Origin of the sequence: Candidatus Marithrix sp. Canyon 246 (genome assembly GCF_001723685.1) — a bacterium.
Lineage (GTDB): Bacteria > Pseudomonadota > Gammaproteobacteria > Beggiatoales > Beggiatoaceae > Marithrix.
On the sequence record NZ_MCBX01000013.1, the window covers coordinates 1 to 57,671 of the forward strand.

The 57,671-nt window shown below is 33.3% G+C and carries 60 protein-coding genes and 1 pseudogene (1 of these 61 running past the window's edge); 32 read left to right on the forward strand and 29 right to left on the reverse strand.

Going from position 1 to position 57,671, the window contains the following annotated elements; all coding sequences use genetic code 11:
* From tssC to BHU68_RS17905, 7 genes and pseudogenes are all read left to right on the forward strand, one after another.
* Positions 1–1,337, forward strand: a 1,337-nt coding sequence (gene tssC / locus BHU68_RS08910) for a type VI secretion system contractile sheath large subunit (protein ID WP_069473097.1), incomplete at its 5' end; no start/stop codon positions are given.
* A gap of 8 nt (positions 1,338–1,345) precedes the next feature.
* Positions 1,346–1,756, forward strand: a complete 411-nt coding sequence (gene tssE / locus BHU68_RS08915; protein WP_069472948.1) for a type VI secretion system baseplate subunit TssE — start codon at positions 1,346–1,348, stop codon at positions 1,754–1,756.
* A 4-nt stretch (positions 1,757–1,760) separates the two neighbouring features.
* Positions 1,761–3,512: a type VI secretion system baseplate subunit TssF gene (gene tssF / locus BHU68_RS08920; RefSeq protein ID WP_069472949.1), complete on the forward strand. Its 1,752-nt coding sequence runs from the start codon at positions 1,761–1,763 to the stop codon at positions 3,510–3,512.
* On the forward strand, positions 3,476–4,471 hold the full coding sequence (tssG, locus tag BHU68_RS08925) for a type VI secretion system baseplate subunit TssG (protein ID WP_069472950.1): 996 nt from the start codon (positions 3,476–3,478) through the stop codon (positions 4,469–4,471). The genes tssF and tssG overlap by 37 nt, the downstream gene beginning before the upstream one ends.
* Before the next feature lie 107 nt (positions 4,472–4,578).
* Positions 4,579–4,908 (forward strand): hypothetical protein, encoded by a 330-nt coding sequence (locus BHU68_RS08930; protein ID WP_141699483.1) that lies wholly within the window; start codon positions 4,579–4,581, stop codon positions 4,906–4,908.
* On the forward strand, positions 4,898–4,963 hold the full coding sequence (locus BHU68_RS18350; protein ID WP_445082176.1) for a hypothetical protein: 66 nt from the start codon (positions 4,898–4,900) through the stop codon (positions 4,961–4,963). Before BHU68_RS08930 ends, BHU68_RS18350 begins: the two co-directional genes overlap by 11 nt.
* Positions 4,964–4,965: 2 nt before the next feature.
* Positions 4,966–5,121 (forward strand): annotated as a pseudogene (locus BHU68_RS17905) (UPF0175 family protein); the annotation flags it as partial.
* Positions 5,122–5,159: 38 nt separating this feature from the next.
* Here BHU68_RS17905 and BHU68_RS08935 read toward each other — a convergent pair.
* From BHU68_RS08935 to BHU68_RS08990, 13 genes are all read right to left on the reverse strand, one after another.
* Complete coding sequence (locus BHU68_RS08935; RefSeq protein ID WP_069470985.1) at positions 5,160–7,007, reverse strand: PKD domain-containing protein; 1,848 nt, start codon at positions 7,005–7,007, stop codon at positions 5,160–5,162.
* A gap of 269 nt (positions 7,008–7,276) precedes the next feature.
* On the reverse strand, positions 7,277–7,447 hold the full coding sequence (locus tag BHU68_RS08940; RefSeq protein WP_445082174.1) for a Txe/YoeB family addiction module toxin: 171 nt from the start codon (positions 7,445–7,447) through the stop codon (positions 7,277–7,279).
* 75 nt (positions 7,448–7,522) lie between these two features.
* The gene (locus BHU68_RS08945; protein ID WP_069470986.1) at positions 7,523–7,783 is read right to left on the reverse strand and encodes a type II toxin-antitoxin system Phd/YefM family antitoxin; all 261 of its coding nucleotides are present in this window, start codon (positions 7,781–7,783) and stop codon (positions 7,523–7,525) included.
* A gap of 97 nt (positions 7,784–7,880) precedes the next feature.
* Positions 7,881–8,786, reverse strand: a complete 906-nt coding sequence (locus tag BHU68_RS08950; protein ID WP_069470987.1) for a DUF368 domain-containing protein — start codon at positions 8,784–8,786, stop codon at positions 7,881–7,883.
* Positions 8,787–8,802: 16 nt separating this feature from the next.
* Positions 8,803–9,864 (reverse strand): uroporphyrinogen decarboxylase, encoded by a 1,062-nt coding sequence (hemE, locus tag BHU68_RS08955; RefSeq protein ID WP_069470988.1) that lies wholly within the window; start codon positions 9,862–9,864, stop codon positions 8,803–8,805.
* Complete coding sequence (locus BHU68_RS08960) at positions 9,861–10,421, reverse strand: FimV/HubP family polar landmark protein (protein ID WP_069470989.1); 561 nt, start codon at positions 10,419–10,421, stop codon at positions 9,861–9,863. The genes hemE and BHU68_RS08960 overlap by 4 nt, the downstream gene beginning before the upstream one ends.
* Before the next feature lie 23 nt (positions 10,422–10,444).
* Positions 10,445–10,720: a type II toxin-antitoxin system MqsA family antitoxin gene (locus BHU68_RS08965; RefSeq protein WP_069470990.1), complete on the reverse strand. Its 276-nt coding sequence runs from the start codon at positions 10,718–10,720 to the stop codon at positions 10,445–10,447.
* 18 nt (positions 10,721–10,738) lie between these two features.
* Positions 10,739–11,020, reverse strand: coding sequence for a DUF4258 domain-containing protein (locus BHU68_RS08970; protein WP_216092597.1), 282 nt, complete (start codon positions 11,018–11,020; stop codon positions 10,739–10,741).
* A 95-nt stretch (positions 11,021–11,115) separates the two neighbouring features.
* Entirely contained in the window at positions 11,116–11,256 is a 141-nt protein-coding gene (locus BHU68_RS17250; protein ID WP_171899634.1) for a hypothetical protein, read from the reverse strand.
* A 2-nt stretch (positions 11,257–11,258) separates the two neighbouring features.
* Positions 11,259–12,383: an MBOAT family O-acyltransferase gene (locus tag BHU68_RS08975; RefSeq protein WP_069472951.1), complete on the reverse strand. Its 1,125-nt coding sequence runs from the start codon at positions 12,381–12,383 to the stop codon at positions 11,259–11,261.
* The gene (locus tag BHU68_RS08980; RefSeq protein WP_069470992.1) at positions 12,370–13,224 is read right to left on the reverse strand and encodes a hypothetical protein; all 855 of its coding nucleotides are present in this window, start codon (positions 13,222–13,224) and stop codon (positions 12,370–12,372) included. Before BHU68_RS08980 ends, BHU68_RS08975 begins: the two co-directional genes overlap by 14 nt.
* Complete coding sequence (locus BHU68_RS08985; RefSeq protein WP_069470993.1) at positions 13,217–14,977, reverse strand: AMP-binding protein; 1,761 nt, start codon at positions 14,975–14,977, stop codon at positions 13,217–13,219. Before BHU68_RS08985 ends, BHU68_RS08980 begins: the two co-directional genes overlap by 8 nt.
* A 42-nt stretch (positions 14,978–15,019) precedes the next feature.
* A complete protein-coding gene (locus tag BHU68_RS08990; protein ID WP_069470994.1) occupies positions 15,020–17,650 on the reverse strand; it encodes a class I adenylate-forming enzyme family protein in 2,631 nt (876 codons plus the stop codon).
* 79 nt (positions 17,651–17,729) lie between these two features.
* Between BHU68_RS08990 and BHU68_RS08995 the strand changes: the two genes are divergently transcribed.
* The 7 genes from BHU68_RS08995 to BHU68_RS09025 are packed head-to-tail and all read left to right on the forward strand — an operon-like array spanning position 17,730 to position 22,989.
* Complete coding sequence (locus BHU68_RS08995; protein WP_069470995.1) at positions 17,730–18,671, forward strand: calcium/sodium antiporter; 942 nt, start codon at positions 17,730–17,732, stop codon at positions 18,669–18,671.
* On the forward strand, positions 18,668–19,189 hold the full coding sequence (locus BHU68_RS09000; protein WP_069470996.1) for a CvpA family protein: 522 nt from the start codon (positions 18,668–18,670) through the stop codon (positions 19,187–19,189). The genes BHU68_RS08995 and BHU68_RS09000 overlap by 4 nt, the downstream gene beginning before the upstream one ends.
* Before the next feature lie 8 nt (positions 19,190–19,197).
* A complete protein-coding gene (purF, locus tag BHU68_RS09005) occupies positions 19,198–20,721 on the forward strand; it encodes an amidophosphoribosyltransferase (protein ID WP_069470997.1) in 1,524 nt (507 codons plus the stop codon).
* Positions 20,722–20,741: 20 nt separating this feature from the next.
* Positions 20,742–21,032, forward strand: coding sequence for a hypothetical protein (locus BHU68_RS09010; protein ID WP_069470998.1), 291 nt, complete (start codon positions 20,742–20,744; stop codon positions 21,030–21,032).
* On the forward strand, positions 21,013–21,378 hold the full coding sequence (locus tag BHU68_RS17655) for a toxin-antitoxin system TumE family protein (RefSeq protein ID WP_069470999.1): 366 nt from the start codon (positions 21,013–21,015) through the stop codon (positions 21,376–21,378). The genes BHU68_RS09010 and BHU68_RS17655 overlap by 20 nt, the downstream gene beginning before the upstream one ends.
* A complete protein-coding gene (locus tag BHU68_RS09020; RefSeq protein ID WP_069471000.1) occupies positions 21,378–22,547 on the forward strand; it encodes an O-succinylhomoserine sulfhydrylase in 1,170 nt (389 codons plus the stop codon). The genes BHU68_RS17655 and BHU68_RS09020 overlap by 1 nt, the downstream gene beginning before the upstream one ends.
* Positions 22,525–22,989 (forward strand): DUF29 domain-containing protein, encoded by a 465-nt coding sequence (locus tag BHU68_RS09025; protein WP_253180913.1) that lies wholly within the window; start codon positions 22,525–22,527, stop codon positions 22,987–22,989. The genes BHU68_RS09020 and BHU68_RS09025 overlap by 23 nt, the downstream gene beginning before the upstream one ends.
* On the opposite strand, the gene rsxC is transcribed toward BHU68_RS09025, so the two are convergent.
* From rsxC to wrbA, 4 genes are read right to left on the reverse strand one after another with little or no spacing between them, the layout of a single operon-like run.
* Positions 22,986–24,425: an electron transport complex subunit RsxC gene (gene rsxC / locus BHU68_RS09030; RefSeq protein WP_069471001.1), complete on the reverse strand. Its 1,440-nt coding sequence runs from the start codon at positions 24,423–24,425 to the stop codon at positions 22,986–22,988. The two genes, BHU68_RS09025 and rsxC, sit on opposite strands and share 4 nt — an antisense overlap.
* The gene (rsxB, locus tag BHU68_RS09035; protein WP_069471002.1) at positions 24,422–24,955 is read right to left on the reverse strand and encodes an electron transport complex subunit RsxB; all 534 of its coding nucleotides are present in this window, start codon (positions 24,953–24,955) and stop codon (positions 24,422–24,424) included. The genes rsxC and rsxB overlap by 4 nt, the downstream gene beginning before the upstream one ends.
* On the reverse strand, positions 24,952–25,533 hold the full coding sequence (gene rsxA, locus BHU68_RS09040; protein WP_069471003.1) for an electron transport complex subunit RsxA: 582 nt from the start codon (positions 25,531–25,533) through the stop codon (positions 24,952–24,954). Before rsxA ends, rsxB begins: the two co-directional genes overlap by 4 nt.
* On the reverse strand, positions 25,530–26,090 hold the full coding sequence (wrbA, locus tag BHU68_RS09045) for an NAD(P)H:quinone oxidoreductase (protein ID WP_069471004.1): 561 nt from the start codon (positions 26,088–26,090) through the stop codon (positions 25,530–25,532). The genes rsxA and wrbA overlap by 4 nt, the downstream gene beginning before the upstream one ends.
* A gap of 31 nt (positions 26,091–26,121) precedes the next feature.
* On the opposite strand from wrbA, the gene BHU68_RS09050 reads away from it, so the two are divergent.
* Complete coding sequence (locus BHU68_RS09050) at positions 26,122–26,406, forward strand: DUF4398 domain-containing protein (RefSeq protein ID WP_083234190.1); 285 nt, start codon at positions 26,122–26,124, stop codon at positions 26,404–26,406.
* Here BHU68_RS09050 and BHU68_RS09055 read toward each other — a convergent pair.
* The gene (locus BHU68_RS09055; RefSeq protein ID WP_083234189.1) at positions 26,398–26,748 is read right to left on the reverse strand and encodes a DUF1294 domain-containing protein; all 351 of its coding nucleotides are present in this window, start codon (positions 26,746–26,748) and stop codon (positions 26,398–26,400) included. The two genes, BHU68_RS09050 and BHU68_RS09055, sit on opposite strands and share 9 nt — an antisense overlap.
* Positions 26,749–26,760: 12 nt before the next feature.
* Here BHU68_RS09055 and mobA point away from each other — a divergent pair, with 12 nt between their 5' ends.
* From mobA to BHU68_RS17665, 3 genes are all read left to right on the forward strand, one after another.
* On the forward strand, positions 26,761–27,336 hold the full coding sequence (mobA, locus tag BHU68_RS09060; protein WP_069471005.1) for a molybdenum cofactor guanylyltransferase MobA: 576 nt from the start codon (positions 26,761–26,763) through the stop codon (positions 27,334–27,336).
* A gap of 380 nt (positions 27,337–27,716) precedes the next feature.
* Positions 27,717–27,980 (forward strand): formylglycine-generating enzyme family protein, encoded by a 264-nt coding sequence (locus tag BHU68_RS17660; RefSeq protein ID WP_069472952.1) that lies wholly within the window; start codon positions 27,717–27,719, stop codon positions 27,978–27,980.
* A complete protein-coding gene (locus tag BHU68_RS17665; protein ID WP_216092680.1) occupies positions 27,964–28,326 on the forward strand; it encodes a formylglycine-generating enzyme family protein in 363 nt (120 codons plus the stop codon). Before BHU68_RS17660 ends, BHU68_RS17665 begins: the two co-directional genes overlap by 17 nt.
* Before the next feature lie 198 nt (positions 28,327–28,524).
* On the opposite strand, the gene BHU68_RS09075 is transcribed toward BHU68_RS17665, so the two are convergent.
* A complete protein-coding gene (locus BHU68_RS09075) occupies positions 28,525–28,908 on the reverse strand; it encodes a toxin-antitoxin system TumE family protein (RefSeq protein ID WP_069471008.1) in 384 nt (127 codons plus the stop codon).
* Complete coding sequence (locus BHU68_RS09080) at positions 28,908–29,228, reverse strand: hypothetical protein (RefSeq protein ID WP_069471009.1); 321 nt, start codon at positions 29,226–29,228, stop codon at positions 28,908–28,910. Before BHU68_RS09080 ends, BHU68_RS09075 begins: the two co-directional genes overlap by 1 nt.
* Before the next feature lie 512 nt (positions 29,229–29,740).
* Between BHU68_RS09080 and BHU68_RS09085 the strand changes: the two genes are divergently transcribed.
* The 3 genes from BHU68_RS09085 to mnmE all read left to right on the forward strand — a co-directional run bounded on the left by BHU68_RS09085 (position 29,741) and on the right by mnmE (position 32,492).
* The gene (locus BHU68_RS09085; protein WP_445082214.1) at positions 29,741–29,941 is read left to right on the forward strand and encodes a hypothetical protein; all 201 of its coding nucleotides are present in this window, start codon (positions 29,741–29,743) and stop codon (positions 29,939–29,941) included.
* A 375-nt stretch (positions 29,942–30,316) separates the two neighbouring features.
* The gene (gene argB, locus BHU68_RS09090; RefSeq protein WP_069471011.1) at positions 30,317–31,165 is read left to right on the forward strand and encodes an acetylglutamate kinase; all 849 of its coding nucleotides are present in this window, start codon (positions 30,317–30,319) and stop codon (positions 31,163–31,165) included.
* Between the two features lies 1 nt (position 31,166).
* Entirely contained in the window at positions 31,167–32,492 is a 1,326-nt protein-coding gene (gene mnmE / locus BHU68_RS09095) for a tRNA uridine-5-carboxymethylaminomethyl(34) synthesis GTPase MnmE (RefSeq protein ID WP_069471012.1), read from the forward strand.
* Here the strand turns inward: mnmE and BHU68_RS09100 are convergent.
* Positions 32,470–33,516, reverse strand: coding sequence for a sensor histidine kinase (locus BHU68_RS09100; protein ID WP_069471013.1), 1,047 nt, complete (start codon positions 33,514–33,516; stop codon positions 32,470–32,472). The genes mnmE and BHU68_RS09100 overlap by 23 nt on opposite strands.
* Positions 33,488–34,072: a response regulator gene (locus BHU68_RS09105; RefSeq protein ID WP_069471014.1), complete on the reverse strand. Its 585-nt coding sequence runs from the start codon at positions 34,070–34,072 to the stop codon at positions 33,488–33,490. Before BHU68_RS09105 ends, BHU68_RS09100 begins: the two co-directional genes overlap by 29 nt.
* Positions 34,073–34,131: 59 nt before the next feature.
* On the opposite strand from BHU68_RS09105, the gene BHU68_RS09110 reads away from it, so the two are divergent.
* Complete coding sequence (locus BHU68_RS09110; protein WP_069471015.1) at positions 34,132–36,186, forward strand: sensor histidine kinase; 2,055 nt, start codon at positions 34,132–34,134, stop codon at positions 36,184–36,186.
* A complete protein-coding gene (locus tag BHU68_RS09115; protein ID WP_069471016.1) occupies positions 36,170–37,471 on the forward strand; it encodes an ATP-binding response regulator in 1,302 nt (433 codons plus the stop codon). Before BHU68_RS09110 ends, BHU68_RS09115 begins: the two co-directional genes overlap by 17 nt.
* Here BHU68_RS09115 and trmL read toward each other — a convergent pair.
* Entirely contained in the window at positions 37,422–37,886 is a 465-nt protein-coding gene (gene trmL / locus BHU68_RS09120) for a tRNA (uridine(34)/cytosine(34)/5-carboxymethylaminomethyluridine(34)-2'-O)-methyltransferase TrmL (protein ID WP_069471017.1), read from the reverse strand. The two genes, BHU68_RS09115 and trmL, sit on opposite strands and share 50 nt — an antisense overlap.
* Positions 37,887–37,988: 102 nt before the next feature.
* On the opposite strand from trmL, the gene BHU68_RS09125 reads away from it, so the two are divergent.
* The 4 genes from BHU68_RS09125 (at position 37,989) to BHU68_RS09140 (ending at position 46,222) form a co-directional block, all read left to right on the forward strand.
* Positions 37,989–41,141, forward strand: coding sequence for a response regulator (locus tag BHU68_RS09125; protein ID WP_069471018.1), 3,153 nt, complete (start codon positions 37,989–37,991; stop codon positions 41,139–41,141).
* An 88-nt stretch (positions 41,142–41,229) separates the two neighbouring features.
* Complete coding sequence (gene gltX, locus BHU68_RS09130; RefSeq protein ID WP_069471019.1) at positions 41,230–42,588, forward strand: glutamate--tRNA ligase; 1,359 nt, start codon at positions 41,230–41,232, stop codon at positions 42,586–42,588.
* A 2-nt stretch (positions 42,589–42,590) separates the two neighbouring features.
* The gene (locus tag BHU68_RS09135) at positions 42,591–43,391 is read left to right on the forward strand and encodes an ion transporter (protein WP_069471020.1); all 801 of its coding nucleotides are present in this window, start codon (positions 42,591–42,593) and stop codon (positions 43,389–43,391) included.
* Positions 43,392–43,393: 2 nt separating this feature from the next.
* Positions 43,394–46,222, forward strand: coding sequence for a hypothetical protein (locus BHU68_RS09140; protein WP_069471021.1), 2,829 nt, complete (start codon positions 43,394–43,396; stop codon positions 46,220–46,222).
* Between the two features lie 199 nt (positions 46,223–46,421).
* Here the strand turns inward: BHU68_RS09140 and BHU68_RS09145 are convergent, their stop codons facing one another.
* Positions 46,422–47,066 carry a C-type lectin domain-containing protein gene (locus BHU68_RS09145; RefSeq protein WP_069471022.1) on the reverse strand — a complete coding sequence of 215 codons (645 nt, stop codon included), beginning with the start codon at positions 47,064–47,066 and terminating at the stop codon, positions 46,422–46,424.
* A 107-nt stretch (positions 47,067–47,173) separates the two neighbouring features.
* On the opposite strand from BHU68_RS09145, the gene BHU68_RS09150 reads away from it, so the two are divergent.
* The 4 genes from BHU68_RS09150 (at position 47,174) to BHU68_RS09165 (ending at position 53,024) form a co-directional block, all read left to right on the forward strand.
* Positions 47,174–47,881 (forward strand): hypothetical protein, encoded by a 708-nt coding sequence (locus tag BHU68_RS09150; protein ID WP_069471023.1) that lies wholly within the window; start codon positions 47,174–47,176, stop codon positions 47,879–47,881.
* 38 nt (positions 47,882–47,919) lie between these two features.
* The gene (locus BHU68_RS09155; protein ID WP_069471024.1) at positions 47,920–48,393 is read left to right on the forward strand and encodes an REP-associated tyrosine transposase; all 474 of its coding nucleotides are present in this window, start codon (positions 47,920–47,922) and stop codon (positions 48,391–48,393) included.
* Between the two features lie 162 nt (positions 48,394–48,555).
* A complete protein-coding gene (locus BHU68_RS09160; protein ID WP_083234248.1) occupies positions 48,556–49,923 on the forward strand; it encodes a cation:proton antiporter in 1,368 nt (455 codons plus the stop codon).
* A gap of 41 nt (positions 49,924–49,964) precedes the next feature.
* The gene (locus BHU68_RS09165; protein WP_069471025.1) at positions 49,965–53,024 is read left to right on the forward strand and encodes an AAA family ATPase; all 3,060 of its coding nucleotides are present in this window, start codon (positions 49,965–49,967) and stop codon (positions 53,022–53,024) included.
* Here BHU68_RS09165 and BHU68_RS09170 read toward each other — a convergent pair.
* The 4 genes from BHU68_RS09170 to ubiG form a co-directional block, all read right to left on the reverse strand.
* A complete protein-coding gene (locus BHU68_RS09170; protein WP_069471026.1) occupies positions 53,021–53,608 on the reverse strand; it encodes a hypothetical protein in 588 nt (195 codons plus the stop codon). The two genes, BHU68_RS09165 and BHU68_RS09170, sit on opposite strands and share 4 nt — an antisense overlap.
* Positions 53,572–54,999 carry a M48 family metalloprotease gene (locus BHU68_RS09175; RefSeq protein WP_069471027.1) on the reverse strand — a complete coding sequence of 476 codons (1,428 nt, stop codon included), beginning with the start codon at positions 54,997–54,999 and terminating at the stop codon, positions 53,572–53,574. Before BHU68_RS09175 ends, BHU68_RS09170 begins: the two co-directional genes overlap by 37 nt.
* Before the next feature lie 111 nt (positions 55,000–55,110).
* Positions 55,111–55,497 (reverse strand): GxxExxY protein, encoded by a 387-nt coding sequence (locus BHU68_RS09180; RefSeq protein WP_069471028.1) that lies wholly within the window; start codon positions 55,495–55,497, stop codon positions 55,111–55,113.
* 5 nt (positions 55,498–55,502) lie between these two features.
* The gene (gene ubiG / locus BHU68_RS09185; RefSeq protein ID WP_083234247.1) at positions 55,503–56,207 is read right to left on the reverse strand and encodes a bifunctional 2-polyprenyl-6-hydroxyphenol methylase/3-demethylubiquinol 3-O-methyltransferase UbiG; all 705 of its coding nucleotides are present in this window, start codon (positions 56,205–56,207) and stop codon (positions 55,503–55,505) included.
* A gap of 59 nt (positions 56,208–56,266) precedes the next feature.
* Here ubiG and BHU68_RS09190 point away from each other — a divergent pair, with 59 nt between their 5' ends.
* Complete coding sequence (locus BHU68_RS09190) at positions 56,267–56,695, forward strand: hypothetical protein (RefSeq protein ID WP_069471029.1); 429 nt, start codon at positions 56,267–56,269, stop codon at positions 56,693–56,695.
* A 2-nt stretch (positions 56,696–56,697) separates the two neighbouring features.
* Here BHU68_RS09190 and BHU68_RS09195 read toward each other — a convergent pair whose 3' ends face one another.
* Positions 56,698–57,671 carry the 3' portion of a hypothetical protein gene (locus BHU68_RS09195; protein ID WP_069471030.1) on the reverse strand. Its footprint extends 304 nt past the window's final position, so the window shows 974 of its 1,278 coding nt (coding positions 305–1,278); the start codon falls outside the window, past its right edge; it ends in the stop codon at positions 56,698–56,700.

Genomic DNA, 57,671 nt, shown 5'->3' on the forward strand with positions numbered 1-57,671 from the left:
TTGCTGAAATGCTGAAAAGACCTAAAGGAGAAAGGGTCAATAAAAATGTTGTGGATCAAATGATTGCTGGAATTGATCATAAATTAAGCGGTCAAGTGGATGAGATTTTACATAATGATGAATTTCAAAAGCTGGAATCAGCTTGGCGTGGTTTGAAATTTGTGATAGATAGAACTAATTTCCGTGAAAATATTAAAGTGGAAATGTTGAATGTCTCTAAAGATGACTTGTTAGATGATTTTGAAGAGGCACCTGAAATAGTGAAATCAGGTTTATATAAACATGTCTATACAGCGGAATATGGTCAATTTGGTGGTAAACCAGTAGGCGCGATGATTGCCAATTATGATTTTGGTCCTTCTGCACCTGATATTAAACTACTGCAAAATGTAGCAAGTATAGGCGCAATGGCACATGCACCATTTATTGCCGCAGCTGGTCCTCAATTTTTTGGTGATGATGACTTTTTAGCTTTGCCTAACAAAAAAGATTTAAAGTCTATTTTTGAAGGAGCTAAATATACTAAGTGGCAATCTTTCCGAGAATCTGAAGATTCCCGTTATGTTGGTTTAACTATGCCGCGTTTTCTGTTGCGATTACCTTATGATCCAGAAAATAATCCTGTTAAAGCCTTTAATTATGAAGAAAGTGTTCAGGGTTCTCATAAAGATTATCTTTGGGGTAATACATCTTACGCCTTTGCTACCCGTTTAACTGATAGTTTTGCTCAATATCGCTGGTGTCCAAATATTATTGGTCCTCAAAGCGGCGGTACAGTAGAAGATTTGCCTCTGCATCAATATGAAGCAATGGGACAAATTGAAACTAAAATTCCAACCGAAGTATTTGTATCAGATCGGCGTGAATATGAACTGGCTGAGGAAGGTTTTATTGGCCTTACTATGCGTAAGGATAGCGATAATGCTGCCTTTTTCTCGGCCAATTCAGTACAAAAACCCAAATTTTTTGGTATTAGCAAAGAGGGCAAAGAATCTGAAACCAATTATAAATTAGGCACACAATTGCCTTATATGTTCATCATAAATCGTTTAGCGCATTACATTAAAGTGTTGCAACGTGAACAAATAGGTAGTTGGAAAGAACGTTCTGATTTAGAAGCTGAGTTAAATAAATGGTTAAGCCAATATATAGCTGATCAAGAAAATCCATCGTCTGATGTTCGTAGTCGCCGCCCCCTTCGTAAAGCTCAAATTACTGTCGAAAATGTGGAAGGTGAACCGGGATGGTATAAAGTTAATATGAAAGTGCGTCCACATTTTAAATATATGGGAGCTGATTTTACCTTGTCATTAGTTGGTAAATTGGATAAAGAATAAGCTAGCTCATGGAACGCAGCTTACTAGAACGAATTGACCATCCTGAAGTTGAGTCAATTCGTCAATTAACCTTAGATACTGATGAATTATCGCGCTCAATTTTACGCAATTTGCAAAATATGTTTAATACACGTCAGGGCAGTGTTTTAACTGTAGCTGATTATGGTTCACCTGATTTTAATGATTTGGTTGATCAATTTCCAGATGCTATTATGGAAATTAGGAAGTCAATATTATACAATGTGAAGCAATATGAACCCAGACTTAAAAATATTCGAGTCAGACATATTGCAGATGAGGAAAATCCACTGGATTTAAAATTTGAAATTTCTGGGCAATTAAATTTGGGTAAAAGTCGAACTTCGGTGGCATTTACTACTATCATGGGCGATTCAGGGCGTATCAAAATACGAGGATAAATAATTGGCATCTCATTTCAATAAATACTATCAAGATGAATTGTCTTTTCTTAATGAGTTGGGCAAAGAATTTGCGCTGAAAAATCCTAAGTTAGCACCGTTTCTTGCTGAGCGGGGTAATGATCCTGACGTTGAAAGATTGTTGGAAGGCTTTGCGTTTCTGACTGGGCGTTTGCGCCAAAAATTGGATGATGAATTGCCAGAATTGACACATACGCTGATAAACCTATTATGGCCCCATTATTTGCGTCCAATTCCTTCGATGTCGATTCTGCAATTTGAACCAATCGAGAGTGCCTTAGCTGAAAAACAAAGGATTGCTAGAGGTTGCACTGTAGATTCTCTGCCAGTGGAAGCAACCGCTTGTCATTTTAAAACTTGTTATGATGTTGATATTTATCCTTTACGATTGGAACAAGTTAATTTGGAACGAGTGGCTTCTGGTTCAGTATTAAAATTGCGTTTCCTGCCAGAAGCTGGTGTTGGTTTAGATAAACTTGCGGTAGATAAATTACGTTTATTTTTGCATGGTGAATCTTATATTACTTATTCATTGTATCTTTGGTTATCTCGTTATTTAGATAATGTATTGGTGCAAGCAATTGGTAGTAATGATAAATTTACTTTAGCTAGTAAAGTGGTTACTCCAGTAGGTTTTGATGAACAACAAAGTTTGCTTCCTTATCCAGCCAATGCTTTTCCCGGTTATAGATTATTACAAGAATATTTTTCATTACCAGAAAAGTTTTTATTTTTAGATATAAATGAATTAAATGCAGTAAGTAATTTCAAGAGCGACGGATTTGAATTGATTTTTAATTTTTATCGTCCATTGGATGAGCAAATTCACTTGAATTTAAAAGACCATCATATTCGTCTGTATTGCACCCCTATAATTAATTTATTTCCATTGGATGCTTCTCCTATTCGTTTAGATCATAGACGTGTAGAATATCAAATTCGACCCGAAGCTAATCCTCCGCAACATTATGAAATATATTCGATTGATAAAGTAGAAGGTTTGTTAGCCGGTCAAAGTAATACGCAAACTTATTATGCTTTTGAATCTTTTGATCATGCAGCCAGTGATGTGGCAACTTTTTATCGAACACGAGTTCATCCTAGTGTGGTGCAACAAGGTGTAGATACTTATATTGCCTTTGTAACTGCCACCGAAGAGGTAACATTACCACCAGTTGAGACTATTTCTTTAGAATTAACTTGTAGTAATCGTAATTTAGCGGGAGAATTAAAACTTGGTGAAATTCGAGTTGCCACTGGTAATTCGCCGGAATTTGCAACTTTTGAAAATATTACAGTGGTGACATCCTCTTTTCCGCCACCATTAGAAGCAGGATTGCATTGGCAACTTATTTCTAATATGTCTTTAAATTATCTTTCTTTAGCCAATGTGGAAGCTTTAAGAATAATATTATCGGCTTATGACTTTGGAGCTTATTATAATACTCAAGCTGCGCTAGAAAGTAAGTTGCGCCGCGAAGGTCTAGCCGCAATACAAACGCGCCCGGTTGATGTGCTACATTATGGCACTCCGATTAGGGGCATACGTACTCACATTGATATGCTGGTAAGCAAATTTGCTGGTGAAGGAGATATGTATTTATTTGCATCAGTGTTGAATGAATTTTTGGCACTTTATGCCAGTATCAATTCTTTCCATCAATTAGAAGTAGAAACTGAAGAGGGTGAAATTTATTTATGGCCACCGAGACAAGGACAACAGAATCTGATGTAGTTGAACAACTCTGTGCTGATAGCCGTTATTATTCTTTTTTTAAATTGGTTGAATTGTTGCAATCTATTTCTAAAACGGCGGTGCCGGTTGGTCATCAAGGTCCAGTTGAGCGTGAAATTCTTCGATTTCGACCAGCCGCCCATTTAGCCTTTCCTGCCTCTGATATTGCTTCGCTTGAACATTCTGAAGATAAATTACAATTATCTATCAATTTTTTAGGTTTATATGGTACAACTTCGCCGCTTCCAGCATTTTATACTGAGGCGATCATCGCAGCGGATTTAGATGATAGCCTGCGCCGTGATTTTTTAGACTTATTTCATCACCGCATAATTTCATTGTTATATAGAATATGGCAAAAATATCGCTATTATATTGAATACCAAAAAGGAGCGGTGGATGTTTTTTCGCAACGGATGTATTCTCTAATAGGCTTAGGCAATGAAGAATTACGCCAGTCTAGCAACATAAAGTGGGAACGGCTATTATATTACGGTGGTTTATTAAGTATGCGGAGCCGCTCTGCGGTGGTGTTAGAAAAAATAATTTCCCATTATTTTGGTAACTTGCCAGTTAATATTGAACAAAGTGTTCTCCGTTGGGTGGAAATTGACACAACACAGCGTAACTGTATGGGTGCTGACAATTGTTCATTAGGACTTAATATGACCATAGGAGAACGAGTGTTAGATCGCGCTGGCAAATTTAATCTACGATTAGGACCACTTGATTTTGAACAATTTAAGGACTTTTTGCCGACGGGAAAATATTATGATAGTTTACGTGAATTAGTCAAAATTTTATTAATTGACCAGTTAGATTTTGATATTGTACTTATTTTAAAACGGGCAGAAGTTCCTTCTATGAGACTTTCAGAAGATACGCCTTGTCGGCTTGGTTGGTCTGGGTGGGTAGGTGATATTGCTGAAGATGGGGTGGTGGTGTTGTCGGGTAAATAACACTAATATTTATACTTATAAAATGAAATTCCTAGGCGGTGTTTGAGCATGTAACAATGTTTGCTTTACATCATGTTGAGGTCACACTCTTCTCGAAGAGGCAGGTTATGAGACATAAATGGGTTTTTGATGCGTCTCCACTCATTGTGTTAGGAAAGGCTGATCTTCTATCTACCATCAGCCCTTTAGCTGAAACTTGGATTATTCCAGAAAGCGTTGTCAAAGAAGTATCGCAGAAGACAGATGTTGATAGTTTGTTAAACAAATTGTCTGAAAATTCGAGAGTTGAACATCAAAGTGTTGCTATTGAACCATTAGTTGCTAATTGGAATCTTGGAGATGGCGAAAGTGAAGTTATCACATTAGCAGTAGAAAATTCTAAATATGGTGTGAATTTTAAATTTACCTTTAATAGGTTCTTTAGGTTTGGTAGTTAAAGCCAAAAAAGAAGGTTTGCTAGAATTTGCTAAACCAGCCTTTGAGCTGCATTAGCTTTATTTAGATCAGGTAAATTATCAGCTGGGGCAGCTACAGAATTAGCAGGAATAGATCGTTATGCTTTTATAGCAGAATGCAAAAAACACAATATACCAATTTTGAATTATTCACCTGAAAGTTTAGATGCTGGGTTACGTTTTTTTACTTTGTAAAAAAAGCTAACCCAACCTACAAAACTACAAAGCTACAGTTAGCGATTACTCAAAACAATTTCGGCAATAGCAATATTTGATTTTATAACTGTTGGTCCGCCTGTTATAAAGTTTTTGCCTTCTTTTATAAAAATAGCTGATAATGTGTAATTACCTCCGATATCTTCAGGTACTTGAAGTTGTAATATTCGGTAGGTTTCATCTATTCTTTCTATTGATGTTATAAAGGGTTGTGCTTTAGTACTAAATAGTTGTGTTATTTTGGGAGTCATATATAATATACCTCCTGCTGGCAATTGTATAGATATCCATAAGTCAACTCGTTGATTACGGTTTTTGATGATTTTTGCTTGTAAGTTTAACATTAGCATATCCCCAACTTGATAAAGTGGTTCATAGCCTATGAATTTTAGTTCAGCTACATTTTCATTATTAGTCGTTGGAGTAATATCAGCAGTAGTTACAGTAACAGTTTTAGTAATTTGAGCAGTTTCACCTTTATCATCTGTCACTGTCAAGCTAATAGTATATGTTCCCGGATTATTAAAAATAAATTGAGTATTTTGACTATTTGCAGCTTGACCATCAGAAGATGACCATTGATAACTTGTTATGCTTCCATCAGGATCAAAGGATGAACTTGCATTTAAGATCACTGTAAGCGGCGCATCACCTTGATTTGGTGACATAGTAAAATTAGCTTGAGGTGGTTGATTTTGTTGGTTTAATGTAATGATTTTATGGGTACTATTAGTAGCTCCTTTATCATCAGTAACAGTCAATATTATTTCATATGTTCCGGGATTAGGAAAAGTTAATTGACTATTTTTACCATTTGCAGCTTGACCATTAGAAGATGACCATTGATAAGCAGTAATACTACCATCAGGATCAAAGGATGAACTCGCATTTAAGCTAACTGTATTACCTTGTGATGACATGGTAAAAGATGCTTTAGGATCTTGATTTTTTGGTTCATTTACTGTAATTGTTTTCTCAACACTATTAGTAGCTCCTTTATCATCAGTAACAGTCAATATTATTGCATATGTTCCCGCATTATTAAAGGTTAATTGAGAATTTTTACCATTTGCAGTTTGACCATCAGAAGCTGACCATTGATAACTTGTTATGCTTCCATCAGGATCAAAAGATGAACTAGCATTTAAGCTAACTGTAAATGGCGCATTACCTTGACGTGGTGATAGGGTAAAAGATGCTTTAGGTGGTTGATTTGATGTTTCTTGACTTGACAAATCTTTAATTTCAAAATTATCAAAAGCAGCATCTAAAGAGTCGGATGCTTCTACACCAATAGCACCACCAGCACAACCATTTATCACTAATCGTTTAACTTCTGTATAGTTAATATAGAACCTAAATTCATTACCTGATTTGGCAATAGATAATTTATTGGATTTATTTTCCGTTATTAAAGACTTATTTTTTGTCCATTTCTGCAATTCCTTGTAATCTCCATCTATTTTAGCATCTATCACAAAATAACGATCTGCACCTGCTCCATTAATCAAAAATCGAACATAATCAGCGTTTCCAAAGCGGTTTTCTGTAACACATACATTTATACCATAACCAGAATTATTACCATCTAACCAAATTGTATCCACTGAGGCATTAAAGTCTGTAAAATAGTTAGAATTTTCAGGTTTAGCAGCCCAACCACCCTGATTAGAACCACCACCCCATACTGTAAAACTGGAGGTATTACCGCGATTTCCCTGAAACTCAAAACGCTTATTTGATACAGAAAACTGTGTACTTTCACTAAATCCACCACTTCCATTATTAAAATTTTCAAAAACATCAGCGGCTAATAACTGTGGCGTATAACATACTAATATAAATAATAAAACAATTGTCTTCATTGTTTTCATTCTCCTGTTTGTAAGATAGTCAATAATAATAAATACAATGTGTATTTATTATTATTTTATACCTTATTTTTTAAAAGTCAAATGTGTGATACTTAATTACGAAATTTTTTATCCCAAAGATACATCACAAACACCACCACAAAGCCAAATAGCATCATTAACAAGGCATAAGTGACATTCTAATTTCACATTTCTGGTAAATAAGGTGTCAGGTTTTTAAAACCTGACAGATCTGAGTATTTTATACGATATTATAGAGTTTAGTTATAATGGTAACGACATTGCACAATGATTAGTTCATCGTTGGAAAAAGTATATATCAAACGATGTTCATCAGTAATACGACGTGACCAAAAACCATTAAATTGATGTTTTAATTGTTCCGGTTTACCTAAACCAGTAAATGGTTCACGCTGAATATCCTTAATCAAAATATTAATCCTTTTCAAAATTTTCTTGTCGTTGCCAATATAAGTAATCTTGCCAAGCTCGATCACGAAAACAAATCATAGCGTTTCGACTAATTCATGTGATGTCAAATTTTTACGCATATTAATTTCTTCAACTGCTTCTAGCAAGTCTTTAGCATTAGCACTAGAGCGGGTTAAATAGCTTGTTTCTTGCCAAGCATTAAAGTCATCTAAACTCATAATTACTATCGGTTTATGATGCTCATCAGTTACGACCAATGGTTCATGATTATCATTAACAGCATCTATCACGCTCCATAAATCTTGTGCCGCTTCATTTAATGTCATTGCTTGCATCGTTTACTCCTTAAATTACCTTTATTTGTAGTAATTATACTACAGTTAGCGATTACTTAAAACAATTTCCGCAATAGCAAAATTTTATTTTTTAAAATTAATTACGAAATTTTTTCCCCCAAAGATACATCACAAACACCACCACAAAGCCAAATAACATCATTAATAAGGCATAAGTGACATTTTCATTCCACATTTCTGGTAAATAAGGTGTAGAACTAATTAGACGTTCTTTTTCGTGAACTTCTATATATGTGCGGTGTTGAAATGGCCATATTATCCATAATGATCCTATTAATATACCTATTATGATTTGTAAAGTCGCTGCATAATATTTTTGTAATAGCCAACCCAAAAATCTACTGAAGACTATTAATCCAGCTAAAACTCCGAATCCAAAAGGTACTAAAATCATAAAATTAAAATGACCAATCGCGTTTAATATTGTATCATATTTGTGTAATACCAATAAGATAAAGGAGCCAGATATGCCCGGTAAAATCATAGCTGTTATCGCTATCATGCCGCTTAGAAATATAAATAATGGTGTATCTGGTGTAGTCACTGGAACTAAAGTTACTATAAACAATCCAGATATAGCTCCAATACTAATAAAAAACATAGCACCAAAGTTAAATTTTTCTATTTCTGCTGATAAAGTTACTATTGATCCAATGATAAGCCCAAAAAATAGTCCATAAATAGGTTCTGGATGTGTATGTAATAACACAGGTAATGGAATTACTCGTGTGAAAAATAATAATGCGCAAAATAGTCCGATTACTAATGGAATTATAAATGCAAAATGTGGCTTTTCTAAAGCTGGTTTTATTTCAAATTTGATTACATGTTGTAACCAAACTAAATCAAAAGAACGAATAGCATCAATTAATTGTCTATAAATTCCTAAAATAAAAGCCATTGTGCCGCCACTAACTCCGGGAACCACATCGGCTGCTCCCATGCAAAATCCTTTAGCGGCTAAAATTACTTTGTCAATCATTTAAATTCCTTAATTATTAAGACGAAGTTGTATGGTATTTTGCACTTAAACTATGTACAGCATCAATAAATACAGCTACATTGTCAGGATCAATATGTTGATGAATGCCATGTCCTAAATTAAACACATGTCCATTGCCATGACCAAAACTAGCTAAAGTTGAAGCTACTTCTTGACGAATACGATCTGGTGAAGCATATAATACGCAAGGATCCATATTTCCTTGTAATGCAACTTGATCGCCAATACGTTGACGCGCTAATCCTATTGGTAGTTTCCAATCTAAACCAACAGCGTCACAACCAGTTGCCGCTATATTCTCTAGCCATTCATTACCATCTTTGGTAAATAAAATTATTGGTATATCTTTATTTGTTATATTTTCAACAATTTGTTGCATATAAGCTAAAGAAAATTCCAGATAATCACGACTACTAAGAACCCCGCCCCAAGTATCAAATACCATGATAGCTTGCGCTCCAGCGGCGATTTGAGCATTTAAATAAGCAGTAACTGCTTCTGTGATTTTTTCCAACAATTGAAATAATAATCTAGGTTGGTCAAACATTAAGCCTTTTATTTTACTAAAGTTTTTGCTAGGTCCACCTTCGACCATATAGGTAGCAAGAGTCCAAGGGCTGCCTGCAAAACCTATTAAAGGAACTGTTCCATCTAATTCACGCTTAATCAAACTAACTGCATCCATTACATAGGATAATTCCTCATTAGGATCTGGTATTACTAATTGTTCAATTGCCTTAGCGTCACGTATAGGGTGTTTAAATTTTGGTCCTTCGCCTTCACTAAAATATAAACCTAAGCCCATTGCATCTGGAATTGTCAATATATCGGAAAATAAAATAGCGGCATCCAGATCAAAGCGTGCTAATGGTTGTAAAGTTACTTCACAGGCTAATTCTGGTGTTTTGCATAAAGTAAGAAAATCATTAGCGCGTTTTCTAGTTTCAAGATATTCTGGCAAATAACGCCCTGCTTGACGCATCATCCATACTGGAGTTCGATCAACATCTTTGCCTTGTAATGCACGTAAAAAGCTGTCATTTTTTAATGAAGTCATAATATATTGGTGTTTTTGAAATTTTTTGTAATTTTTTTATTCATTTGAATCCATAAAAAAATAATAATAATTAGTAAAACCATTAACACTAAAGTAATGGTTAATAGATTTAACTGAAACTTATCTTTTATAACAATATCATTTTTAATTTCTATATTTTTTTTAATTTCTATATTTGGTAATATTTCAGTAGTTTCTATAACTAAAATTGGACATTCAATTGGAAAATCATAACGATTTTTCCATTCATTATTTTGCCGATTATATTCTTCTTGTGCGTCATAATATGTAATTGTTTGCATTTCTTCAACATTAGGAAGTTCTAAACTAACACCTACTTTTAAAGAGTTTATATTGCATGGTAGCTTAAAGGCATTAGGATTGAGTTTTTGTAAGGCTAAAATAACTTGATATATACTAACAGATGTTGAAGGTGGGCTTAGTTTTTTAGCTATATGCCATAAGTCTTCACTTGCTGTTGTTGGTCCATAAGTTGCTGCTTCAGCATTGCTGTTTGAATGTATTAATATACATATTATTAGTAATAAAATTGGCATTTTATAAAAAAAGTGATCAAATTTTATGCTTGCAGTGTGTTGTTATGAATATTTTTATGCGCATCACAGGGAATAGAAAAACCAGCAACCGATACTGGGCGTGTGATAGCAAAACTTTGGCGATGAAGCTTTATACGTTCTATCTCATATAATGTTTCTGCTGTTAAGTAACTTTCTCCACAATGTTGGCAAGTCATAACGGGAATATTTTCAATTACTAATAAATTTTCCCCTTTGCCATAACTGCGTGTCATCAGATGGGTGTGTACGCCTTCTTCATTGCATAAGTCACATTTCATAATTTTTTCCTTGTTATTTTACAATAGGAATACGGTAATAATAACCAATTTGCCAGTTATACTTAACTTACTCACCACAATGATCTTATTATGAGTTAAGGTATAGCCTTTAATAAGGTATTTCCATTCCCCTATTTTATGCTCTTTTTGCCGTTCAACAATTTCACCAGTGAGTATGGCACGTTCGACATCAAAAATTGTCAGTTCATCATTGTCCATTTCTTCTTCAGCATGTAGAGTCATTATATACTGACGGCTTCGGATTTTTTCCTGCATCTGTTTTAGAATACGTTCAAACACAATATATATAATCTTTCTTAGTTTGTTTTATAATTATAAGATTTATTTTTATTCTTAGCAGAGGTATTTTGTGGATTCATTGACATTAGTTTTATTTATATTTCCATATATCTAAAAACTCCAGATTCTGGAGCCGCTAATAAAATGGTAGCAATGATCAATAAAAAATAAATCAATACAACCGTTACTGCTGCTACATTTTCTGGCATAAAGTTCATTAAGTAGTTATAAAGCATTATTATCCTCCAAATATAAGACGTTGATAATTTTGGATTATATCTTGTGAACGTGTGATTTCAAATCCTAATATCACAAAATTAAAAGTTATTAATACTGAAATTATTTTAATAATCCACAGCATTATAACGCGATCTTTATAATAATTTTCAATAGTTTGCCCAAAGCTATTGGTAAATTTATAATAAACTACTAAACCAAGAGCATGATAGCCTCCCCACAGCAGGTATCGAAATGATAATTCATGCCATAAACCAATTCCTATCATGGTAGCTACAATAGCTAATTGGTGATTTCGTGTTAGTGATGCAACTGGTTGATAAATGTAAGAGCGGCACCAGTCAGATAAACTGATATGCCAACGTCGCCAAAATTCCGCAATATTAGTGCTTAAAAAAGGATTATTAAAGTTTTCATTGAGACGAAAACCTAGCATTAGGGCTAATGCAATGGCAATGTCAGTAGCACCAGAGAAGGAAAAATATAAATGAAAACCATATTGAAGGGATAGTAGATATTCAGCCAATCTTGGATAATCTGCTTCAATTGTAGTTATGAAATTCATAATCTTTCGATTAAATAAATAATCTGCTAGAATAACTAATTTTGCATATCCCCATATTAAACGTTCCAGTGCTAAAGATATTATGGATTTATCAAAAGTCTGACGTTGCCAATCTGATTGGAATTCTTTATAACGATGAATTGGTCCAATTAAGAGAGAAGGAAAAAACATTAAATATGCAAATAGCATATCGGTGGATATTTTGCCTAAATGTCCCTTATAATTTTCCATCAGAAAATGGATTGCCTTGAGAAGATAAAAAGCTAAACCGATTAATATAATTATATTATTTGATGGTAAGGCACGGTAAGCTATAAAGATTAATATAAGGATTATTATTCCCCATAAGCCATGTATCAATCTGTTTGCAGGAAAGCGTAAAGCAATTAAGGTTAATATACTGATAATGACCAGCATTATGGCAGAAATCCATGAAAAAAACGAAAGTATTAATCCACTGCCAATTGAAAGATACCATAGTCGCCAAATTCTTGGTACAAGCCAATATCCTATAATTAATATGCTTGCTAAGATTAAGTATAAAGGATCAAGTAGATTCATGAATTAATTTCAATATACGTTCACGAAGCCAAGTAGAATATTTAGCTCTACCAGCTTCATTAAGGTGACTATTATCACAATATTTTTCGGAAGTAAGTTTATCTGGGTAAACAATTAGTGGTAAATTAAGTTTTTTTGCCAAAGAATTAACTAATTTTCGCCATCTATCTAAGTCTGAGGCAAGAGCGCGTTCCATTTGATCTGCGCGAGGAATATCTACTAATACAATTCTTATTCCTTGATTTTGTATATTTTTAATCCATTCAATAACATTGACAGAAATAGGGATAGAATTTCTATAATATTTCTGAAGTGCTTTTACTTTCTCTGACTTAGGAGAACCATTATAAATATGACCACAATTTTGTTTGTATATTTTTTCATTTTTTCCAATTAAATATTTGATAAAAAATTTAATTTTGGTACGTACTTGACGTGCTTTTTCCTGCCATATTTTTGGTTTTAATTTCTTCATTAGCAATAAATCTGTCTGTAGCACTAATATTGTAGTTTTTTTTCTTAAAGCTATATCTAAATAAGGTTTTATTTTTCTAAAATCAGCTCCTGAAACTGCTAACAAAAAACTATATACATCAGATCCCAAGGCATCCGACGCTAACCATGCAGCATTTCTCATTAATGAGTTACCAGCTAATATAACTAATGCCTTTTTATTTTCTTCTAAGTTTTTAAAAGTATTTAAATAAATCTGTTCTTGCCAAAGTTTATTTTTGTTATCTATCCAATCATCAATAACTAATGAATAAACTATTAATACTAAGCATAATAATCCTAATATCCACCACCATAAATATATTGGCATTCCGCGAATTTTACTCATCCATTTTTTCCTGAACTAAACGGATCACATCATTTAGCCGTTCAATTGACATCATTTCACGAGCTGTAAAGCTAATTTTATAATGTTTTTCAACAGCTAGAATTAGTTGAAGATGTCCTAGAGAATCCCAGCCCAATGTAGTTTCTGGACTACTGTCACTTGACAGTGTATTGGTATCTACCTTAAACATATCCGTAGCTAAATGAATTATTTTAAATGATATATCTGGACTATCACCCTTTTCTTTACGCTCTTCACATATTTTTTGTAATGTTTGAAGAGCAACTTTTCCAGAAGGACCTCGTGGCAGACTATCAAATTCAAAAATATAATCAGGATGCTTATATGTTGATAGCTTACTAGCATAAAAATTCTTTAAATCCAATTTATTAAATTCTGTAGAAGTCACAATACAAGCAATTACTTGTTCTTCCATTTCTGGATTAGCTAAGCCTATCACTTCACATTCACAAACCTCTGGGTGCTGCAACAATACATCTCTAATTTCTTCAGGGCTGATATTTTCACCGCCTTTGATAATTACATTTTTCAAACGACCAACTATTGAAATAAATCCTTTATCATCTATAGACGCTAAATCTCCTGTGTGAAGCCAACCATCTTTTAAAACCTCTAATGTTGCTTTTGGATTATCTATATATTCTTTAAAAAGCATATTGCCGCTAACAATTAATTCGCCAGCACTACTTATCTTTATTTCAATACCATTTAAAACCTTACCAACTGTGCCTTTACGATCATCAGGACCACAAATAGAGATAGCCATGCTGGTTTCCGTGAGTCCATAAATATTACAAATACGAACATTAAATTCATCTTCAAATAGTTGCCATAACTCATTGTTCAATGGACCAGCGGTTGATATAACATATTTAAAAGTTTGCCATTGAAATAATTCTGCCGCTTGATCTTTAATACGATTAAAATAGGATAAAATAACTGGAACCGTTATAAAATGAGTGACTTGTTCACGATACAATTCGCCAATAAAAGCATCTATATTGGTAAAACTAAAAGGCTTTGAACGAACCAAAGTTGCGCCATTAAACAAAGTAAGAATTGGACCATGTAATAGTCCGTCAGCATGATGAAGGGGCAAGGCATTATGTATTCGATCTGAAGATGAATAATGCATATGTTGCGAAATAGCTTTAATATTACTCAGTATAGCATCCAATGATAATAAAATAGCTTTTGGACGGCTAGTTGTACCCGACGAAAACAATACAAGCCCTGATGTATCAGACTGACGAATATCTGCTATACCATTGATTGAATCAAGAATAGAAGGATAATTATCTTCATGTTCTGTTACACGTTTTCTCAATAGTTTTTTTAGTAACTTAGCCTTTTTTGGTCTTGAATTAACCAATAATAATGGAAGCGACATTTTAGTGAAATTACTATCGCGTTCTGTACAAATCCAATTCGGTTTTACTATATCAATTAAGATTTCAGCCTCATACTGACTAACTTTAGGATCCGCAACAATAACAACTGCACCAGCTCGCCATGCGCCTAAACAAAGTTGAACAAGTAAACGATCATCATTAACCGCTAAAAATATTCGTTCTCCAGCTTTAACGCCTTGTGACTCATACCATATTTGAGTTTTAGCAGTTATTTCTAAGAAATCGCCATAATTAAGCTTTTGACCATCATTTAGCCAGTAAATATGTTTTGGTGAGTTTTCATATGCTTTTTGAAAAAGTGTCAATAATGGATTACTCATATATAATCTACCTCAATCTCTCCTAAAGAAATACCAACAATATCACGCATTTTTGTTATTATATTGTTTGCCAATGCCGAATTTTACATTTGGTAATGCTTCTTTTACTTCAGATTCAAGCGCATTTAAATATAATATTTCACCATTTGGCAAATTTATTTGATCATCCTTTCGTCCTAATAATATAATGTCACCATTTTGTTCTTTATAACCAAAATCATTGGTATAAAACCAACCAGAATTAATTTCCTTAACACCATCATAGTCAGAGCAATATTTTTGCATGAGCTGATCTGAGAAAACGCGAATTTCTCCAATTTTTTCATCTGTATTCTTAACAATATCAATTAAGGCACCCACCGGCTTGCCGATACTTGCTGAATTGGAATGTTCCTTATTTACAGTGCAAATACCACCAGTTTCTGTTAAACCATAATAAGTTCCAATATCAATAGAAAATTTATCTTTAAGACCATCATTTATTGATTTAGAAGCTCTAGCACCTGTAATTAACCAAAGTTTAAGACTGGAAAAAGTATGTTTAGATAAACGATCTTTTAGACCATAGATAATTTTAGCTAAAATTGGTGTACTCACTAAAGTATCAGGATGATATTGTTGACATAGTTCAATCAAAGTTTGTGCTGAATTTTTGACTGGAATATCTGGCAATATAATTTCTACATTTGCTACAAACCCTAATACCGCAGCATTTCTCAAACCACTCATTGTATGAAAGCCACCTAAACCTAGAAACCTCGAACCAGATATTAAATTAAAATTTGCTGCAAGTTTGCTGGCACCACGATATAATGCAGAAAAACTATGTACCACACCTTTAGCTTTTCCAGTGCTACCAGATGTATATAAGATAACAGCAGTTTCATAATCCGCATATCGCGGTTTAATATTGCGTTCTTGCGTCAAATAGTCACTTAGATACTTATAATCTTGTTTAAAGTTTGACTCAGAAAGTGGATCAAAATGTATTATCAAATCCGATTGATATGGAATAAGCTCTGAATTATATTCCAAGAATAATGCTTTAGGTTTGACTTCTTGAAGAACTTCAACTTTTCTCGTTTCTGACCATTCATGACAGATTGGCACGGCTACCAAACCTGATAACCAGCACGCCCATATAACTAACAAATATTCAGGATGAGGTGGAGAAATAATGGCAACATTATCACCAACATTTAATCCTTCAGCAACTAGAAAAGCATTGATTTCAAGTACAATTTCTCGCACATCATTCCAGCTAAATTCTTCATCATGGTAGGCACTAATCATAATTGATGGATTCGATTTATTACTTTCCATTAGTTGCCACAAATCAGAAAACTTACCGCTACGATATACAGGATCCATGATTTGTAGTGTTGAATAAAAATTCTGCAAATCAAACATAGCATCAGATACAGAACTAATAAATCCAATATCACGTTCCTGTAAAGAAAGTGCATATTTAGCTGTTTCATCAAAATCTATTTGGCATTTAGACGAAGTTTCACCAAGACTTAATCCTTGTTGTAAACAAAAAAGCACTTGGCGTTCTCTATCACTCAATTGATATGGAAAATGCTTACTGATGTAGTTATAGTACAAAGGATGTCTTGACAGCAAATACTGACAATGCCCTGCTAAATTGCTAGAACTGATCTTGACATTAGAAGAATTTAAGTCAACATCCAGTAATGGATTAATTAAAAAATGTGAACTTGGTTTTATATCAATCCTAGCCCAACGACTTGGATATAAATAGAGTTTATCTTGCCCAACAGGTGCTATATATAGTAAAGCGTTATAATGTGACATATCAGGATCATCTTGAGCTTCTTCTACATTTTTAAGTTCAAAAAGATGTTGTTCTGATAATAAATAACTCTTTCTATTTATAGGTTTAAGTATTCGATCCAGATATTTTCGGTAATGATTACCATGATACTGAATACATCCTCTATCAAAATATGGAGATGGTTCGCTATTTGTGAGATGGATATGAGGAAATACTAAAGCAGCTGATTTTTTTGCAACACGCAAACATTCTCCTATGAGAGGAGAATGGCTATAACGATGAAATGTATCCAATCCATGAATTAAACCAAAAAAGTTATCTTTAAATGGTAAACCTTTTTCAATATCCAAAAAAATAACATGTAGATTTGAGGACCTTTTTTTTAACCAATAACAATATCCATGATAACCCAAGACATTTTTATTACCTTCCCACACCATAAATATAGGATTATCAGGAAATAATGAAGCCAATAATTCGCCAGACCAACCAGTGCGCCCCCATAAATCTAAAATAGGAACTTTAGGCTTTATTTGTTGAGCTATATCTTTTAAAAGGGGAAATAATGCGCGAGTTGATTCATTAAAGGGTTGAAATGCTGCATAAGAATCAAAGACTGATTTTTCTTGTTTTATAAAATAGCTATAATCAGGCAAATTACCCCAAAAATTTTTACGCAGTTGATCATAATCAGATTGAATCTGATCAATAAATAATTTTCCTTCAGTAAAAAATAAAAATCCATCTAATGACGGAAACCCCACACCACATTTTGGACAAACAAAATGACCAGTGTCTTTATTGAAGCCATACCATTTTAAATTTTCTCGACATGATAAGCATAAGAATGTTGGTTTTACATTATTTTGATACATAAGAAGTATTTTTTATCTAATTTTTCTTAGTTTGTTCTATAATTATAAGATTTATTTTTATTCTTAGCAGAGGTATTTTGTGGATTCATTGACATTAGTTTTATTTATTTTAGGATTTGTTTTATTAGTAGGAGGGGCAAATTTATTAGTAGAAGGTGCATCCCGTTTAGCTGGGCTTCTTGGAGTATCACCTTTAATTATTGGATTGACAGTTGTTGCTTTTGGCACTAGCGCACCTGAATTAGCTGTAAGTGTTCAATCTAGTTTGCAAGGGCAAACTGATTTAGCTATAGGTAATGTAGTTGGTAGTAATATTTTAAATATATTGTTGGTATTAGGTGTTGCCGCGCTTATTACGCCAATTAGCGTTCATGAACGTTTGGTGAAGTTAGAGGTGCCTATAATGATTGCTGTTTCTGTGTTGTTACTAGTTTTGTCTTTTGATGGAATAATTAGCCGTTGGGATGGTTTGTTGTTATTTAGTGGCATATTGTTATATATATTGTTTACCATCAAAACACAGCATAAAGTTGAGGTTTCTGAAACAGAGCAGGATTCCAATTCTGGTGTTGCTAGTATCATATTACAATTACTATTTATAATAATAGGATTAGGATTATTAGTTCTAGGTTCACAATGGTTAGTTAATGGAGCTGTTGCAATTGCAGAATTATTTGGTGTGAGTCAATTAGTTATTGGTTTAACCATTGTTTCTATAGGAACTTCTTTACCAGAATTAGCCACGGTTGTAGTTGCTAGTTTGAAAAAGCAAGAGGATTTAGTTGTTGGTAATGTAGTTGGTAGTAATATATTTAATATTTTATTAGTGTTAGGTGCTACTAGTTTGGTTGCACCAAATGGAATAGTTGTATCTGAAGCCGCTATAGAATTTGATATGCTAATAATGATTGCAGTCGCCTTTCTTTGTTTGCCGATTTTCTTTAATGGTAAAATTCAGCGTTGGGAAGGTGGTTTGTTTTTAGGCTTGTATGTGGCTTATACCACTTATTTATTGTTATGATTAATTGGGTAGATGTTAGTATTGTTTTTTTAATCTTATTGTTAGGATATTTAAGTTATTTTCAAAGCTTTGTTAAAGCTTTGTTATCATTAATATCTTGGTCATTATCATTTATAGTAGCTATTTTTTTCTTAAATGACTTAGCAAATATTTTAACGCCTCTGATTCCTTTTCAGGATTTAAGTATTGGCGTTGCGATTATGCTGCTATTTTTTACTAGTTTTATTTTATTGAAATCGCTAAGTTATTTGTTATTAAGTACATTTAATCAAAATTATTTATCAATTTTAGAACGTTTGTTAAGTTTATTTATTGGTTTTAGTAGGGCTATAGTAATTGTGGTTTTCTTGATTATGTTAGGTGGTTTAACTCAATTACCCACAAAACCTTGGTGGCAGAATTCCTTTCTAATGACTAATTTAAAACCTGTTGTAACTGGGTTGCGTAGCTATTTACCTATTGAGGTAGCTACTCAATTTAATTTTGATTTGCCTCCTGAATTTGAAAACTCTAATTAAAAAGATATATGTGTGGAATTATTGGAATTGTAGGAAAGTATCCTGTTAATCAGGCTTTGTATGATGGATTAACAGTGTTACAACATCGGGGGCAAGATGCGGCTGGTATTGTTACTTGTGATGATGATAGGTTATATCTGCGTAAAAATAATGGTCTTGTCCGTGATGTTTTTCATACTCGTCATATGAAAAATTTACATGGCAATATGGGCATGGGTCATGTGCGATATCCAACCGCTGGTTGTGATTCTAGCGCGGAAGCTCAACCTTTGTATGTGAATTCTCCTTATGGTATAACTCTGGCGCATAATGGTAATTTAATAAATGCTGATTCTTTGAAAGAGGAGTTATTTAAGCAGGAATTACGTCATATTAATACTAATTCTGATTCTGAGGTGTTATTGAATGTTTTTGCCTATGAGTTACATCAGTTAAATAAGTTAAAGGTTACTAAACAGGATATTTTTGAGGCGGTTAGTCGTGTTCATAAGCGTTGTAAAGGTGCTTATGCAGCGGTTGCTATGATTACTGGTGTTGGTATTGTGGCATTTCGTGATCCTTATGGTATTCGCCCTGTAGTTTTTGGTAAACGTAATACTCCTAATGGCACTGAGTATATGTTTGCTTCTGAAAGTGTTGCAATTGATATTTTAGGTTTTGAGTTAGTTAGAGATATTCATCCGGGTGAGGCTATTTTTATCAGTGTTGATGGTAAGTTATATACTCATCAATGTGCTGATAATCCAGTTTATGCTCCTTGTATTTTTGAGCATGTTTATATGGCTCGCCCAGATTCTATTATTGATAATATTTCGGTTTATAAGGCGCGTTTACGTATGGGTAAGTATTTAGCTAAAAAGATTTTACATACTTATCCTAAGCATGAGATAGATGTAGTTATTCCAATTCCTGATACCAGTCGCACTGCGGCTTTACAGTTAGCTTATATTCTGAATTGCAAATTTCGTGAGGGTTTTGTAAAAAATCGTTATATTCCGCGCACATTTATTATGCCCGGACAAAGTATGCGTAAAAAGTCTGTACGTCAAAAGTTGAATGCAATTAATTTAGAATTTAGGAATAAAAATGTCTTATTAGTAGATGATTCTATTGTGCGTGGAACAACTTCTAAGCAGATTATTGAGATGGCGCGTGATGCTGGAGCTAAAAAGGTGTTTTTTGCATCAGCAGCTCCAGCAGTTCGTTATCCAAATGTTTATGGTATTGATATGCCATCAGTGCAAGAATTATTAGCTCATAATCGTAATAGTGAGGAAATTGCCGAATTGATTGGCGCGGATTGGTTGATTTATCAAGATTTGGAAGATTTAATTTCTTCATGTATGCGTAAAGGCAATAAGAATATTAAGCAATTTGATACTTCTTGTTTTAACGGTAATTATGTAACGGGTGATGTTGATCAGGATTATCTTGATCATATTGAAACTGCTCGTAATGATGCCGCTAAAAATGGATGTGAAACTGATAAAAATACGGAAAGTATTGATTTATATAATGATAGATTGGAATGAATATTTGAGGTAAATATATCATGGAAATGTTAATAGAAGCAAGATATAAAGATATAGCGCAAAAGTTCTTTATATCAATTGAGCAATTGAAACAGGATAGCCTTAAATCTTATTTATTAGATCGAAAAAAAGAATTGATGAATGAAAAATTTGAAATACTATCAAGATATTCGGTAATAAATGTAGATGAATTAGAAACCAAAATTAAACAAGGTGTTTTAGTGGAACATCCTTCGTGGGAGGATTTAATAGATCTAAGAAATTTAGAAACAGAGATTCAAGGTATTAAGAATGATATTAGCCGTTTATAAGGAGTTGGCATTTATTGCTGAAAATGAATTTGCCGACATTGTTGTGGTTGCTAATATAATTTTTACTACCACACGTCGTGCCCAAAAAGTCAGATTATCTTTGATAGACGGTTCTTTAGTTGATATTTGGTTGACACTTGATGGGCGTTATTCCTATCATTGGCATTCTGTTGATAAGATTTATAGGCATGATAACGCACCGCATGAACAGTGGAATTTTGTTTCTACTTTTCCAAAACATTGCCATGATGGCAAAGAAAAAAATGTGATTGATAGTGATATTCCAGACAAATATCAGGAAGCAATTAGGTTTTTTTTGCAAAAAGTTAGAGAAAGATTTATATAATGATAGATTGGAATGAATTTGGGTTTAATACCCGTGCGGTGCGTGCTGGGCAAGTACGCACTGAGGAAGGTGAACATAGTGAGCCTATTTTTGCAACTTCTAGTTTTGTGTTTAAAAATGCGGCTGAGGCGGCTGATAGATTTGCAAATGTTTCGGGTAATATTTATTCGCGTATTACTAATCCAACTGTTCGTAATTTTGAGCAGCGTCTAGCTAGTTTGGAAGGTGGTGAGCGTTGTATTGCTACTTCTTCTGGTATGGCTGCTATTTTTACTACCTGTTTGGGTTTGTTAAAAGCTGGGGAGCATATTGTTGCTTCACAAAGTATTTTTGGTCCCACGGTTAGTTTGTTTAATCAAGTACTTAGTAAGTTAGATATATCAACCAGTTTTGTAGATTTGACTGATATAAATAGTTGGCAAGCGGCTATTCAAGATAATACTAAGATATTATTTTTGGAAACTCCTTCAAATCCACTTATTGATGTAGCAGATATTGCTGCTATTGCTAAAGTTGCTCATGCTAATGATTGTTTATTGGTAGTTGATAACTGTTTTTGTACCCCGGTTTTACAACAACCTTTGGCTTTAGGAGCTGATATTGTAATTCATTCTGCGACTAAGTATTTGGATGGGCAAGGTAGAGTTTTAGGTGGTGCGATTGTCGGTTCTGAACAGTTGGTTGGTGGTGATATTTTTTCAGTGTTTCGTTCTAGTGGCTCGACTATGAGTGCATTTAATGCGTGGGTATTTCTAAAGGGTTTAGAAACTTTAGATTTACGGATGCAAAGACACTGTGACAATGCTGAAGCATTAGCTGTATGGCTATCTGAACAAGCAGCAGTAAAACAGGTTTATTATCCGGGATTAAAGAATCATCCTCAACATGAACTAGCTAAACAACAACAAACTAGATTTGGCGGCATAATATCGTTTGAAGTAGCGGATCAAGCAGCGGCATGGCAGATAATGGATGCAACTCAAATTATGTCGATAACTGCCAACCTTGGAGATGCTAAGTCAACGATTACTCATCCAGCAACTACAACTCATGGGCGGATTACTCCAGAACAACGCGCTGCTGCTGGTATCAGTGATGGTTTAATTCGTATTTCGGTTGGCTTGGAAGATGTTGAAGATTTGAAAAATGATTTACAAAATGGGTTCTAACATGGGAGCAGCTTACCAACAAGATTTTTATACATGGACTTTGGAGCAGACAAGCTTATTAAAGCAGAAACGCTTTGATGAGCTTGATTTGGAACATATTATTGAGGAAATGGAAGATATGGGCAAGTCTGAGAAACGTGCCTTGGAGTCATATATTGAAAACCTGCTAATGCACCTGTTGAAATGGAAATATCAGCCATATTATATAGGTAGAAGAAGCTGGGAATTAACTATAATTGAGCAACGTAAACGACTTAAATGGCATATCAAGGAAAACCCCGGATTGAAGTCTAAACTTCCCGAAGCTATAGAACGATCCTATGAATTAGCAAAATTAGGTGCAGAAAAGGAAACTGGCATTCCAATTTCTCGCTATCCAGAAACATGTCCGTGGACTTATCAACAGTTTACTGATTCTGAGTTTTGGCCTGAAGCTTTTTAACCTTTCTCAGCACGAGCTTTTGCAATTTCTGCCTTCATTGCCGCTTTAGTTTTTGCTTTTTTGTGACGTTCAGCGCGTTCCTTTTTTTCTCTTTCTATACGAAAGTTTCTAAAATCATGTCGTTGTCGCGATAATTCTGAGTTTTTTTGTTGTTGTTGGTTGAAGCGAATTTCAGATTTGGCATATTGATAATAATTCACTAAAGGTATCTGGCTTGGGCATACGTAGGCGCAAGCTCCGCATTCTATACAGTCAAATATTTTATATTGTTCTACTTTTTCAAAGTCTTTGGCTTTGGTAAACCAATATAATTGTTGTGGTATTAATTTAACTGGACATACGTTTGCACACGCTCCACAGCGTATGCAAGGCATAGTAGTCGTGGCTATTGCTGTTTCTTGAGATGCAAGTATGCAATTGCTGGTTTTAATTATAGGTATATCATCATTAGGCAGACTTAGCCCCATCATGGTTCCACCCATTATTAGTCTATTGATTTTGCTTGTGACTTCACATTGATCAAGTACAAAATTCATAGGTGTTCCTAATAACACTAGTAGATTTTGTGGTTTATTTATGCCATTACCTGTGATGGTTACAACCCGTGATATTAAAGGTTCGCCATATTCTATTGCTCGATATACCGCGCTGGCAGTTTCAACATTTTGTACCACAATACCAATGCTAGCTGGTATGGTTGAGCGTGATATTTGGTTGCCAGTTAATACCTCTATTAATTGAATTTCTCCACCCATTGGGTAGATTGTCGGAACTGTTATTATTTCTACAGTGCTATTAGCAGATGCTGTTAATAAGGCTTGATAGGCTTCAGGTTTATTATCTTCGACTGCAATAATACAAGATTTGACACCAGCTAAAGTATAACTAATAATTTCTGCGCCCAGCACAATTTCTTTGGCGCGTTCACGCATTAAACGATCATCACAAGTTATATAAGGTTCACATTCTGCACCATTAATAATTAAAGTATCTATTTTTGTTGGCTTTAATTTTATGTGAGTAGGAAAACCTGCACCGCCTAAACCGACAATACCGGCTGTTGCAATATGTTTACGAATTTCATCGGCTGATAACTTTGTATAATCACTAATTGGCTGTAATTCTTGCCATTGATCTTTGCCGTCAGTTTCAATGATGATACAGTCAATTTTTAAACCAGAAGGATGAGGAGTATTACGAGCTTCAATAGCTATAACAGTGCCTGAACTTGAGGCATGAATACCATGGGCAATAATTTGACCCTTTAAAACATAATCACCGACTTTAACAATAGGATCAGCCAGTTCAGTTTTATGTTGTAATAAAGGTAAAGTTAAAAATGGTGGAATTTTAGCTTGAGTAATTGGTTGTTCACAAGAAAGTGTTTTATGCCCATCAAGCTTAATACCGCCGTGAAATTGCCATAAATGTGTCATATAGGTAACGGATATTTCCAAGTTTTGAGATTAGCTGAGATTGGTACCATTTCAATACAATCAACAGGGCAAGGTGGCAAACAAAGATCACAACCAGTACATTCTTGTGCAATTACTGTGTGCATAGCTTTAGGCGCACCTAAAATAGCGTCAACTGGGCAGGCTTTAATACATAAAGTGCAGCCAATACAAGTTTGTTCATCAATTATGGCTACCAGTGGCACTGCTGCTTCAGCTTCTGCGTCTAAGGCTTTAGGTTCACGATCTAATAAATCGGCTAAAGCTAGCATGGTAGTTTCACCACCCGGAGGGCATTGATTTATTTCAGCCTCTTCTTTAGCGATTGCTTCTGCATAAGGGCGACAGCCGGGATAATTGCATTTTCCGCATTGCTGTTGAGGTAATATTGCATCAATGTTATCAACAATAGGATCACCTTCTACTTTAAAACGTACTCCAGCATAAGCTAGCACCAATCCAAAAATTAAGGCTAATCCAGCAACTAATAACAATGCAATTATTATTGTCATACTTTAACTAAACCTGTAAAACCCATAAATGCAATCGACATAATACCAGCAGTGATTAACGCAATTGGTGCGCCTTGAAAAGAAAGAGGTACATCTGCTGCCATAACGCGCTCACGTAATCCGGCAAATAAGACTAAAACTAATGAAAATCCAATAGCTGCACCAAAACCATAAATTGCTGATTCTATAAAGCTATGTTTTTCTTGTATATTTAACAAGGCTACCCCTAAAACAGCACAATTGGTAGTAATTAAAGGTAAAAAAATCCCTAAAATTTGATGTAATAAGGGGCTGGTTTTACGCACAAACATTTCGGTAAATTGTACTACTACTGCAATTACTAAAATAAATACAATCGTGCGTAGAAATTCTATATCTAATGGTATTAATAGATATTTATTAGCAATATAACTAGTAATAGATGATAAAGTAAGCACAAACGTCGTAGCAAGCCCCATGCCTATAGCGGTTTCTAGTTTAGTAGAAACGCTCATAAATGGGCATAAGCCCAAAAATTTTACCAGCACAAAATTGTTTACTAAAACAGTACTTACAAAAATCAGTAGATATTCATTCATGTCTTAATAGCGGTTTCCGCTAAGCGTCTGCCTAAAGCTCGGCATAATCTTTGCTCCTCATCTGATAACGGATTGTTATTGTCTGTGCCAGCAACATGACTCGCACCATATGGTGTTGCACCTGTAATCGCATAAGGTAATCCTAATATTAGCATACCATGATGTAATAAGGGTACCATCATAGATAACAAGGTACTTTCTTGCCCACTACTGGAGCTAGATGTAAAAACAGCGGCTGGTTTATCTTTTAAACCACCGGCTAGCCATAAACCACTAGTTTGGTCAAGAAAGTATTTTAAAGGTGCTGCCATGGTTCCAAATCTAGTTGGGCTACCTAAAGCTAAGCCTGCACAAGTTTCTAAATCCTGCAAACTAACATAGGGCGAACCTGAATTAGGGATGTCTGATTCGGTAGCTTCACATAGTTGTGATACTGCTGGCACAGTGCGTAATTTTGCTTGGCATTCAGGTATTTCCTCGATACCACGAGCAATTTTTTGAGCCATCTGTGTAACATGCCCATGTCGGCTATAATAAAGAACTAAAATGTCTAACATAATGATTAATTAAAGATTGGGAATCGGATCTATGAAAAATATAAGTAAATTAGTAGGTATAATTATACTAATAATGATGATTGGTTGCACAACTATGCCTACACAAGAAATGAGCGATGCTCGTCAAGCTTTGAATGCGGCTAATCATGTTAATGCAAAATATTATGCACCCAGCAAATGGCAACAAGCTCAAAAACATTTAAAACAAGCTGAAAAGCATTTAATAAACAATCAATTTCAGTTAGCTCGCAGACATGCTGTTTTAGTTAAACAGCAAGCTGTTAGTGCATATAATGTGGCTATTAGTTTAAAATGATAACCATAAGATAAGAATGATCTGAAGTATTACAATAGCCCAATAAGTCATTTGAAATGAAGTTTTAATTGTCTTATGGCGAAATAATTTTTGTGCTAATAAGCCTGCTGGTGAACCGCCAGCAAGAGCTAGACTATGTAATACCAATTCTGGTATTCTTACACTTTCAAAACCTGCAATCAGTTTATCAAAACCATAATATAAAAATGTTACAAGGTTGATAGAAATCAAGTAGCTAATAATATATAAGTTTAAGCCTAAATATGAAAATAATATTATTAATAATATTATTAATATTAAAGCTGTAATTCCATATATGGTATATGGTGAGTTTTTAAACATCATTTTTTTCCTATGTTAATAACTGGAGTAATCCTAGCTGGAGGGCGTGCTACTCGTATGGGTGGGCATGATAAAGGTTTAGTGCAATTTAAGGATAAATATTTAATTGAATATGTGCTTGATAGTTTGCGCCCACAAGTTAGTCAAGTATTAATCAGCGCGAATCGCAACCAATCACAATATGCAAAAATTTCTGCATGTCCAATTATAGCAGATAGTTTTGATAATTATCAAGGTCCATTAGCTGGAATGGCAAGTACTTTAGCGGCGGCAGAAACAGATTATGTTTTTTTTGTGCCTTGTGATGCACCTTTATTAAGTTCACAATTAGTTGCACGTTTATATAGCCATTTAATCCAAACTCAAGCAGATGCTAGTGTTGCTTATGATGGTAAACGTTTGCAGCCAACTTTTTGTTTGCTCAAGCGTCGCTTATTAGATAATTTATTAGTGTTTTTAGAAACTGAAAAACGCAGTATTCATGGTTTTTTGAAACAACAAGCTTTAGTGTCAGTTGATTGTGCTGATATAGCGGAAACTTTTTTAAATATTAATACACCTGAAGATTTAAACCTGACAGGTTTTTAAAACCTGTCAGGTTTGGAGGTATTTAATCACTCGCCGATTTTTAGCATAAGCTGCGTCAAATTTTCCTTAATTTTTATTGCTGGAATTGATATAATATCATTGTAGAATTCTTTTGTAGGTTGGGTTAGCTTTTTTTACGCAGTAAAAAAACGTAACCCAACAAGAATGTGCCATAAAATAATATGTTTTGTAGTAAATGTTGGGTTACGTTTTTTTACTGCGTAAAAAAATCTAACCCAACCTACAGAATAAATTTTAGATAAGTTATTAAATAAGAGCTTAAAATATGTCAAAAAGACCTAAAATTAGAGTTGTTATAGCCACTATCATTATAGGCACTATGATTAGTGCTTGTAATGATGATGGTGCTGGTTCAGCGGTTGTTGATTAAATTATCTGAACAGTTAGAAAAACTTCAAGCTGTTAAGAAAGAAAATACTTTTGTTGCCGGAAAAGTCTTTAAAGATTCTTTAAAAGTTGGTGGTTTTGCTCCAGAGATGGTTATGATTGCTGCTGGTTCTTTTAGGATGGGTGGTGAATATTCAAGTGAAAAGCCAGTGCATGATGTTTCGGTTGATAGGTTTGCTATGGGGAAATATGAAGTCACCTTTGCTGAATATGATAAGTTTGCTGATACTACTTAATGTTTCTTGGAATGATGCTACAACTTATACAAAATGGCTTAGTAATCAAACTGGTAAACAATATAGTCTTCCTACTGAAGCTGAATGGGAATATGCAGCTCGGGCTGGTACGGAAACTAAGTATTGGTGGGGTAATGAGATTGATAAAAGTAAAGCAAATTATAACCATAATCTTGCTTTATATGATACTTCAGGAAATGTATGGGAATGGACATGTTCAGAATATATTGATAAATATAATTATAATGAAAAACAATGTGTTAAAAGTTCTAGCCGCAGCTGGGACACGCCGATGAACCGCACCAGCAACGTGGGCTTCCGGGTATCCATGTTCGTAACCCTTTAAACTTTTATCACTTTTACCTTTTTAAATTTTTCTGATTAGTTTGGGCTAATCAGAATGTTTTAAGCGTGAAATCCCCGCGCTGCGGCTATTTTTTATGTTTTATCTTTGCTTATATGCAATCTATGTAGTTTTTTTTGGGGTTTGTTGATATTTATTGCGTTCCGCCGTTGCGTATCGTTGTACTCAATGTTATCTGCGTTATAATAATTGTTCAATCTGTTCAATGAAATAAAATATATCAGGCACTGTCATTATAGCTAATACTGCACCATCTTCCTTATGAACATGATGCGGATAATTGGGTAATTGTGGATGATGTGCTGCATTATCCCAACGTTGTTTTAATTTTCCTTTGGAATTTTGCCAATGAAAACTATATTTCAATAAACTAATTTTACCACCGACATCGCTAACATACGCAACAAATTCAGCCAATCCTCCGTCAGTTAATGCCATTTTTATGCGTAATTTGCCATCAACTGGGGATATTTCTCGTCTGACAACTTCATAAGAGACAATAATTGGGCTTTGAATAATCCTAACCTCAACTGCATCAAAATGTTGTGTAATAATTAGATTCATTAATTGACACCTCTTTGTAATAATGTTAATCGTTTTTCAACATTAGTAAACATTTCAACAGTTGCAGCCCATTCCACAAAATCCATTTCATCTCCCATATCACCTTTTTCATAAGCTCTATAAAAATCACTAGAACTAAGTGAATAAGTCTCTTCAAATGCTATTAATTGGTCTAATAAACGTGTGTTTAGTTCTTGCATCCGTGCATGTTCGCGTGCTAATAACTTATTAATACTCATATCCAGCACGGGATCAACGGTTGAAGTATCAATGATAAGATATTGTTCTAAACATTTAACCTTTTCAAGTGTTGTCATCATAATGTTATCTCCATTTTATTTATATTATGTAATTTGGAATTCAAAGCCTAGCTTTGTACTCCAGTTTAATCACCAATCTATTTAAATTTGCTTTGACATTGTTTTGTTAATTTCACCATTTTTTGTAATCGTTGTTTGTTATAGAGTAAGGCTAAATTTTCTGTTGTTATAATTTTGATTTTCTAACAAATTAGCATAATTAGTATGAGCAACAGCATGACTAGGGCAAAGATTCAAGGCAGATTTTAATAAAGTTTTCTCTTGCGGCGGCTGCAAAAAATAAGAATGTTTAACTAAAGAATTAGCCTGATCACAAGGATTAGCGATTAAAATGTTAGGTGTTGTTAGTATTATGAGTAGGATTATTTTATCATGATAATTCTCCTTAATTTTTATTGCTGGAATTTATATAATATCATTGTAGAATTCCGTTTTGTAAATTAAAATTTAACTGATAAAGGTGTTGGTACTTTAATTCATTAATATGAATAATTCAAATACAATCGCCGCTGTTGCCACTCCTGCTGGGCGTGGCGGCATTGGTATTATTAGATCAAGGTTTAGCTATTTATTTTCCTGCTCCTAATTCTTTTACTGGTGAAGATGTTTTAGAATTACAAGGACATGGTGGTCCTATTATTCTTGATGTTATTTTAAAAAATTTACTAGGATTAGGAGCGCGTTTAGCTCGCCCGGGTGAATTTTCTGCTTAAATTCATGCTTTGGTGGATCAACTAATTTGCTGATGGGCAAGTTCTAGCTAAACTAGAAAACATGATTGTTGAATATTTAATGCAAACTCAAGCAGATGCTAGTGTTGCTTATGATGGTAAGCGTTTGCAGCCAACTGAAAAACGCAGTATTCATGGTTTTTTGTTGAAGATTTAAACCTGACAGGTTTAGAAGTATTTAATCACTCGCCGATTTTTAGCATAAGCCGCTTCAAATTCTCCTTAATTTTTATTGCTGGAATTTATATAATATCATTATGCTATTACATCCCTGCTTATATGCAATCTATGTAGTAATAATGTAATATAGCAGAAACCTTTTTAAATATTAATACACCTAAAGATATAAAAAATATTATGCCATTAGAAAATGCCAAAAACATTGCTCATGTTTTAACTGAAGCCTTACCATATATTAATCGTTTTAAAGGCAAAACCTTTGTAATTAAATATGGTGGCAATGCGATGGTAGATGAAGCATTAAAAGAGAGTTTTGCTCGTGACATCGTATTAATGAAACGCATTGGTATGAATCCAATTGTCGTACATGGTGGTGGACCACAAATCAGTAGTTTATTAAAACGTTTAGGTAAAGAAACTGAATTCATTAAAGGCATACGTGTTACTGATAGTGAAACTATGGATGTAGTACAAATGGTGCTTGGAGGTTTAGTTAATAAAGAAATTGTTAGTTTGATTAATAATCAAGGTGGAGCAGCAGTTGGTTTAACTGGTAAAGATGCGCAGTTAATTTACGCTAAAAAAATAGAAAATATTGATGTTGGGCATGTTGGTGAAATTATTAGTGTTGATATTTCTGTGATTGATTTATTGATTAGTGGCGATTTTATTCCTGTAATTGCTCCGATTGGAGTTGGTAATGATGGCAAATCTTATAATATCAATGCTGATATAGTAGCTGGCAAAATTGCTGAAGTGATGAAAGCTGAAAAATTAATGTTATTAACTAATACTAGCGGTGTGCTTGATAAACAGGGTGAATTATTAACAGGTTTAAATGCAAACCGTGTTAAAAAATTAATTGATAATGGTACAATTGAAGGTGGAATGTTACCAAAAATACAGTGTGCTTTAGACGCTGTAGAAGGCGGTGTACATTCAGCTCATATTATTGATGGGCGCGTTGAACATGCGGTGTTATTAGAAATTTTAACTGATAAAGGTGTTGGTACTTTAATTCATTAATATGAATAATTCAAATACAATCGCCGCTGTTGCCACTCCTGCCGGGCGTGGCGGCATTGGTGTTATTAGAATTTCTGGTTCAAAAGTAACTGAAATTGCTAGTAGCATTTTAGGTAAATTACCGCCTGCTCGTTATGCCACTTTTAGCGATTTTGTTGATCGCCAAGGTGTATTATTAGATCAAGGTTTAGCTATTTATTTTCCTGCTCCTAATTCTTTCACTGGTGAAGATGTTTTAGAATTACAAGGACATGGTGGTCCTATTATTCTTGACTTGATTTTAAAAAATTTACTAGGATTAGGAGCGCGTTTAGCTCGCCCGGGTGAATTTTCTGAGCGGGCATTTTTAAATGATAAAATCGACTTAGCTCAAGCTGAGGCAATTGCAGATTTAATAGATAGTGCTTCAACACAAGCGGCACGTTGCGCTTTACGATCTTTGCAAGGTGAATTTTCTGCTCAGATTCATTCGTTGGTAGATCAATTAATTTGGTTGCGCAGTTATATTGAAGCTGGAATTGATTTTGTCGATGAAGAAATTGATTTATTAGCTGATGGGCAAGTTCTAGCTAAACTAGAAAAAATAACTGTTGAATTAAATCAATTGATTGAAAAATCGCAACAAGGTTATTTGCTCAAAGAAGGAATGCGAATTGTCTTAGTAGGTGAACCTAATGTTGGAAAATCTAGCTTATTAAATTGCTTATCTGGTAGAGATACGGCTATTGTAACCCCAATTCCGGGAACTACCCGTGATGTAGTGCGTGAACAAATTCAATTAGATGGAATGCCGCTACATATTACTGATACTGCTGGGTTACGTGAAACTGATGATCCGGTTGAACAGGAAGGAATACGTAGAACTAAGTTAGCTTTGAAAGAAGCTGATCTTGTCATCGTGTTGGTAGATGATCGTCATCCTGATGATCATAGTAATATATTAAGTGAAATTGAGCAAACACCTTTAATTGTGCGTAATAAAATTGATTTAAGTGATCATAAGGCTGGCATGAGTTCTAGCGATATATGTTATATATCAGCAAAAACAGGAGCAGGAATTGACGGTTTAAAAGACTATTTAAAACAAAAAATGGGGCTAGATAGTAATGCTGAAGGTAATTTCATGGCACGTCGTCGTCACTTAGACGCTTTACAAACTGCTAAAATCGCTTTTGCTACAGCTTTAAATCATGCTCATAACTATCAAAACGAATTATTAGCAGAAGAATTGCGTATAGCACAACAAGCACTTGGAGAAATCACTGGAAAATTTACTGCTGATGACTTATTGGGGGAAATTTTTTCTAGTTTTTGTATTGGAAAGTAAAATAAAACCTACTACCCTTACCAATTTCACTTTCTACACCTACTTCACCACCAAGCTTTTCTATAATTCGCTGTACAATTGACAAACCTAAGCCATGCCCTTCTTCAACAGATGTTTGATGAAGGCGAGTAAATGGCGTAAATAATTTTGCCATTGCTTGTTTGTCTAAACCTAAACCATTATCACGTATCCAAAAACAAATTGTTTCCGCTTCTTGGCTAGCACCAATTTCCACACATGCTGGTGTTCCACCATATTTAATCGCATTACTTAGATAATTTACCCACACCTCTTCTAACCAAGGAACATAAGATATTATTTGTGGCAAGTCAGTTTGTATAAAAATTTTAGCATTATATTGCTCAATCATTGTAGCTAAACGTTGTTCAGCACTAGAAATAACCTCTTTCATATCCACACTAGTTAAATTAACACCTTGTGTTGAAACATTCGCCAACAATAACAAGGCATTAATAATATCTACCATTTTATAACTAGATCTTAAAATGTGTTCTACGCATTCTTTTCCTTGAATATTTAAATCATCTGAATATAATGTTTTTAATAAATCAGACATGCTGATTACATCATGGATTGGATTTTTTAAATCATGAGCTACCGTATAAGAAAAAGCTTCTAATTGTTGTTTTAGTTTATATATCGTTACATGAGTATTAATTCTTGCTAAAGCTTCTTCTTGTTGAATTGGCTTGGTAATATAATCAACTGCACCGATTTCAAAACCTTTAACTTTATCCAAGGTATCAGAAAGTGCAGTCATAAAAATTACTGGTATTTCCTTAGTATTAGAATTTGTTTTCAAACGCCGACAAGTTTCAAAACCATCAATACCCGGCATCATAACATCTAACAAAATTAAATCAGGGCGTTGATATTCGATAAGTTCAAGAGCAGATTCTCCATCACGTGCCACTAATACTTCAAAATTATTAATGTCTAAAAAATGGAATAAAGTGCTAATGTTCTCAGGAACATCATCGACGATTAAGATTGTTGATTGCATGATTTAATTCTCGCTTACTAGCTTGTAATGCCTTTTCTGCATGTTTACGTTCACGAATTTCCTTTTGTAACTGATCATTTAATGATGAAGTCATTGCATATTGTTGTTGTAACTTTTCATCTTGAATTTTTATCTGCGAATTTAAATTAGCAAATTGTTTTTTTAATTTACTAATAGTTAAATGTGTATTGATTCGCGCTAACACTTCTTCTTGTTGAAAAGGTTTAGTTACATAATCCATTCCGCCCAATTCAAATCCCCTTACTTTATCAGTAGTATCTGATAAGGCAGTCATGAAAATTACAGTTATATCTTCAGTATTTGGATTAGCTTTTAAACGGCTGCATGTTTCAAAACCATCTATACCCGGTGGCATCATAACATCTAATAAGATTAAATCTGGGCGTGGGCAAGCTAATTCTACAAGTTGTAACGCTCCCTCACCACTACGTTCGACTAAAACCTCAAAATCATTCATGATTAATAAGTCGAATAAGACGCTAATATTTTCAGCAATATCATCGACAATTAAAATCGTAGAAGTTTCATCTTGCATATTCATTCCTTTATGTATTGTTTTATAATTAACTTTTTTAGCTATATTATATTTCTTTTATGAAAAAATTTTTTTTTAATATTAAATTGTCACTGAAAAGCGTCATTATTGTGCCTTTTATACTTCAAATCGTCACCACGGTTGGATTAGTCGCTTGGCTGTCTTTTTATAATGGCAAACAAGCAATTGAAGATTTAGCTATACAGTTACGTAGTGAAATTACTGCACTTATTGATCAACATATCAAGACTCATACCGCAATGCCTCATTTGGTAAATCAAATTAATTCTGATGCTATTCGTCAAGATTTATTAAAGATAGATTTTTCAAATCCACAACATTTAGTTTCATATTTTTGGAATCAAATAAAACAATTTAAAACAGTTAGTTATATTGGACTTGGTACTGAACAAGGTAATTATATCGGCTCTAAAAAACGCGAAAATGGCTCTATTATTGTAGAACTTTCAAATCATAATAAGCTAGAAACGTGGGAAACTGACACTGATGGTAATCGTAGTACAGTTTCAGCAATTAGACAAAACTATGATCCACGTACTAGACCTTGGTATAAAGCCGCAGTAAATGCCGCTAAGCCGGTTTGGAGTGATATTTATGTTTATTTTTCTAGTAATAGTACTGGTATTTCTGCTAATCAAGCTATTTATGATAAAAAAGGTAAGTTATTGGCTGTGGCTAGCGTTGATTTAACCTTTTTGGATTTAGGATATTTTTTAAAGAATCTGAAAATAGCTAAAACTGGTCAAACTTTTATCATGGAACCATCAGGTTTGTTAGTTGCTAGTTCAACTGATGAAAAGCCATTTCGTATTATTGATAATAAAACTAGACGTTTTCGAGCAATAGATAGTGAAGATATTTTAACTAGTGCAACTGCTAAATATTTAGAAGGCAAACTTAATAATACAAAAAAACAACAACTTGATTTTATCTATCAACAAAAAAAATATTTTCTGGAAGTATTACCATATCATGATAAATGGGGACTTGAATGGTTAATTGTGGTTATAGTGCCAGAAAATGATTTTATGGAGCATATACATTTTAATACTCTAGTTAGCATTATGCTCTGTGTATTTGCTTTAATAGTCGCAATTTTAATTGGTATTGTTACAGCTCGTTGGATTATTAAACCAATTCAAAACTTAAATATTGCATCTAAAGCTTTAGCTTTAGGGCAATGGGATCAAAAAGTGCAGATTGAACGTCAAGATGAATTAGGTGATTTAGCTAAATCCTTTAATAGCATGGCACAACAATTAACAGAATTATTGTATGGCTTAGAAGCTGAAGTTGAGGAACGTACTAAGAAAATTAAACAAGCTCAACAACAACTAATAGAATCAGCAAAAATGGCTGAATTAGGTAATTTAGTTGCAGGTGTTGCGCATGAAATTAATACTCCAGTTGGCATAGGAGTTACAGCGGCATCAAGATTAAATACTCTTAGTTTGGAATTAGAAAATCTATATAAAACTGGCAAAATGAAACGCGCTGATTTAGATAAATATTTAAAATCGACTCAACAAGGCAGCCAACTAATTCAAAAAAATTTAACTAGAGCCGCTGAATTAGTTCAAAGTTTCAAACAAGTCGCAGTCGATCAATCTAGTGAACAGCAACGTAGCTTTGTGTTTAAAGATTATTTGAATGAAATTATAACCAGTCTGCGTGCTGAATTAAAACATTACCAAGTAAAAGTCTCTATTATATGTGATGAAAATATCGTTTTGACCAGTTATCCCGGTATTTTCTATCAAATATTTACTAATTTAATCATGAATTCCTTAATACATGGATTCTCTAATCAACAACAAGGAGAAATCAAAATAAAGGTAAAATCAATGAAGCAGGGTTTAATTTTAGATTATTCTGATAATGGCAAAGGTATTCCTGCTAAGGTTATTGAACATATTTTTGAGCCATTTTTTACTACTAATCGTCAACAAGGTGGGAGCGGATTAGGTTTACATATTGTTTATAATTTAGTTACTCATAAACTGAATGGTAATATTAGTTGCGATAGTAGTGAAGGCAATGGTGTGAATTTTATTATTGAAATAAAAAGGATTAATAATGAGTACAGTTTATGATGACATAATTTTTCAAGATGATGATATTTTTGAAGAAGTTCAAAAGCAAGAAGAAACATGGGAAATTTTAATTATTGATGATGAAGAAGATGTTCATCAATTAACCCATTTTGTATTAGATGATTATAGTTATCAAGGTAAAAAATTAAAATTTGTCAGCGCGTATTCTGCTGAAGAAGCGAAATTGGTATTTGATCAACATCCAAATATGGCTGTAATTTTCTTAGATGTTGTCATGGAAACTAATGATGCTGGTTTGAAATTAGTAGAATATATACGTGAGCGATTAAACAATCACCTTGTACGTATCATTTTACGCACTGGGCAAGCTGGATATGCACCTGAAAAACAAGTAATTATTAAATATGATATTAATGATTACAAAAATAAAACTGAGTTGACTGATCAAAAACTATTTACAGTAATGACATCCAGTTTACGTAATTATTCCGATATTAAAACCATTGAATCATATCGGCATCATTTGGAAGATAAAGTAGCTGAACGTACTTTAGAATTAAAGGAAAAAAATGAAATTCTATTACAACTGAATCAACAATTAACCAATCTGAATAAAGAAAAAAATGAATTTTTAAGTATCGCTGCGCATGATTTGAAAAATCCCTTATCAGCGATTCAGTCTTTAGCAGGTATTATTCATCATTCTTTAGATAATTTATCTAAAGATAAGTTGATTGAATTTGCTTCAATGATTGAATTTAGTTCTCGAAAAATGTTTTCTTTAATTAAGAATTTATTAGATGTTAATGCGATTGAGTCTAAAAACATTCACTTCTCTTTTAATACATATAATTTTAATAGTTGTTTACAAACCGTGCTAAAAAACTATATTGAAACGGCAAAGAAAAAACAGATTACATTAGAATATCAAGTTAAAGAACAACAAAACTATTCAATTTTTGTGGATGAAAATGCACTATATCAAATACTTGATAACTTAATTTCTAATGCGATTAAATATTCGCCTATTGGTAAAACTGTTTGTATTAATTTGTTTGAAGATGCAAATGTAGTGCGTTGTGAAATTCAAGATCAAGGCACAGGAATTGAGAAACAAGAACAAGCTTTATTATTTGGAAAATTTGCCCGTTTAACTCCCCAACCTACTGCTGGAGAACATTCAACAGGATTGGGCTTATTTATTGTTAAAAAATTAGTAACCGCTATGAAGGGCAAGGTTTGGTGCGAAAGCGAATTTGGTGAAGGATCAAAGTTTATTGTTGAATTTCAAAATCCACTTGCCTCCAAGCTTCATACAGAATAACCGCTACAGAATTAGATAAATTTAAGCTGCGGCTATCTGGATACATTGGAATACGTATTATTTGTTCAGCAGGTAATTCTTGCAAAATACTCATGGGTAAACCTCGTGTCTCTGGTCCAAATAAAAATACATCTCCATTTCGATACTGTGGTTTACTATAATTAGTTGTACCCTTTGTCGAACAGGCAAATATACGTTCTGGTTTTAGTTTATCTATAAATTCAGCTAAGGAATCATATTCTTGAACATTAGCAAATTCACGATAATCAAGCCCAGCGCGTCTTAATTTTTTATCATCTAACTCAAAACCGAGTGGATGAATTAAATGTAACTTAATTCCGGTATTAACACATAATCGAATGATATTACCAGTATTAGGTGGAATTTCTGGTTGATAAAGTAAGCAATGAAACATTATTATAAATACTATCCTTTGTAAATCTTGTACAAATTTCGCATCCCAGCAAAAGAAAAACCTTGAACTTTACTATCTTTAGAAGCAATTATCAACATAATTATGGATATTACTGAAAGAAAACAGATTGAAGAACTATTTAATCTGTCAATAGATATGCAATGTGTCATTGATTTTAATGGTTATTTTAAGCAATTAAATCAGGCATGGGAAGATACTTTAGCTTATCATCGTAGTCATTTATTAAGTAAACCGTTTTTAGATTTTATTCATCCAAATGATCGTCAAAGTTCTGAAGAGTTTTTTAACAAATTATTACAAGGCGAGCCTGTAAAGAATTTTGAAACTCGCTATAAATGTAAAGATAATTCTTATCGTCTCTTATCTTGGAATGCTTATCCTCTGGTAGAACAAAGAAAGATTTATGCAATTATTCGTGATATTACTGAATGCAAGCAAAATGAAGTTGCTCTGAAAGATGCTCATGAACGTTTATTAACTATTGTAGATCGTTATCGCGCCATTGTACAAGATCAAACTGAGCTTATTTGTCGCTATATACCTAATGGCTGCATCAGTTTTGTTAATGAAGCTTATTGCCGCTATTTCAATAAAACTGAAAATGAGCTAATTGGATTTGCTGATGAATCAGATGAAATGCAGGCATTAATTCGACAAATGATGGAGAATTTAAGTGAATTAAAGCCTGTTATAGAAACTGAATACTATCTTGTTATCAATCACGATACGCGCTGGCAACATTGGGTGGCTAGAGCAATGTTTAATCCTCAACATGAACTCATTGAATATCAATTAGTTGGGCGTGATATTACTGAACGTAAACAAGCTGAAGCTGAATTACGTAAAGCCAAAGAAACGGCTGAAGCAGCTACCCGTTCCAAAAGCGAATTTTTAGCTAATATGAGTCATGAAATTCGTACACCTATGAATGGTGTGGTTGGTATGACGGAGTTATTACTAAATACTGAGCTTTCATCTAAGCAACGTGAATATGCTCAAATTATTTACCAATCAACTGAAGCTTTACAAACTCTTATCAATGATATTCTTGATTTTTCTAAAATTGAAGCTGGTAAATTATCTTTAGAAGTAGCCCCTTTTGATTTAGAAGCCGCTGTGTTAGAAGTTGCTCGTTTACTTGCACTTACTGCTGAAGCTAAAGGTGTTAAATTAATTGTACGTTATGCACCTGATGCACCTCGTTACTTGGTAGGTGACGCTGGTAGAATAAGACAAATTTTAACCAATTTAACTGGTAATGCAGTGAAATTTACTAATCAAGGGCATGTATTAATTGATATAGATTGTCAATGGCAAAGCGTTGAATCAGCACAAATGGTATTTAATATTGAAGATACAGGAGTTGGTATTGCTGCCAATAAATTAAATACTATTTTCGATAAATTTACTCAAGCTGATACTTCAACTACTCGTAAATTTGGAGGAACTGGATTAGGTTTAGCAATTAGTCAGCAACTAGTTAAAATGATGAAGGGTAAAATGGGAGTGGTAAGTGAATTACATAAAGGCTCTAGCTTCAGCTTTAGTTTGCCATTACCCTTAGCAGAAATTCATGCAAGCAATTTTGAACAACTAGAATTTGTGAATGCCAATATTGATTTAGATTTAAGCAGTTTAAAAAGCACCCGCATCTTAATCGTAGATGATAATACAGTTAATCAAAAAATCCTGATTGAGCAACTAGAAAATTTGGATATTCGTACTAATGCAGTAGATAATGCTCAAGCGGCTGTAAAGGCTTTAACTGATGCACAATTAAACAATGATCCTTATTGGTTAGCTATTATTGATCATTTTATGCCTAATATAGATGGCATACAATTAGGGCAAATGATTGGTCAAAATCCGAAATTTCAGAAAACTATATTAATAATGTTATCCTCAAGCGGAGAACAAGAAAATAGTAAACAATTACAGCAAATTGGATTTTCTGCTAACTTAATCAAACCTTTACGACGCTATCAATTACAACAAGTAATATTAAAACTACGGGAAAATTTTAACAATCCTAATAAAGTACAAGAATTGATAACTATGACTGATGTGAATCAATTATCCTTAAAGCAACATAAAAAGCTTCTGACTAATATTTCAACATTGTTAGTAGAGGATAATGAAGTCAATCGTATGGTTGCTATTAACATGTTAGAAAAATTAGGTTGTCAAGTTACATCTTCTGAAAATGGTGTTGAAGCTATAGAAATATTAGCCACACAAAACTTCGATATCATTTTTATGGATATACAAATGCCAGAAATGGGTGGTTTTGAAGCAACCGAATGGATTCGTCAACATGAATCTGCAAACAATAAAAATATTATCGTTGCTATGACAGCTAATGCAATGCAAGGTGATGCGGAAAGTTGTTTAGCGGCAGGTATGGATGATTATCTTGCTAAACCTATTAATTTAGATGGTTTATATAAGATTTTAAATAAATATCTAGTTAAATTTACTACCAAGATCAATAAAGATAAAAAAATCTTATTAGTAGAAGATAATTCAGTCAACCTTCTAGTTGCAACTAATATGCTTGAGCAACTGAATTACCAAGTAGATATTGCAGAAAATGGTCAAGAAGCAGTAGAAAAATGTAAAATAAATAATTACAACTTAATTTTAATGGATATACAAATGCCGATAATGGATGGTGTAGAAGCAACAAGACAAATACGTCGTGGTGAAAATAAAGACACTCCTATTGTAGCAGTAACAGCTAATCATCAAGAGCCTGATTTAAAAATTTATTTTGCTGCTGGAATGAATGATTGCTTAGGTAAACCAGTTGCAATAGAAAATTTACATTCAATAGTAGATAAATATACTCTAGCAACTACTAGCACTGAAGAATTATCAACAGACTTACCGATTTTTGACGCTGAACAAGCAAAAAGTATTGCGATTGGCAACGTAGCAATATTAAAAATAATCATCGAAAAATTTCTGGAAGATACTCCTAAGCAATTAGAAAAATTAACAATTGCATTAAAAAACAACAAGCTAAAAGACATAGAACGTATTACTCATAGCCTAAAAGGCAGTTCGCGTAGCGTTGGCGCATTACGCTTAGGTGAAATCGCGTTTCAAGCAGAACAATTAACTAAAGATAATGAATTAACAGCAGCAGAACAAATGCTAAAACCCTTAAACGAGGAATTTTCTCAATTACAGGCAATATGGGCACAAACTGATTGGGATCATTTTTTAAATTAATGGTTAGCATCTAATATTTTAAGAAGGCAATAATCGCTTGATTATTTCATGATACAATAATAAATTTTAAATAATAAAACCATATAAAATGAACCATAAAACTCGTTTTGCCCCCAGCCCTACTGGCTTAATTCATATAGGCAACGCTCGCACTGCATTATTTAATGCTTTATCTGCTTATAAAGGTGTGTTTCTATTAAGGATAGAAAATACTGATTTAGAGCGTAGTAAAGATACTTACATTCAACAGTTAAAACTAGACTTAAAAAGCTTAGGTTTATTGTGGCAACAGGAGGAAAAACAATCAGATCGCTTTGATATTTATGCTAAATATTATCAACAATTAGAACAACAAGATCTTGCTTATCCTTGCTTTTGTACCCCTGAAGAATTAGCATTATCGCGAAAATTACAACGCGCCTCTGGCAAAGCACCACGTTATGCAGGTACTTGTACCCATCTTAGTGAGGCTGAAACAGCGGCAAAACTTGACAAAGGTTTAAAACCAACTTTACGTTTTCGAGTTCCGCGCGGACAAAATGTTGAATTTAATGACTTAGTTAGAGGAACACAACAATTTGCTAGTTATGATTTAGGAGATTTTATAATTCGTCGCGCTGATGGAACACCTGCATTTTTCTTCTGTAATGCAGTAGATGATGCACTGATGGAAGTTAGTCATGTATTTCGCGGCGAAGATCATTTAACTAATACACCGCGCCAAATTTTAATTTTGCAAGCCCTAAATTTACCCATTCCAGAATATGGACATATATCATTGATATTAGGTAATGACGGCTTACCACTATCTAAACGCAATGGTAGCCAAAATATTCAAGGCATGATAAATGATGGTTGGTTAGCAACAGCATTAGTAAACTATTTAGCCCGATTAGGTCATACTTATACAGATGATAACTTGCTATCATTAGAACAACTAGCAGAACAATTTTCAATAGAACGCTTAGGGCGTGCGCCAGCTCGTTTTGATGAACAACAATTACGACATTGGCAACAATCCGCCATTATCAAAGCAAGCACAGAAGAATTATGGCAATGGATGGGAGAACAAGTACACCAGCTAGTTCCAGAAACAGCGCGTGATGAATTTATAAATGCAATTCGCCCCAATATAACCTTTCCTAAACAAGCAGTAGAATGGGCAAACACTTTATTCATAGACGAGATTGTACGACAACCAGAAGCACAAACTGTCATTGACAACACAGAAAAAAAATTCTTTAATCATGCTATAACAGCCTTAGAAGCTAGCCAAGGTGACTATAAAGAATTGATAAAACAACTAAAACAAACCAGCGGAGCCAAAGGTAAAAAATTATTTATGCCTTTACGCGCCGCCCTCACAGGTGCAACACATGGTCCAGAATTAGCGAGTTTATTATCGTTGATGGGAACTGAACTAGCCAAAATGCGTTTGAGATTTTAAGTATGAAAACCATTGCCATTAAACAAACATTTCAAACAATCCGCCATAACAAATTTTTTGAATTGTTTGTTATTTTTATAATCATTTTTTCTGCTTTGGTGGTAGGTGTGAAAACCTATTCCATTTCACCAGTGATGTTACAAGTAATATCGATACTGGATTGGTTAATTACCATTTTTTTTCTAATAGAAATCTGTATTCGCTTTATTAGTGAAGAAAATAAAAAGGACTTTTTTAAAAATGGCTGGAATATTTTTGATACCTTAGTTGTAACTATCAGTTTAATACCAATTGAAAATAGTGAAATGGCAGTAGTAGGGCGTTTAATACGTATATTCCGTGTCTTGCGGATGATATCTATCATTCCAGACTTACGTATATTATTGACTTCATTAATGAAGGCTATGCCACAGCTAGGTTATATTGTCTTAATGCTATTTATTATTTTTTATATTTATGCAGCCGTTGGTAGTATCTTTTTTGAAGCAATTAATCCGACTTTATGGGGTAATATCAGTATCTCAATGTTAACCCTGTTTAGAATCATGACTTTTGAAGGTTGGGCGGATATAATGTATGAAAGTATGGCTGTCTATCCTCTAAGCTGGATGTACTATCTATCCTTTATATTCTTGACAACTTTTGCATTTTTAAACATGGTGATAGGTATTGTTGTTAATGTTTTGGATGAAGAACACCGCGCAGCCAGATTAAAAAAAGAACAACAAACACATCCTCTAACTCTGGAAGATTTAGATAGAAAAATTGAACGATTAATGGAAATTATTGAGACTAAAAAGTAGGAATGAAACACCTAACAAAATTCTTTTTTCTTATAATCTTTATACCCAATAATATTCAGCTATCAGATTTAAAAGTTGTTTATACATGGGTATTATTAGCAATACCATTAATCTTAATATTTAACTTCTGGTGGCGACGTAAAGACTTAGATAGTTTTCAAATCACCAAACCTCAATTAGCGATTGAACAATTAGTTGTTCAATCTTCAGAACCAAGCTTACAAAATGTCAAACGAATAGCACAGTTTCTAAACACTAACAAATGTATTGTTTTAATAGAAAAAGTTAGTTTTAATGATCACCAAGCTGAATTTTTTGATCGCTTAATAAACCAATTAAGCGAGCTAGATATTAATATTACTCGTTATTTTTTTAAAGCTAATTTTCATAGCGGCTATAAAACCCAAATTTCGCAGCAATTGTTGGCACAAGTTAGCAAGCATTCCTCTGAAAATCGCTTAATAATTATCTCTGAAGGTAATAACCCCATTACCAATCAATTATTAGCTTGGGTTTTAAATTCTTCACAGTGGTCAAATTGCATCTTATTGACTTTAGACGATATATGGAATCACAAATCTTTACAAATTGACAATTTGTATATCTCATCAATAGATGAAATTCCACAACGCGCTAAAGATTTAGCTGTAGATAGACAATGGCATTCTAAATATCCAAGATATTTATATGAATATCCAAGCCGCTGGTTAGAGGCAAATTCACCAGAAGCAACTGTACAAGCAGAATTATTAAGACAACTTAAAGTTTATTTAGGCAAAGATAATTATCAATGTCTATGTGCCACTGCTGCATATCCAGAATTACATTCGGCATTAACCCTACACTTAGCAAATAATTTTAACTGCTTAAATACAACTAAACTGATTCGCCTACCTTGGTTTCGTCAAGCCTACATGCCAGATTGGTTACGTCAGCGGTTATTAGAAGATTTATCAACACCACAAATACGTGCCGCTTTAAAAACAGTTCCATTAGCGGCAACAGATAAAGTCTTAACTGATAAATTATATATCAAGGTAATTGGTCAAAATTGGGCAATTACTTCTGCAAAATTTTTAGCCTATATTGCAACTCAATTTTATCGCCTTTTAACTCCTTTAAAACTAAGTTTTGCAATTATAACGCTGGTATTTATACTCACAAATCCACATTTATATCCACACTTGCAAGAAAATCCTCGTGTAATACCAGAAAAAATCGCTACTACATTACCTAGAAACGAGACAAATTTTATTGTATTAATCCAAGACACTGTAGAAATTGATCAAGTAGCACGATATTTAATTGCAGCGAATTTACCAAAATTATTATATACAGGAACAATCCCTTATCGCCCAAAACTAGATTATCTATCTTTAATATTTGTGGGTTCCAAATTTCAATGGCAAACTATAAAACAAGGGCAAAATCAAGCATATTTTAGTAATACTTTAAGCCAAATAATGTCTAAAGATAATCGCGCGAAAGGCACAAACTATTCTCGCTTCTTGGCAAAAATGACAGTTTTACCCTATGTTGAAAAACACCTAACAAATCTCAAGGCATTTTCTCGCACCATTCTAATTAGCATTGATAAACAAACCAGTAACAATATAGAACAGCCAAATGAGATAACTAAAAAAGTCAATAAATTTTTTAAAATTGAAGAACAATCAAGTTTGACGATTACATCACCTAGTAATAACAATAATTTAAATTATACAATCGCAGAAGTTTCACCAAAACCACCAGCAACCATACTTGATTATCCAAAACAAATAAAATTAGATCGAATCGCTATATCTAATAAAAAATTGCGAATCGTACAAATCAGTAAACGAGGAATTAATTTAAAAATAGCGGCATCTGAATATTGGAAACCTGAAACGATAGAAATATTGTTTAACAAACAAGTGAATCACATAGAAATTCCTAGCTCAATAGCCGCTTGTCTCAAATCAAAAATTTGCCAGCGTCAAGCAGACGGCACAATTTTTATTCCATTTATTGATAAAAACAATCCTCTATTAAACAATTTAGAAATAAAATTTAAGCTAAAATTTCATTACAAAATTCCAGATATATATACACACCAATGGCTAAACCTTGATGATAATAGCATTAAAATTGACAGCATAAAACCATTAGTAATACCAGCACACAGCTTTTTTTCTAGCATATTCCCAGAACGAATACTAGACAATAAAACACTATTAGAACTATATGATCCATCAAAAGATGCAAGCCAAGGCTTAAATCAAGAAACAGCTAAAAATCGCATATTAAAACCACGAACAGAATTCAACCAACAAATTTGGATTACAGCATCAATATTTGCAGTAATACAAATAAGCCTATTTATATTACTATTTTATGAATTTTACTATCGCCGTCGCTACCACTTAAAATTAAACTGGCTAGCTCTAAATAACATTGAAATTGATTTAAACACAGCCACCAAACAGCTATTAGGCTCCATAGTTATTAAGCATGACAAGCGCAAACCAGAAACGGAAATTGTAATTGAAATAAACTATGACAACACACAATTCAGCGAAAATGGAATATTACTAACAGAAAGTAACTCAATACCGATAGGCTTCAAAGGCGAAGGCGAAGAATTACAAACTAAAATAACAGAAACCCTAACAAACACACTAACCCTATATTTATTTATAGATACAGCAGCGATAAATTCTTATACGGCTAGCAATAAAGCAATAAGATTCGACAAATTAGAAGTTGAAGTAAACATAGCAGGCAAAACAGTATTAAAACAAAAATTAGAATTTAATTTTCAATTACTAGGAAAAAATAATGTCATACAGTAATTTTACGATCAAACAAGTTCAAGATGAATATTGATTTAAGAGATTATAGCATTGAAGACAATCCCGGTAGAATAATAGGTATATTATCAACTATGGTAAAACAAGAAGCCTAAGACTTTATGAAACCCGAAATTAAACCTGACAGGTTTTAAAAACCTGTCAGGTTTGGCTATAAACAAGGAATTACCAAGATAAAAAATTATTTAATAACTTTATAATCAATAATTTGAAATATATATTGACTAGAATTTGTAATTTTCATATCAACTGATAAAGGCATAATCTCGTCATTACCAGCAAGTGGAGAATAATGTAGAAGCGGAATATGCAGTTTGAAGTCATAAGATAGAGTGGCAGGCTTACAAGTCTCAGGCGTTGGCTGCGTTGATGATCCATCATTTTGATATTCTACAATAAATCCATTTGCTTTATGGCTTCCCGAAGCATCAACCCATCCATAAGATTGATTATAAAATAAGAAATTCTCATTACCACCATAATTATTAGGCTCACCATTAGCCCAGCGATCATACACCCATTCTTCATTAGTAACCCATGTCCATTTTCCTTCTTCAAGCGCATCGGTTCCTCCTAAGAAATAATAAAGTTTACCGACATTATCAAAAACCCATCGGTTTTCTGCATCTGAAGTGATAGTTGCCAAATGCCCGCCCAATGCTTTTGCCAGACTATTGGCTTCACTCCAAATAACACTAGCATCAAAACCTTCGTAATAATGCCCATTGCCACCATCTTCAACTTTCCATTGTAAACGTTCAGCCAATACATTGTTTGTTGTTAAACAGAGTAGCCCAGTCATACACCAACTAAGTAATTTTTTCATTAAAATTATCCTTAAAATTGAATCAAGAAGTTGATATTATATTTCATAAATAAATTAAAAGCAAAAAATATTTGACATATTTATAATACTTTTTATATACTAATTGAATGAAACAACTTCTGCAATTATTACTAATAATAATCTTACTATGCACTCAATCTCCAGCAATAAAAGCAGAAGGCTTATTGCGTTTATTCACAACACCAGCACAACGTGAAGCACTTGATGCAGCGCGTGCCAAACCAATCATAAAAAAACCTAAACGAAAAAAACGAGTCAAAAAGCGAGTCAAGAAACGCAAAAAAGTAACTAAACGAAAAAAACGCCGTATTAAAATAAAAAAACCTAAAAAACGAAAATCAGCTAAAAAAATTAAGAGAAAAAAACGAATCAGAAAACCTAAAAAACTGAAACCAAAAATAGCTAAGAAAAAACCTATAAAAGTCATAAAGCCCAAAAAAACAATCCAAAAACCACCTGTTAAAATCAAAAAGATTGAACAACCAAAAATAGAGCCAAAAAAACCTATAAAAGTCACTAAACCGAAAAAGATTGAAATTCCAAAACCCAAATTACCAAGATATATAAGCTTTGAAGGTTTAATGACGCGCAGTGATGGAACAACCACAATATGGATAAATGGAACAAACGACTTATATAGAGAAGGATTTACAATAGAAATTGATAAAATAAAACCAGATTACTCAATACCAATTATATTAAATTATACAAAACAAAGGATTATATTAAAACCCGGACAAAATTATGATACATTAGAAAGAAAAATTAAAGAAAGTTATATGATTCAAAAATAAAAAAGATACAAAAAATTTACATTTAAAAGGTATAAAAAATGCAATATAGACGTTATCGGGTTGCTGGTGGCACGTATTTTTTTACTGTAAATTTGGCGGATCGTTCTTCATCTTTGCTTGTTGAGCATATTGATCTGTTGAGAGATGCAGTGCGAGAAGTTAAATGTCGTCATCCATTTACTATTGATGCAATTGTGATTTTACCTGATCATATTCATGCAATATGGACATTATCGGTAAATGATGTTGATTATTCTAAACGTTGGATGTTAATAAAATCAATGTTTTCACGTCATATTCCAAAAACCGAGTTGATTAATGATTCAAGAATGAAAAAACGAGAACGCGGCATTTGGCAACGTCGTTTTTGGGAACATACAATACGTGATGAATTTGATTGGCAACAACATGTAGATTATATTCATAATAATCCTGTCAAACATGGTTGGGTAAAACAGGCAATTGATTGGCCTTATTCATCAATTCATAGCTATCTCAAAGCCGCTCAATAAATTTGTAGGTTGGGCTGACGACAGGAAGCCCAACGAATCATGGAAGAAATTGACGTTGTGAAAATTGTTGGGCTTCCTTTCGTCAGCCCAACCTACAAATTAATATAAAAAGAATGAGATATCTATGATAAAATACAAAATTTTGTAACGTTTTTTTTGAAAATGAAATCAATAAGTTTTAATTATCAATACAATAAATCACATAGGGTGTTTATTCTCCTATTTTTATTCTTTACCCCCTTAGCTTTTGCCAGTGGCGGTGGAGAAAATGCAATCAATTTATTGTGGATTCCTGTCATATTATTATTAGCTAAATTCTCTAGCTTAGTTGAAAAAATTAAACAGCCAGCAGTTTTAGGTGAATTAATTATCGGGGTAATCATCGGTAATTTAATCTTATTTGGGATTAATATCTTTGAGCCTATTAAAACCAATCATATCATTTTATTTCTTGCCGAATTAGGTGTCGTAATCTTACTTTTTCAAATTGGTTTAGAATCCAATATTGAAGAGATGCGTGAAGTTGGATTCAGAGCCTTATTAGTTGCAATTGTAGGGGTTGTACTTCCATTTGCATTAGGGTTTTATGTCGGTAAGTTATTAATGCCCGGCTTAGAATTTAATTCCTATTTATTTTTAGGTGCTACTCTCACAGCAACTTCAGTCGGTATTACCGGAAGAGTATTCAAAGATTTAAATAAATTACAGACAAGAGAAGCACAAATTGTCTTAGGTGCTGCCGTTATTGATGACGTTATGGGCTTGATTATATTGGCAGTAGTATCAGCTATTGTTGTGACAGGCGCAGTCAGTTTGTTTGGTGTCAGCTTTATTACTCTGAAAGCCCTCGGTTTTCTAGTATTAGCTTTATTTTTGGGACAATTATTAGCACCTCAAATTGGACGCTTGTTCTCGAAAATTCACAGTGGTATGAGCATGAGGTTTACTCTTGTCATCAGCTTAGGATTAATTTTTGCTTATTTGGCAAGTTTAGCTGGTTTAGCTCCTATAATTGGAGCTTTTGCTGCTGGCTTATTACTAGAACCTGTTCATTTTAATAGATTTGATCATCCTGAAATTAATCAAGAAATTGATAAAGCTATTATAGATACTGATGATGATACTAAAGAAAAAGTGAAAAATATTTTAAGCAAACATAATGATCATCATCTGAATTATCTGATTGAACCTTTAGGCTATTTTTTAGTTCCTATATTTTTTGTGGTAACAGGAATGCAAGTAAAACTAGAAACTTTATTTGATCCTAAAATCTTAGGTATCGCTTTAGCTATTACTGTTGTTGCATTTATTGGTAAATTAGCTTCTGGTTTGCTAGCAGGAAAAGGTGTCAATAAATGGATTGTTGGTTGGGGAATGGCACCTAGGGGCGAAGTCGGGTTAATTTTTGCTATGATTGGTAATCAACTTGGTGTGATTTCAGAAGAATTGTTCTCTGTTATAATTATAATGGTAATTTTAACTACCTTATTCACACCACCGATTTTAAATCATTTATTACGTAAATTATAAAACGTAGGGGCAATCCTTTATGGTTGCCCAATTTATCAAACATGCCTAACACCCTATCTTTACCAATTTGGACTGTTAATTTAGAATTTTCTGAAAATATTAGTCTTGTTTCCCCTTTATTAATTCCAGAAACCATTGCAATTAATGAATCAAATAAACAGCTTGCTAAAACACTAATTCAGCGTTTAGAAGCTAGTCAAGATGATTTATCTCAGGATATTTTTAAATATACTCCTCAAATTTCATTAAAAAAAAAGCAACTAAATCTTAGTATTAAAATACTAGATTTAACTTTTGATTATTTTTATACACAATTAGCCAATAATTCTTATTTAGGATTTGTACCAGTATTGGGTGTTGAAGGCTATGCTAAAACAACTACTGAATTAGTTGAAGCGTTAAAGGCTGCGATTGAATTAGAGTTTTCTCGTAAGAAGCGTCATAAAAACATCAAAGATATTATTACCACAATATGGTACGAGAATATAGAATTTACAGAACATTTTATTGATACTAATGTCTCAAAACCAGCAGAGAATAAGAAAAAGCAAACAAAATGGCTGCCTAAAATCGCTAATAAATTAGAAACTAGTAAAAGTTGCCGCTGTTTTGGGCGTGATACTGAACTTGAACAAATGCAACGCGCTTTAACTGGTAAATATAGTCGTAGCTTATTATTAGTTGGACGTTCTGGAGTAGGTAAAACCGCATTAGTTAAAGAGTTATATAGACAAGGTATTGATTCTGTTGTCTGGGAAACAACCGCTGCGCGTTTATTACAAAAGCTAACCGTTGATAGCGGCTGGGAAGAGCCTATGGGTCAACTTTTAGAAGAACTTAGTGAAAGTGGGGATATATTATATGTACATAATCTAGCGCAATTATTTGAAGTTGGAGCCTATGTTGGTAATCCGATTAGCATGGCAGAATTTATGCGCGAACAATTAGCATTAGCCAGTGTACGTATGATGAGTGAATGTACAGATGAAGAATTGGCACGTATTGAAACCACATCTTTGGGTTATACAAATTTATTTAATATTCAACGCATTGAAGCTCCAACATTTAAACAACAATTAGCAATTATTCACAGTTTATTAAAGATTCCAAAGCCTATAATTGAAGAAACCTTACGCTTACAACATCGTTATTCATTATATTCTGGTTTTCCGGGCAAAACCATTAGCTTCTTAGAAAATATCCATACCAAACAAATCACTCGTGAAATGGTAGTAACTAGATTTTGTAATGAATCTGGAATGCCGCGTTTTTTAATAGATAGTCATACTCCTTTAAAACTGGATACCACACGAGAATTTTTTCAATCGCGTTTATTTGGACAAAATGCCGCTATAGACATATTAGTTAATTTATTAGCCGCCGTAAAAACTCGCCTTACTCGCCCGGGAAAACCAATTGCCTCACTACTATTTGTTGGACCAACAGGGGTTGGTAAAACTGAATTAGTTAAAGCATTAGCAGAATTTATGTTTGGTGATAGTGAACGTTTAATTCGTTTTGATATGAGTGAATTTTCTGATGAAGTCGCGGTATTACGTTTAACTGGCGATGTGGGTGCGCAAGGTTTATTAACCAATAAACTGAGACAACAACCATTTTCAGTAGTTTTATTTGATGAATTAGAAAAAGCTCATTATAGTTTTTATGATTTATTACTACAAATAATGGGTGAAGGGCGTTTAACCGATGCCAAAGGGCAAGTTGCTGATTTTTGTAGCAGTGTGATTATTATGACATCAAATATAGGTGCTGGGCATAGTCGTCAACTTAGCCCGGGATTTCATAATATTTCTAATAGCGGCGATGAATTACAAAAGCATTATTTACATGCAGTACAAAAATTTTTTAGACCAGAATTATTTAATCGCATTGATCAAATAATTCCTTTTAATAGTTTGAATTTAAAAGTATTACATCCAATAGTAAAACGTGAACTAGATAAAATATTAGCACGATATGGTTTAATGACACGTAATATTTCGATTGAATTTGAAGATGCTGTGATTAATTATTTAGCTAATTTAAGCAGCAATAGCCCATATGGTGCGCGTCAATTACAACGTAATTTACAAGAAAAAGTAGTAATTCCATTAGCCAAAACTTTAAATCGTTATAGTATTTCAACTTCAATGAAGATTGTGATAACTATAAAAAACAATCAACTAGAATTTAATTCCAACATTTTTACCGAAAAGCGCGATCTTGATAAAACTTTACCAGAGCTTGTTACTCAAGTTACAGCTGCTCGTCGTTTAGCACAACAAATAAATGATGGAGCAATTATGAATAAATTATGGAGCCGCTGGGATATTTTAGAACGTAATCGTAATTGTAAACAATTTTGGCAAACTAATGCTAATGAATATGCTAAATTACATCAACTTTTAGAACAAAATAAAACTTTATTTAAACAAATACAAACGATTGAAACAGAAACAACATTAGCTTTAATAGCAATTAAAAAATTTAATAATCAACTAACAACAAGCTTCACAGATTGGCAACAAGCTAATAAAAAATGGCAATTAGAATTATTAGATACAATACAAGTAAAGACTGGGCGATGCTTATTAGCTATTTATGGTAAATATGAAAATATTGAAAAAATATATAATATATTTATCAATTTAATTGCTGATTACTCTTGGAATATAAATCAACGTGCTGTATGGATACAAGCTAAAGATCAGAAATATATTTATACAGATAATTTATATCGTTCATACAATTCTCATGATAAATTAGTTGGTTATGAATTAGAAATTATAGGTGCAGGAGCAGGGCTGTTCTTTTCAAAAGAAAGTGGTATTCATGTTTGGCGTGATCATAATCATAAACCATATAAATATGCTATTTTAACAGCAGAAACTAAGTTAAATAAGTTTCAAACACCAATAGGAATCCATAGAAAACAATTTTCAGAAGGAATGCAAGTTAAAAGAGAATATTCAAAAAATGGATTTTTTGATCCTATCACGAAATTCACTAGTAATCGTTCTAATTGGCAAAGCATTTTAGAACAACAACTAAATGAACAATTTGAAGAATCCTTGAGAAAGGTGTTGTTAGGCAGTGTCTAGTTAATTTGAATAGAAGGCAAAATTCCACTAATATCCTGAAATGGACCAAGTGGATTTCTTTTGTCTTCAAATTCAGATACTTTCGGTTCACCACCCCATATTTTATGTACCACTAAATCCTTTTTTAATACAATTAAAGCCTTAAATTTCCAGCCGCTGGTTCTTTTTTTTCTTCTAAAATTTAGCAAATCTAAAAATAGATTTCCATAGCGTTTGCTATCTAAGATGCTAGGCGTTGCTTCATAACCAAAACATTGATCTCTCGCTTCTAAACAAGACTTAACTCCGGGATCAATATCTTGTAGTCTGATAGAAGGGTTTGGCATAAATTTTTCCAATAAATCTAAATATGTCAATAATTTCACATTTGGTGTTTCAAAAGGATTAAAGCCTAATTTTTTTAAATCGGTGCTGGTTGTAACATTCGGATTTATTTGATCAAAAGTTTGTTTTACATCATCAAAACTATTCCAAGGTGATTGAGTAGTGTGTTGCACTGAGGGAAAAAAACTCGCACAGCCATTAATCATTAGTACACTAATAATTATTAATATTTTTCTTTCATTTGTTGTTCTTCTTGCCATTCTGCTTCTAATATTTTATGTCGCATCTTTATACGCGCCTTTAAATAATAATCCGCTTTATATTTATTAGCGAAATTCACTTGCTCTAAAGCTAATCTAGTTTTTCCCATTAAATAATACCAATCTGATAAGGCTAAATGTGATTGTGCTTTTTCATTATTTAATTGATAAGCGCGTGATAATAAACTATAATAATAAGGGTTATTATCTGCTGCTAATCTTAATAACACCCGTTTTGCTTTGCGGCTTTGTTTATGTTGTAATAACTTTTCCGCATAATCTAAGCCGATCATTATATTACCGGGATAAGTTTTTAAAGCTTCATCATACAGTGATGCGGCTTTGACGCGCTTTTTCTTTAACCATTCTAATTGTGCTTGCAATAAACTATAAATTGCACGATCTTGATCATATTTTAATAACCAGTTTAATTGGATTTTTACTTGATTGAGCAAACCCCTTGATAATGCTGTTTCAGCTATAGCATAACGAATTGCCCGTTCATCATGAAATTGTTTGGTTTTTAACATCGTTTTTAATTGCTTTAATAGTTTTTTATGATTCTCGGATGTTAAAGCTAATACTTTAGCTTTCATTAAATGATAAAACGGCGTGTCTTGTTCTCGTTTTCTTGGATATTGCTCTGCACGATCACGCGATTCTGCGATTCGATCAGTTGTCACTGGGTGAGTGCGTAAGAATTCAGGAACATTATCATATAAACGGCTAGCTATTTGTAAACGTTGGAAAAATATTGGCATATAGCGTGTATCAAAACCAGCTTTTGCCAAAGTTTCTATGCCTACACGATCAGCTTCTTTTTCATGGCTACGTGTAAAATTAATTTGTAATTGTATATTACCAGCCATGACGCTCATAACAGCTGCATGTGCAATCGCAGGATTAGCTAAACCAGCTACTAAACCCACCAATAATCCCGCCATCATCGGTAATGACATACGTTTAGAAGCTGCAACACTACGAGCAATATGACGTTGAGTCACATGGGCAATTTCATGAGCTAATACTGAAGCTAATTCAGCTTCGTTGCGGGTTTTTAATATTAAGCCACTATTTACCCCTATAAACCCACCGGGTACAGCAAAGGCGTTTATAGCAGGATCTTTAATTACAAAAAATTTAAATTGTTGTTCTGGTTTATGACTATAGGATGCCAAACGATAACCTAAATTATTTATATAATCATTAACTTGAGGATCTTCTATTAATTCCACTTGCAAACGTAATTGACGAAAAAAACTGGTGCCTAATTTTTGTTCATCAGCCAATGACATTACTAAGTTAGCGGAACTACCAATATCAGGCAGTTCGATTGCTGCTACAGGTAAACTGATTGTAATTAGTACTAAGCAATTTATATACCATTTCATAAAATTTAATCTTTTCCCATTATTTAACTACTTAAACCTTGATTTAATTTGATTTGCTTGATTACCGTGATTTTTAAAAAATCAAGGTAATCAAGCAAATCCTTAAAAAAATCAAGGTTCAAGCCTTTTTAATTTATTATTATGAACTCTGTTAAATTGTAAGCTTTTAGCTCCAAAATTAATCAACAACCCAATTTCCGTATTATAAGCTTCAAGATAATTCATAGCCTGTGCTAAATGCACATCTTGCAAATTTATAACTGCTTTAATCTCCACCATAATTATTTGTTCAACAAAAAAATCAACTCTTCTGGTGCCAACTTCATATCCTCGATAATGAATTTTCATTACCTTTTCTCTCTCAAATTGAATACCGGCATATTGCATTTCAATACTCAAACATCGCTGATAAATAACTTCTTGAAAACCATTTCCCAGCGTTTTGTGAACTTGCATTGCACAACCAATTATCTTATGCGTTAAATTTTCATATTTCATGAGAATTATTTTTGGCTGTGAACCAAATAATTTACAGACACATCAGCACCCAAAGAATAATTTTGAGTCAAAAGATTATAACTCATACCAGAAATATCTATAACTTCTCCATCAACATTACGTATCCAAGTTGCCAATTCAGATGGACAAATAAATTTTTGATAATCATGTGTACCTTTAGGCAACATTTGTAAAATATATTCAGCACCAATTATCGCATGAAGATAAGATTTAGCATTACGATTCAGAGTAGAAAAAAATAAATATCCACCGGGCTTTACCAGTTTATGACAAGCAGCAACAACAGAGGCAGGATTAGGAACATGTTCCAACATTTCCATACAAGTAACCACATCAAAACTAGCAGGATTATTATCCGACAATTCTTCTACAGTAATACATTTATAATCAACATTAAGTTCAGATTCATATAAATGTAATTTAGCCACATTTAGAGCTTCTTGACTCATATCAATACCAGTAACATTAGCATTTTTGGCTGCCATACTTTCACTTAAAATACCGCCACCACAACCAACATCCAATACAGATTTACCTGCCAATGTGCCTGCATATTGCATAATATAATTTAAACGCAAAGGATTAATATCATGTAGCGTCTTAAATTCTCCATTAGAATCCCACCAATGAGAAGCTAATGAGCTAAATTTTGTTACTTCTTGTTGATCTATATTTTGTATAATAGTCATGGCAATAATTAATATTGTGGATTATAATAATAGCATTATATCAAAAGAGAGCATAAGAAATGTTAGAATATGTATTTTTTCATGAAACACCTTTTCAATCATTTGTCAAATATTTAGAAACTAAGAAAGTTTCACCAAAAATAACAATAGAAGATGATAGTTATGAAATCGGAATATCAGAAGATATAAATGAAGACTTATCAGATGAAATCGACGATAAATATGATGAATTAATGGAAATGAATCAAGATTTATTGGAAAAAGAAGAAGAAGCAAACGAGCATAATTACAACTTAGCCAGTATAGGCTTTAAATTAAAAGATGGTACCAGCTCGAATGCAAATATAGATTCCAATGTAATGTCAAGAATTATGGGAGTCATAACACCATTAGAACTAAATCTAATGGTAGATGCTATTGTTACGGCAGTGGAAAGCCCAGAACAACGAAGTATTTGCCAACAAATTAGAGAGGGTGATGTTATTTAAAATCAAGCCTCATAACGTGGCAATAATTGAATAGTATCATTCATCCAAATATCAATTGCTTTGTCTAAGGCGGTTTCAATCTGTTTTTCCCATTCAGTTTGAGTCGCTGATAAAGCATCTTCTACATCATTTACAAATGATTTACGTTGTGTTAATTCAACACCTTCATTGATTAAATAATCAACACCTAATCCACCTAGTACTCCAACTACTGTGCCAACTGGTCCAGCTAATGTTCCCGCTGCACCAGCACCACCAGCTAATATTGCTTTAGATACAAACGGAGCTGATAATTTTGCAAATACACCTTTACTAGCAGCACTTGTTACCACTGTAGCTCCCTTACCAGCAGTAGCAGCTCCAAGTGTTTTTACAGCAATTGCGCCACCAGCGGCTAATGCTCCACCAACTGCTGCTTGCTTGGGTCCCTTTTCATATTCTGCCATGTTAAATTTTTGCATTTGACTTTTCCAATCCAGAGTTAATACCGTATTATCTGTCACTGGCATATCCAGATGGTTAGTGTATTGTGATACAAATACTTGAAAATCTTTGTTCATTTTACTTAAAACATTAACATAATGTTCATGTATTTGTTTTAAAGTAAAACGATAAGCAAATTGTAATTTAGGATCAGTAATCTCAGGGCGTAATACAATATTTGTATAATGTTTATGCAAATATTTTTCTACATCTAGTGATACTGCATCTGAGGTGCTGATTGCTTCTGCGCTAAAAGTATGCTTGGCAGCAGAAGTTGTTGCTTCCCATAATATTTTATAAGTAGTAGTATAATTAAAATACCAATCTGCAAACCTATCCACACGGGTTTTCATTCTACCAAAAATTTTAACTAATTCTTTATTTAATTCCTGATTTTTGATTGCAACTAAATTAGCCTTTTCTTTTTCTATATAAGCTACTTGTTGATTTACAAATGTAGAATATTCTTCTGCATCTGCAATAACTCGTACTT

What these genes read in the sequence shown, in the direction of transcription:
- rsxC (WP_069471001.1), bottom strand. Translation starts at nt 24,425, where the DNA reads ATGACACATTTATGGCAATTTCACGGCGGTATTAAGCTTGATGGGCAT.
- BHU68_RS09020 (WP_069471000.1), top strand. Translation starts at nt 21,378, where the DNA reads ATGATAGATTGGAATGAATTTGGGTTTAATACCCGTGCGGTGCGTGCT.
- BHU68_RS17250 (WP_171899634.1), bottom strand. Translation starts at nt 11,256, where the DNA reads ATGCTTTATAACTACTTAATGAACTTTATGCCAGAAAATGTAGCAGCA.
- BHU68_RS09160 (WP_083234248.1), top strand. Translation starts at nt 48,556, where the DNA reads ATGAAATCAATAAGTTTTAATTATCAATACAATAAATCACATAGGGTG.
- argB (WP_069471011.1), top strand. Translation starts at nt 30,317, where the DNA reads ATGCCATTAGAAAATGCCAAAAACATTGCTCATGTTTTAACTGAAGCC.
- BHU68_RS08965 (WP_069470990.1), bottom strand. Translation starts at nt 10,720, where the DNA reads ATGAAATGTGACTTATGCAATGAAGAAGGCGTACACACCCATCTGATG.
- mnmE (WP_069471012.1), top strand. Translation starts at nt 31,167, where the DNA reads ATGAATAATTCAAATACAATCGCCGCTGTTGCCACTCCTGCCGGGCGT.
- BHU68_RS08945 (WP_069470986.1), bottom strand. Translation starts at nt 7,783, where the DNA reads ATGCAAGCAATGACATTAAATGAAGCGGCACAAGATTTATGGAGCGTG.
- BHU68_RS09055 (WP_083234189.1), bottom strand. Translation starts at nt 26,748, where the DNA reads ATGTTTAAAAACTCACCATATACCATATATGGAATTACAGCTTTAATA.
- BHU68_RS09075 (WP_069471008.1), bottom strand. Translation starts at nt 28,908, where the DNA reads ATGAATCTAATTATTACACAACATTTTGATGCAGTTGAGGTTAGGATT.
- BHU68_RS09190 (WP_069471029.1), top strand. Translation starts at nt 56,267, where the DNA reads ATGTTAGAATATGTATTTTTTCATGAAACACCTTTTCAATCATTTGTC.
- gltX (WP_069471019.1), top strand. Translation starts at nt 41,230, where the DNA reads ATGAACCATAAAACTCGTTTTGCCCCCAGCCCTACTGGCTTAATTCAT.
- BHU68_RS09155 (WP_069471024.1), top strand. Translation starts at nt 47,920, where the DNA reads ATGCAATATAGACGTTATCGGGTTGCTGGTGGCACGTATTTTTTTACT.
- BHU68_RS08935 (WP_069470985.1), bottom strand. Translation starts at nt 7,007, where the DNA reads ATGAAGACAATTGTTTTATTATTTATATTAGTATGTTATACGCCACAG.
- trmL (WP_069471017.1), bottom strand. Translation starts at nt 37,886, where the DNA reads ATGTTTCATTGCTTACTTTATCAACCAGAAATTCCACCTAATACTGGT.
- BHU68_RS08950 (WP_069470987.1), bottom strand. Translation starts at nt 8,786, where the DNA reads ATGATTGACAAAGTAATTTTAGCCGCTAAAGGATTTTGCATGGGAGCA.
- BHU68_RS09080 (WP_069471009.1), bottom strand. Translation starts at nt 29,228, where the DNA reads ATGATGACAACACTTGAAAAGGTTAAATGTTTAGAACAATATCTTATC.
- BHU68_RS09000 (WP_069470996.1), top strand. Translation starts at nt 18,668, where the DNA reads ATGATTAATTGGGTAGATGTTAGTATTGTTTTTTTAATCTTATTGTTA.
- BHU68_RS08930 (WP_141699483.1), top strand. Translation starts at nt 4,579, where the DNA reads ATGAGACATAAATGGGTTTTTGATGCGTCTCCACTCATTGTGTTAGGA.
- BHU68_RS09010 (WP_069470998.1), top strand. Translation starts at nt 20,742, where the DNA reads ATGGAAATGTTAATAGAAGCAAGATATAAAGATATAGCGCAAAAGTTC.
- ubiG (WP_083234247.1), bottom strand. Translation starts at nt 56,207, where the DNA reads ATGACTATTATACAAAATATAGATCAACAAGAAGTAACAAAATTTAGC.
- tssE (WP_069472948.1), top strand. Translation starts at nt 1,346, where the DNA reads ATGGAACGCAGCTTACTAGAACGAATTGACCATCCTGAAGTTGAGTCA.
- purF (WP_069470997.1), top strand. Translation starts at nt 19,198, where the DNA reads ATGTGTGGAATTATTGGAATTGTAGGAAAGTATCCTGTTAATCAGGCT.
- BHU68_RS09145 (WP_069471022.1), bottom strand. Translation starts at nt 47,066, where the DNA reads ATGAAAAAATTACTTAGTTGGTGTATGACTGGGCTACTCTGTTTAACA.
- BHU68_RS08960 (WP_069470989.1), bottom strand. Translation starts at nt 10,421, where the DNA reads ATGCCAATTTTATTACTAATAATATGTATATTAATACATTCAAACAGC.
- BHU68_RS09180 (WP_069471028.1), bottom strand. Translation starts at nt 55,497, where the DNA reads ATGAAATATGAAAATTTAACGCATAAGATAATTGGTTGTGCAATGCAA.
- wrbA (WP_069471004.1), bottom strand. Translation starts at nt 26,090, where the DNA reads ATGTTAGACATTTTAGTTCTTTATTATAGCCGACATGGGCATGTTACA.
- BHU68_RS09140 (WP_069471021.1), top strand. Translation starts at nt 43,394, where the DNA reads ATGAAACACCTAACAAAATTCTTTTTTCTTATAATCTTTATACCCAAT.
- BHU68_RS09110 (WP_069471015.1), top strand. Translation starts at nt 34,132, where the DNA reads ATGAAAAAATTTTTTTTTAATATTAAATTGTCACTGAAAAGCGTCATT.
- BHU68_RS17655 (WP_069470999.1), top strand. Translation starts at nt 21,013, where the DNA reads ATGATATTAGCCGTTTATAAGGAGTTGGCATTTATTGCTGAAAATGAA.
- BHU68_RS09150 (WP_069471023.1), top strand. Translation starts at nt 47,174, where the DNA reads ATGAAACAACTTCTGCAATTATTACTAATAATAATCTTACTATGCACT.
- tssG (WP_069472950.1), top strand. Translation starts at nt 3,476, where the DNA reads ATGGCCACCGAGACAAGGACAACAGAATCTGATGTAGTTGAACAACTC.
- hemE (WP_069470988.1), bottom strand. Translation starts at nt 9,864, where the DNA reads ATGACTTCATTAAAAAATGACAGCTTTTTACGTGCATTACAAGGCAAA.
- BHU68_RS09115 (WP_069471016.1), top strand. Translation starts at nt 36,170, where the DNA reads ATGAGTACAGTTTATGATGACATAATTTTTCAAGATGATGATATTTTT.
- BHU68_RS09175 (WP_069471027.1), bottom strand. Translation starts at nt 54,999, where the DNA reads ATGAAATGGTATATAAATTGCTTAGTACTAATTACAATCAGTTTACCT.
- BHU68_RS09165 (WP_069471025.1), top strand. Translation starts at nt 49,965, where the DNA reads ATGCCTAACACCCTATCTTTACCAATTTGGACTGTTAATTTAGAATTT.
- BHU68_RS09100 (WP_069471013.1), bottom strand. Translation starts at nt 33,516, where the DNA reads ATGCAATCAACAATCTTAATCGTCGATGATGTTCCTGAGAACATTAGC.
- BHU68_RS09135 (WP_069471020.1), top strand. Translation starts at nt 42,591, where the DNA reads ATGAAAACCATTGCCATTAAACAAACATTTCAAACAATCCGCCATAAC.
- BHU68_RS08990 (WP_069470994.1), bottom strand. Translation starts at nt 17,650, where the DNA reads ATGTATCAAAATAATGTAAAACCAACATTCTTATGCTTATCATGTCGA.
- BHU68_RS09025 (WP_253180913.1), top strand. Translation starts at nt 22,525, where the DNA reads ATGATTTACAAAATGGGTTCTAACATGGGAGCAGCTTACCAACAAGAT.
- mobA (WP_069471005.1), top strand. Translation starts at nt 26,761, where the DNA reads ATGTTAATAACTGGAGTAATCCTAGCTGGAGGGCGTGCTACTCGTATG.
- BHU68_RS08980 (WP_069470992.1), bottom strand. Translation starts at nt 13,224, where the DNA reads ATGAGTAAAATTCGCGGAATGCCAATATATTTATGGTGGTGGATATTA.
- BHU68_RS08985 (WP_069470993.1), bottom strand. Translation starts at nt 14,977, where the DNA reads ATGAGTAATCCATTATTGACACTTTTTCAAAAAGCATATGAAAACTCA.
- BHU68_RS09170 (WP_069471026.1), bottom strand. Translation starts at nt 53,608, where the DNA reads ATGGCAAGAAGAACAACAAATGAAAGAAAAATATTAATAATTATTAGT.
- rsxA (WP_069471003.1), bottom strand. Translation starts at nt 25,533, where the DNA reads ATGAATGAATATCTACTGATTTTTGTAAGTACTGTTTTAGTAAACAAT.
- BHU68_RS08975 (WP_069472951.1), bottom strand. Translation starts at nt 12,383, where the DNA reads ATGAATCTACTTGATCCTTTATACTTAATCTTAGCAAGCATATTAATT.
- BHU68_RS09050 (WP_083234190.1), top strand. Translation starts at nt 26,122, where the DNA reads ATGAAAAATATAAGTAAATTAGTAGGTATAATTATACTAATAATGATG.
- BHU68_RS09125 (WP_069471018.1), top strand. Translation starts at nt 37,989, where the DNA reads ATGGATATTACTGAAAGAAAACAGATTGAAGAACTATTTAATCTGTCA.
- rsxB (WP_069471002.1), bottom strand. Translation starts at nt 24,955, where the DNA reads ATGACAATAATAATTGCATTGTTATTAGTTGCTGGATTAGCCTTAATT.
- BHU68_RS09105 (WP_069471014.1), bottom strand. Translation starts at nt 34,072, where the DNA reads ATGCAAGATGAAACTTCTACGATTTTAATTGTCGATGATATTGCTGAA.